Origin of the sequence: Kitasatospora sp. NPDC001603 (assembly GCF_040298365.1) — a bacterium.
In the GTDB taxonomy this organism is placed as follows: Bacteria; Actinomycetota; Actinomycetes; order Streptomycetales; family Streptomycetaceae; genus Kitasatospora.
This window is the reverse complement of the sequence record NZ_JBEPAA010000057.1, coordinates 1-51,865: the sequence shown is the minus strand read 5'-3', so window position 1 is coordinate 51,865 and position 51,865 is coordinate 1. Positions and strand designations below refer to the sequence as shown.

Annotated in this window: 35 protein-coding genes and 1 pseudogene; 17 read left to right on the top strand and 19 right to left on the bottom strand. The window is 74.7% G+C overall.

Going from position 1 to position 51,865, the window contains the following annotated elements; all coding sequences use genetic code 11:
- Positions 1-144 precede the first annotated feature (144 nt).
- Entirely contained in the window at positions 145-1,710 is a 1,566-nt protein-coding gene (locus tag ABT263_RS28695) for a hypothetical protein (protein ID WP_352294691.1), read from the bottom strand.
- A gap of 580 nt (positions 1,711-2,290) precedes the next feature.
- On the opposite strand from ABT263_RS28695, the gene ABT263_RS28690 reads away from it, so the two are divergent.
- Positions 2,291-2,560, top strand: a complete 270-nt coding sequence (locus ABT263_RS28690; RefSeq protein ID WP_352294689.1) for a hypothetical protein — start codon at positions 2,291-2,293, stop codon at positions 2,558-2,560.
- Positions 2,561-2,576: 16 nt separating this feature from the next.
- On the opposite strand, the gene ABT263_RS28685 is transcribed toward ABT263_RS28690, so the two are convergent.
- The 3 genes from ABT263_RS28685 to ABT263_RS28675 all read right to left on the bottom strand — a co-directional run bounded on the left by ABT263_RS28685 (position 2,577) and on the right by ABT263_RS28675 (position 9,454).
- Positions 2,577-3,200 (bottom strand): sigma-70 family RNA polymerase sigma factor, encoded by a 624-nt coding sequence (locus ABT263_RS28685; protein ID WP_352294687.1) that lies wholly within the window; start codon positions 3,198-3,200, stop codon positions 2,577-2,579.
- A gap of 390 nt (positions 3,201-3,590) precedes the next feature.
- Positions 3,591-6,008, bottom strand: coding sequence for an ATP-binding protein (locus ABT263_RS28680; protein WP_352294685.1), 2,418 nt, complete (start codon positions 6,006-6,008; stop codon positions 3,591-3,593).
- A gap of 617 nt (positions 6,009-6,625) precedes the next feature.
- Entirely contained in the window at positions 6,626-9,454 is a 2,829-nt protein-coding gene (locus ABT263_RS28675; RefSeq protein ID WP_352294683.1) for an AfsR/SARP family transcriptional regulator, read from the bottom strand.
- Between the two features lie 238 nt (positions 9,455-9,692).
- Between ABT263_RS28675 and ABT263_RS28670 the strand changes: the two genes are divergently transcribed.
- Entirely contained in the window at positions 9,693-12,611 is a 2,919-nt protein-coding gene (locus ABT263_RS28670; protein WP_352294681.1) for an AfsR/SARP family transcriptional regulator, read from the top strand.
- 91 nt (positions 12,612-12,702) lie between these two features.
- Here ABT263_RS28670 and ABT263_RS28665 read toward each other — a convergent pair whose 3' ends face one another.
- A complete protein-coding gene (locus ABT263_RS28665) occupies positions 12,703-14,226 on the bottom strand; it encodes a carbohydrate-binding protein (RefSeq protein WP_352294679.1) in 1,524 nt (507 codons plus the stop codon).
- Between the two features lie 752 nt (positions 14,227-14,978).
- Here ABT263_RS28665 and ABT263_RS28660 point away from each other — a divergent pair.
- The 3 genes from ABT263_RS28660 to ABT263_RS28650 all read left to right on the top strand — a co-directional run bounded on the left by ABT263_RS28660 (position 14,979) and on the right by ABT263_RS28650 (position 21,166).
- Positions 14,979-18,020, top strand: coding sequence for a hypothetical protein (locus ABT263_RS28660; protein WP_352294677.1), 3,042 nt, complete (start codon positions 14,979-14,981; stop codon positions 18,018-18,020).
- 89 nt (positions 18,021-18,109) lie between these two features.
- Complete coding sequence (locus ABT263_RS28655; RefSeq protein ID WP_352294675.1) at positions 18,110-19,087, top strand: chitosanase; 978 nt, start codon at positions 18,110-18,112, stop codon at positions 19,085-19,087.
- Positions 19,088-19,198: 111 nt separating this feature from the next.
- A complete protein-coding gene (locus tag ABT263_RS28650; RefSeq protein ID WP_352294673.1) occupies positions 19,199-21,166 on the top strand; it encodes an acyl-CoA dehydrogenase family protein in 1,968 nt (655 codons plus the stop codon).
- Between the two features lie 115 nt (positions 21,167-21,281).
- On the opposite strand, the gene ABT263_RS28645 is transcribed toward ABT263_RS28650, so the two are convergent.
- Complete coding sequence (locus ABT263_RS28645; protein WP_352294671.1) at positions 21,282-22,652, bottom strand: hypothetical protein; 1,371 nt, start codon at positions 22,650-22,652, stop codon at positions 21,282-21,284.
- A gap of 222 nt (positions 22,653-22,874) precedes the next feature.
- Positions 22,875-23,663 (bottom strand): hypothetical protein, encoded by a 789-nt coding sequence (locus ABT263_RS28640; protein WP_352294669.1) that lies wholly within the window; start codon positions 23,661-23,663, stop codon positions 22,875-22,877.
- A 217-nt stretch (positions 23,664-23,880) separates the two neighbouring features.
- Between ABT263_RS28640 and ABT263_RS28635 the strand changes: the two genes are divergently transcribed.
- Positions 23,881-24,990, top strand: coding sequence for a MinD/ParA family ATP-binding protein (locus ABT263_RS28635; RefSeq protein ID WP_352294667.1), 1,110 nt, complete (start codon positions 23,881-23,883; stop codon positions 24,988-24,990).
- Positions 24,991-25,635: 645 nt separating this feature from the next.
- Positions 25,636-28,641 (top strand): AfsR/SARP family transcriptional regulator, encoded by a 3,006-nt coding sequence (locus tag ABT263_RS28630; RefSeq protein ID WP_352294665.1) that lies wholly within the window; start codon positions 25,636-25,638, stop codon positions 28,639-28,641.
- An 11-nt stretch (positions 28,642-28,652) separates the two neighbouring features.
- On the opposite strand, the gene ABT263_RS28625 is transcribed toward ABT263_RS28630, so the two are convergent.
- Entirely contained in the window at positions 28,653-29,036 is a 384-nt protein-coding gene (locus ABT263_RS28625; protein WP_352294663.1) for a hypothetical protein, read from the bottom strand.
- Positions 29,037-29,263: 227 nt separating this feature from the next.
- Positions 29,264-29,722, bottom strand: coding sequence for a DinB family protein (locus ABT263_RS28620; RefSeq protein ID WP_329492032.1), 459 nt, complete (start codon positions 29,720-29,722; stop codon positions 29,264-29,266).
- A 372-nt stretch (positions 29,723-30,094) separates the two neighbouring features.
- On the opposite strand from ABT263_RS28620, the gene ABT263_RS28615 reads away from it, so the two are divergent.
- The gene (locus ABT263_RS28615) at positions 30,095-30,904 is read left to right on the top strand and encodes a class I SAM-dependent methyltransferase (RefSeq protein WP_352294661.1); all 810 of its coding nucleotides are present in this window, start codon (positions 30,095-30,097) and stop codon (positions 30,902-30,904) included.
- Positions 30,905-31,080: 176 nt separating this feature from the next.
- A complete protein-coding gene (locus tag ABT263_RS28610) occupies positions 31,081-32,496 on the top strand; it encodes a condensation domain-containing protein (protein WP_352294660.1) in 1,416 nt (471 codons plus the stop codon).
- A gap of 66 nt (positions 32,497-32,562) precedes the next feature.
- Here ABT263_RS28610 and ABT263_RS28605 read toward each other — a convergent pair whose 3' ends face one another.
- From ABT263_RS28605 to ABT263_RS28585, 5 genes are all read right to left on the bottom strand, one after another.
- On the bottom strand, positions 32,563-34,086 hold the full coding sequence (locus ABT263_RS28605; protein WP_502885878.1) for a M1 family metallopeptidase: 1,524 nt from the start codon (positions 34,084-34,086) through the stop codon (positions 32,563-32,565).
- A 177-nt stretch (positions 34,087-34,263) separates the two neighbouring features.
- Complete coding sequence (locus ABT263_RS28600) at positions 34,264-35,136, bottom strand: sulfurtransferase (protein ID WP_329486448.1); 873 nt, start codon at positions 35,134-35,136, stop codon at positions 34,264-34,266.
- Between the two features lie 76 nt (positions 35,137-35,212).
- Positions 35,213-36,292 carry a class I SAM-dependent methyltransferase gene (locus tag ABT263_RS28595; RefSeq protein ID WP_352294656.1) on the bottom strand — a complete coding sequence of 360 codons (1,080 nt, stop codon included), beginning with the start codon at positions 36,290-36,292 and terminating at the stop codon, positions 35,213-35,215.
- A gap of 264 nt (positions 36,293-36,556) precedes the next feature.
- Positions 36,557-36,883, bottom strand: a complete 327-nt coding sequence (locus ABT263_RS28590) for a hypothetical protein (protein WP_352294654.1) — start codon at positions 36,881-36,883, stop codon at positions 36,557-36,559.
- Between the two features lie 151 nt (positions 36,884-37,034).
- The gene (locus ABT263_RS28585) at positions 37,035-37,937 is read right to left on the bottom strand and encodes a polysaccharide deacetylase family protein (RefSeq protein ID WP_352294652.1); all 903 of its coding nucleotides are present in this window, start codon (positions 37,935-37,937) and stop codon (positions 37,035-37,037) included.
- 174 nt (positions 37,938-38,111) lie between these two features.
- Between ABT263_RS28585 and ABT263_RS28580 the strand changes: the two genes are divergently transcribed.
- A complete protein-coding gene (locus tag ABT263_RS28580; RefSeq protein WP_352294650.1) occupies positions 38,112-38,966 on the top strand; it encodes an SAM-dependent methyltransferase in 855 nt (284 codons plus the stop codon).
- Between the two features lie 51 nt (positions 38,967-39,017).
- Here the strand turns inward: ABT263_RS28580 and ABT263_RS28575 are convergent, their stop codons facing one another.
- Complete coding sequence (locus tag ABT263_RS28575) at positions 39,018-39,887, bottom strand: Fpg/Nei family DNA glycosylase (RefSeq protein ID WP_352294648.1); 870 nt, start codon at positions 39,885-39,887, stop codon at positions 39,018-39,020.
- Positions 39,888-40,079: 192 nt separating this feature from the next.
- Between ABT263_RS28575 and ABT263_RS28570 the strand changes: the two genes are divergently transcribed.
- The 4 genes from ABT263_RS28570 to ABT263_RS28555 all read left to right on the top strand — a co-directional run bounded on the left by ABT263_RS28570 (position 40,080) and on the right by ABT263_RS28555 (position 42,857).
- Complete coding sequence (locus tag ABT263_RS28570; protein WP_352294646.1) at positions 40,080-40,550, top strand: SRPBCC family protein; 471 nt, start codon at positions 40,080-40,082, stop codon at positions 40,548-40,550.
- 98 nt (positions 40,551-40,648) lie between these two features.
- Positions 40,649-41,308 carry a hypothetical protein gene (locus tag ABT263_RS28565; RefSeq protein ID WP_352294644.1) on the top strand — a complete coding sequence of 220 codons (660 nt, stop codon included), beginning with the start codon at positions 40,649-40,651 and terminating at the stop codon, positions 41,306-41,308.
- Positions 41,309-41,403: 95 nt separating this feature from the next.
- Positions 41,404-42,234: a DsbA family protein gene (locus ABT263_RS28560; protein WP_352294642.1), complete on the top strand. Its 831-nt coding sequence runs from the start codon at positions 41,404-41,406 to the stop codon at positions 42,232-42,234.
- Positions 42,231-42,857, top strand: a complete 627-nt coding sequence (locus ABT263_RS28555) for a vitamin K epoxide reductase family protein (RefSeq protein WP_352294640.1) — start codon at positions 42,231-42,233, stop codon at positions 42,855-42,857. Before ABT263_RS28560 ends, ABT263_RS28555 begins: the two co-directional genes overlap by 4 nt.
- A 74-nt stretch (positions 42,858-42,931) precedes the next feature.
- On the opposite strand, the gene ABT263_RS28550 is transcribed toward ABT263_RS28555, so the two are convergent.
- Entirely contained in the window at positions 42,932-44,071 is a 1,140-nt protein-coding gene (locus tag ABT263_RS28550; RefSeq protein ID WP_352294638.1) for a tyrosine-type recombinase/integrase, read from the bottom strand.
- A gap of 164 nt (positions 44,072-44,235) precedes the next feature.
- Positions 44,236-44,556 carry a helix-turn-helix transcriptional regulator gene (locus ABT263_RS28545; RefSeq protein WP_352294636.1) on the bottom strand — a complete coding sequence of 107 codons (321 nt, stop codon included), beginning with the start codon at positions 44,554-44,556 and terminating at the stop codon, positions 44,236-44,238.
- Positions 44,557-46,326: 1,770 nt separating this feature from the next.
- Between ABT263_RS28545 and ABT263_RS28535 the strand changes: the two genes are divergently transcribed.
- Together ABT263_RS28535 and ABT263_RS28530 are read left to right on the top strand one after the other, a co-directional pair.
- Complete coding sequence (locus ABT263_RS28535) at positions 46,327-46,611, top strand: hypothetical protein (protein WP_352294693.1); 285 nt, start codon at positions 46,327-46,329, stop codon at positions 46,609-46,611.
- 19 nt (positions 46,612-46,630) lie between these two features.
- Positions 46,631-47,283, top strand: a pseudogene (locus ABT263_RS28530) (NAD(P)-dependent oxidoreductase); the annotation flags it as partial.
- A gap of 1,360 nt (positions 47,284-48,643) precedes the next feature.
- On the opposite strand, the gene ABT263_RS28525 reads toward ABT263_RS28530, so the two are convergent.
- Positions 48,644-49,471 carry a hypothetical protein gene (locus ABT263_RS28525; protein ID WP_352294634.1) on the bottom strand — a complete coding sequence of 276 codons (828 nt, stop codon included), beginning with the start codon at positions 49,469-49,471 and terminating at the stop codon, positions 48,644-48,646.
- A 796-nt stretch (positions 49,472-50,267) separates the two neighbouring features.
- A complete protein-coding gene (locus ABT263_RS28520; RefSeq protein ID WP_352294632.1) occupies positions 50,268-50,465 on the bottom strand; it encodes a hypothetical protein in 198 nt (65 codons plus the stop codon).
- A gap of 574 nt (positions 50,466-51,039) precedes the next feature.
- Between ABT263_RS28520 and ABT263_RS28515 the strand changes: the two genes are divergently transcribed.
- Complete coding sequence (locus ABT263_RS28515) at positions 51,040-51,357, top strand: hypothetical protein (protein WP_352294630.1); 318 nt, start codon at positions 51,040-51,042, stop codon at positions 51,355-51,357.
- Positions 51,358-51,865 lie beyond the last annotated feature (508 nt).

Here is a 51,865-nt window from a genome sequence, read left to right as displayed (position 1 = left end):
CCCTCCCTGCACTACCCTCTTACCCAACCCCACGCTCTTCCTATCTGGCCGAACCTGCCGACGCGCGCCCCCCGGCACCCCGATCCCCCGGGTGCCGGGGGCCGCGCGTCGTCACCTGCCGTCGGTGGGAGCAGGCCCGCACGATCAGCCGGCAGCCGGCTCCGGGTCGCGGCGGCGGGTGGAGACCAGCCCGAGCGCACCGCCGAGGAAGAGCAGGGCCCCGGTGGTGGTGAGCAGGATGTCGGTGCCGTCCGCACCGGTGGAGGCGAGCGAGCCGCCGCCCGGCGCGGCGGGCGCGGGGGCACCGCCGGCGGTCTGGGTCGGCGGGGGCGACCCCTCGGTGGCCGCGGTGGCCGGGCCGGACGCACTGGTGGCCGTACCCGTCGGGGTCACGGGCGGCTTCGAGGTGGTGGTGGTCGCACCCGGGGTGGTGGGGGCGGTCGAGGCCGGCGTCGTGGGTGCGCCCGTCGGGGCCGGTGTGACCGGGGCCGGACTCGGCGGGACGCAGGCCGTACGGGCGGGCGTCGGGGTGCCGTCGGACGGGCGGGCGGACGGCGAGGCCGACGGGCCGTCCGCCGGCGGGACCGCGTCGGCCGGGCGGGCGACGGTCGGGGTCGGCAGCGGCCAGGTGGTCCGGCCGGGGCCCGGGGGCAGCGTGGTGACGACCGACGGGCTCGGGCAGGGGCCGTCCCCGCCGGGCACCGAGTCCACGTGGTAGCCGGCCACGATCCGGGTGAAGTCGTACGCGGTCTGCTGGACGCCGCTGCACGTCGCGGTGGTGAAGGTGCCGCTCGCGCACGGGCGGTCGCGGTTGACCGCCCAGAAGCCGAACCGGGCCAGGTGGTGGGTGGCCGCGAAGTCGCGGACGGAGCGGAAGTCGGCCGGGGTGAGCTGCTCGCCCTGCTGGTCGGTGCGGCCGTTCATGGAGGAGAGGCCGGAGTGGCGCCAGGCCTTGTCGTCGTCCCAGCCGTAGGCGGCGGCGACGGCCCGCTGGAGGCCGCTGACGGCGGTGACGGTCGCGGCGGCCATGGTGCCGTCATGGCTCGTGAAGTCGAACGGCATGGCCGTCCAACCGTCCACCACCAGAGCGGCCTTGGCGGCGGTCCCGATCAGGTCGGCGCCGTCGGCGTCCGGGCCGGTCGGGTCGACCGGGAAGCTGACGTAGACGAGCAGTCCGGGGTTCTTGGCCTTCAGCGTCTTCAGCGCGTCGACCACCCGCTGCCGCACGGCGGGGGTGCTCAGCTCGGTCGACTCCAGGTCGATGTCCACGGCCTGGAGGCCGTACGCGTCGACCACCTTCTGGTAGGCGGCGGCCAGTTCGCCGGCGGTGGCGCAGCGTTCGCCGAGCTTGGCACCGTCCCAGCCGCCGAAGGAGGCGAGGATCTCGCCGCCGGCGGCCCGGATCCGCTTGATCACCTTCTCGTCGGCGCCGCCCGTGAGGGCGCGGCTGCCGTCCCACTTCGGGTCGCAGCCACCGCCGGAGAGGACGAAGGAGAGGGCGAACTGCCGCAGCCCGGTGGCCTTCATGACGGCGACCGGGTCGGGGGCGTCGCCCCAACCGAGGTACTCGGAAACGGCGTTGAGGCCGACCGGGTCCGGGGCCTCGGCGGCGGGAGCCTGGTGCTGCATGAGGATGAGCGCGGCGCCGGCGACGAGGGCGGTGGAGGCCGCCGCCATCCGTCGTCGTCGGGTGAGCCGGTGTTTGGGCATCGGGACTCTCCTGGGCTGGGAGCGGACGGGCGGGCCGGCCCGGCGTCCGCCACGCGGCGCGCCCCGGCGGTAGCCCTCCCACAAGGGCACCGCCGGGGCGCCAGGGACCCGGATCCCGCCGGGGCGCGGGAGCCGGGAGTTCCATGGCCGGAGCCGGACGCTGAACCTGGGCCGGTGGGCCCGGGACACGCCGCGCGCCGTACACGGGGCGCGGCTCTCAGCAGTAGCTACGGACGGGCCACGCCTCCCGGTTCACGCTCTCCATACCGGATTGACCGTCAGAGACGCTGCACCGAGCCGGAGTTGACACCCACCGGAGGGCGGGTGAACCGGCGCCCGCACGGGGGGACGAGCGCCGGTGGCGATACCGCCACCCTGGAGAACGGCCCGGACCCCCGGAGTGGTTCACCGCCGCGGAGAACTTCCTGAGCGCCGAGCCCTGATCCCTGAGCCCTGGGCCCGGGCCTGGGGCCCGACCCGTGAGCACGTCCACGTACTGGACGGCGCCCGACGGCCGGTTCCGCACCCTCACCCCCGCCGCCGAGGTGCGCCCCCCGGCCCCGACGACCAGAGTGAGGTGGTGAGCATCCTGGTACTCCTCGAACCCGAACTCGTCCGCACCTCGACGGCGAGCGGCGGCACCGACTACGTCGAGGTCGTGCGCGCCGTCCACGCGGCCCGGGCCGCCCCGGCGCCGACCGGGCGGCCCGAGGAACTGACCCTCTGCGGCATGGGAACCGACCGGATGCGCCGCGACCCGTACCGGGCGCCCGGCCCCGACGCGCCGTGGTACCCGCCGAAGTGGAGCGGCCAGGTGTGCCCGTACTGCGACCGCGTGGTCCGCACCTGAGTGCGGACCGGGGCGGCTACCCCGCGGCGACCATGCCGCGGGCTTCGAGGATCGGGCGCAGCGCGCGGACCGCGTAGAAGCTGCGGGACTTGACGGTGCCGACCGGGACGCCGAGGACGGCGGCGGCCTCGGCCATCGAGCGGCCGTGCATGTGCAGCTCGACCAGGACGTCGCGGTGGTGCGGCTGCAGCTCGGCGAGCGCGATCGCCATGTCCTGGGCGGCGAGCACCTCGTCGTAGGGGTCGTGGGTGCCGGCGTGCTCCTCGGGAGCGTCGTCGGCGACCTCCTGGGCGCGGGCGGCCTGCATCCGGAAGTGGTCGATGGCGATCCGGCGGGCCACCGTGAACAGCCACGGACGGCTGTACTCGGGGCCCCGGCGGATGGCGGCCGGGTTCTGCCAGGCGCGCAGCAGGGTCTCCTGCACGATGTCCTCGGCCTTGCCCCGGTCGCCGCTGGTGACGCGCAGCATCGCGCGCAGCAGGTAGCCGCCGTGCAGGCGGTACAGCTCGGCCAGGGTCTGCTGGTCGAGGGTGGGCCGGTCCGCACGGCTGACGGGAGCGTCCGGGGCGCCCCCGGCCTTCCCGGCCTCCCCGGCTGCCCGATGGGTGTCCTCGGCGTGAACGGTAGCGTCGATGGCCACGGCGGTTGAGTCCCTCGCAACGGTTGGTCGATATGTCGGGACGAGCCGGTGCGGCTGTCCCTCCCCCCTTGCTGGGACACATTTCCAGCCACGGCCAAGACCGGACCAACGCTGCGCCAACGAACCTCACGCCAGGGCGTTGGCGGCGGGAGGGGCGTCCGCCGCTCCCCGTACCGCGACCGCCGGGCGGCCGATGTCACGCCCCGTCGACGGAAGCACCCGGCCGGGCCCGCGGCCGCTTCCACTCCCTACCCACGGCCGGACCCGGCCGCGCGGTTCACCGGCCACACGGTTCACCGGTGGCCGATCACCGCCGGGCGGTGGGCGCCCCGGGCCGACCGGGCCGCCGCCCCGCGCCGACCGGCACGGCCGGGGCGGAGCGGCACCGCGTCAGCCGGTGCGCCGGTGGTTCCCGCGGGCGCCCTCGGCGGTGAGGTCGGTCAGTGCCGTGGTCAGCAGCTCGCGGGCCTCGTCCGCACGGTCCAGCTCGATCAGGGCGGTGCCCAGCTCGGTGAGGGTCTGGGTCATGCTGTCGGGCTGCCCGGCCCCCTCGAAGTGGCCCAGGGCCTGGCGGTAGGCGGCCTCCGCCTCGGACCACTCCAGCAGTGCGGAGTGGTCGAGGCCGACCTCGTGGGCGGCGAACCCGGCCAACAGGTGGACGATGTGCGGAGAGGAGCCGTCCAGCCACCCGAGGATCTCGGCGAGGAGCAGCCGGTGGCTCTCCAGCGCCTCCCGGGGCCGGCCGGACTCCCGCAGGCAGGAGCCGACGCAGCGCAGCGCCACGATCCGCCCCACCTCGGCGGACCGGCCCTCCAGCGAGGTGAACACCTCGGCGGCCTGGCGGTAGGAGTCCATCGCCTCCTCCGGCCGGTGCAGCCGGCGCAGGGCGGTGGCGCAGTAGGCGAGGGCCCAGGCCTCCTGCTGGGCGTCGCCGATCCGGCGGGCCAGGTCCAGGGCCTCCGAGGCGACCGCGAGCCCCGACCGGTAGCGGTGCAGGCAGGTGATGTGGGACCAGGCCAGGTAGTTCAGGTGGACGGCCTCGGCGAGCCGGTCGCCGACGGCGCGGGCGGAGTCCGCCGAGAGCCGGAAGACCTCGGCCCAGACGTCCCAGTGCAGCAGGCTGTCGGAGAACCAGTGCATGGCCTCGGCGGTGTCCACCACCTGCCGGTGCCGGCCGGTGGCGTTCGCGTGCTGCAGGGCGGCCAGCCACTCGGGGTGCTCCTCCTCCAGCCAGCGCCGGGCGTCGGCGAGGGTGACCGGGGCGGTGGCCGGATCCGGGTCGGCCGATTCGGCGCCGGCGTGCTCGGCGCCCTCCACGTCGAACCGCAGACCGGCGGCGGCGGCCCGGCGCAGCAACCGGTCGCCGGCCTGCTCGCGGGCGGCCTCCAGGGCCTGCGGGCCGTCGTCGGCGGCGAGCCGCTCGCCCGCGTAGAGGCGGACCAGGTCGTGCAGGCGGTAGCGCTCGGGGGTCGCGGCGGGCTGCAGCAGTCCGGCGTCGGCGAGTTCCTCCAGCCGGCGGTCGGTCTGCTGGACGGGAAGGCCCGCGTAGGCGGCGACGGTGGCGGCGGTGAAGTCCTTTCCCGCGGACAGCGAGCAGCGGCGCAGGACCAGCGCGGTGGCGGCGGGGAGCTTGCGGTAGGAGAGCGCGAAGGCCGCGCGCACCCGCAGGTCACCGGCCTCCAGCACGTCCAACCGGTACTCCTCGGCGGCGAGTTGGCGGACCAGGTGGCTGACGGGCTGCTGCGGGCGGGCCACCAGCCGCTGTCCGGCGATCCGCAGGGCGAGCGGCAGGTGGCCGCAGAGCCGGGCGAGTTCGGCGGCGGCGTCGGGTTCGGCCGCGAGCCGCTCGGGGCCGGCGATCCGGGCCAGCAGGGCGGCCGACTCGCCGGGGGCGAGGACGTCCAGCGGCAGGCGGTGCACCGACTCCAGGCCGGGCAGCACGTGCCGGCTGGTGATGATCGTCAGGGCCGGGCCGGAGCCCGGCAGGAGCAGGCGGACCTGTGCCTCGTCGGCGGCGTTGTCCAGGATCAGGACGAGGCGCCGCTCCCGGACCAGGGTGCGGAACAGGCTGGCGCGCTCCTCGGTGTCGGCGGGCACCGAGCGGTCGGCGACGCCGAGGGCGCGGAGGATCTGGCCGAGGGCGTCGCGCGGTGCGAGCGGCGTCGGAGCCATCCCCCGCAGGTCGAGGGAGAGCTGGCCGTCGGGGAACTGCGGGGCCAGGGTGTGGGCGGCGTGCAGGGCGAAGGCGGTCTTGCCCAGGCCGGGCTGACCGTAGGCGAGCACGATCCGGGGGTGTGCCGGATCGGCGTCCCGGACCAGCCGGTGCAGCCGGGCCAGGGCGTCCTCCCGGGCGGTGAAGTCGGCGATGTCCCGGGGCAGCGCGAGCGCGGAGAACACCGCCTCGGCCGGGCTGTCGCTCCCGGCATCGGCAGCGGGCACGGCCGCGTTCGCGGGCACGGTCGCGGGGGCGGGCACGGTCGCGGGCGCGGGGGCGTCCACGGCGGCGGGCTCCCCGGGGGTGGCGGGCGCGGGTGTGGCGGTCGCGGGCGCGGCGGCCCCGGGGGCCGGGCGCGGGGCCCGCGCGCGCGTGGGGGTGCGCCGGGGACGCCCGTCGCGGGCGGCCCGGTCGAGCGCGGCGGTCCGGTCCGGGTCGAGGCGCAGCGCGACGGCCAGGGCCTGCACGGTGCGCTGCTGCGGTCCCCGGGTGCGGCCGCGCTCCATGTCGCCGAGCGCGCGCAGACTGATCCCGGCCGCCCGGGCCAGCTCGGCCTGCGTCAGACCGGCCAGCACCCGGAAGCGTGCCAGCAACAGGCAGAACTCCTCCGCCGCGGCGGAACTGCCTGTCGCTATGCCCTGCGGGCTGCCTGCGGGGTTGCCTGTCGCACCCATCGCCACCCCTGTCACTCACGGTGTCGGCCTCTTCACCGAACACGTCAGGTCAGACAGTATGCACTGGTCAAAGTCGTGATCTTGCACCGGATCGGCCCACGCCCGGCCGCCCGGTGGCGCCCCGGCCGGAGCCGGGCCGCCGGTCCGCCCGCTCGGGAACGGGATGGGCGGAACACGATGCGCCGTCACCTGCGGGGCGGTGGCTCCGCCGCTACTTCCGCCTGTGGTTCTGCCCATCCCCGCACACGAGGTACCCAGAACCGCCCGCCGTCCGCACGGGCGGGCACGCGGCGGTCAGCGGTGGCGGCTCCCGGCCGCACGGCCCGACGCGCGCAGGAGCGTGACCACCGGCGCAGGCCGGCAGGCCTCATGCGACCGAGACGGGGCCGCCCGCACACGAGGCCCCCGACACGGCCCTCGGCGGCGGCTCCCCGGCTGCACGGCCCGGCCCACCCGGGACCACGGCCGCCGGCGCAGGCCGGCAGGCCTCATGCGACCGAGACCACCACCTGAATCCGCCCGAGACGGACCCGCCGTCAGCGGGCAGCGGTGGCGGCGGCCCGACGCTCCTCCGCCGCGGCCTCGGCCGTGCGACCCAGCGCCCGCAGGACCGTGGCCATCAGCGTGTGCGAGCGGGCCTCGACCCCCGGATCGGTCTGGGTGCGGCCGAGCACGAGGGCCAGCCGGGCCGTGGTCAGGGCGTCGCCGTGGCGGCCGAGCGCGTGGAGGGCCTCGGCCCGGGTGTGAGTGGCCCGGACGGTCTCGGCCGCGTCCGGGTGGGCGGCGAGGATGCGCACGGCCTCGTCCGCGTGGGCGAGAGCCGCTTCGAGGGCGCCGCCGGCCACCTGGGCTCCGGCCAGGTCGTCGAGCGCCCGGGCGAGCAGCCGGTCGTCGGCCAGCGAGCGGGCGCGGGCCACGATGTCCGCCATCAGCGGCACGGCGCGGTCCGGCCTCCCGGCGCCGGCCAGGCCGGCCGCGATCCGGACCCGGCAGTGGTGGCGTTCGACCGGGTCGCCGACCCGGTCGGCGGAGGTGAGCGCCCGGTCCAGGTGGTCGAGGGCGGCCCTGACGTCCCGCCGGTCGACCAGGACCGCGGCGAGGTCGGTGGTCAGCCGGGCCACGGCGGCCGGATCGGCGCAGGCGCGGGCGGCCCGCAGACCGGACTCGACGGTGGTCCACCACCCGGCGCGGCGGTGCCCGGACCCGGCGTAGAGGGCGCCGGCCCGGTGGGCGAGCCGCCAGGCCTCGGCGAACCGGCCGTGCCGTTCGGCGCGCAGCACCAGGCCGCGGACGGCGGGCTCCTCGCGGTCGAACCAGTCGGCGGCCCGGCGGGCGCTCGGCGGCAGGGGGCGGTCCCCGGCGGACGGGCCCACGACCGACGGAGCGACAGCGGACGGGCCGACGGCGGACGGCGGACCGTCGCCCGGCCGGCCGACCCAGGCGGCGGTGGCGTTCAGGTAGTGCTCGATCAGCCGGTCCAGGGCCGCCGCGCGCTGGTCGGCCGGGAGTTCGGCGGCCAGCCGGGCGCTGTGCCGGCGGACCAGCTCGCGCCGGGCGAACAGGCCGGGCGCGCCCTCCTCCACCAGGTGGACGGCGTCGAGCTGAACCAGCAGGCCGCGGGCCGCGGCCGGCGGCACCTCGGCGAGGGCGGCGGCGGCGAGCGGCTCGATGACCGCGCCGGGATGCAGGCCGAGCAGGGCGAACAGGCGCGCCGCGGCCGGCGCCAGGGTGCGGCAGGTCAGGTCGAGGGCCGCGCCGAAGCCGGGCGGACCGAGGTCGGCGCGGGCCGGGTCGGCGAGCCCCGACGGCTCCTCGGCGAACTCCGCCACCAGGTCCTCCAGGGCCCAGTCCGGGCGGGCGCCCAGCCGCGCCGCGGCGAGGCGCAGGGCGAGCGGCAGGTGGTCGCACCGTTCGGCGAGTTCGGCGGCGGCGAGCGGCTCGGCGGTCACCCGGGCCGGGTCCAGCGCCCGGGCCAGCAGCTCCTGGGACTCGGCCGGGGTCAGGGCGTCGAGCGGGAACGGGGTGGCGCCCTCGTGCACCAGCAGGTCCCGCAGCCGGCTGCGGCTGGTGATGACGGTGACGGGTCCGACCCAGGCCCGGCCGGTCCCGGGTCCGGCCTCGGGCGGCGGATCGGGCAGCAGCGGGGCGAGTTGCTCGTAGGAGCGCGCGTTGTCCAGCACGATCAGCAGCCGGCGGCCCGTCACCAGCTCGCGGAAGCGGCGGGCGCGGCCGTCGAGCGAGGCGGGCAGCGCGCTCCCGGTGACGCCCAGGGCGGTCAGGAAACCGGCCAGCACCTCGGCCGGGTCGCGGGGGCCGCTCTCGTCGAAGCCGCGCAGATCGGCGTGGAGCCGGCCGTCGGGAAAGCGGTCGGCGGCCCCGTGGGCCCAGCGCTGGACCAGGCTGCTCTTCCCGACCCCGGCCGGTCCGGTGACCAGGACGGGGCCGGCCTCCCGGCCTGCGGCGACGGCCGCGTCCAGGCGGTCGAGCTCGGCCGCCCGGCCGACGAACCGCCGGTTGGCGCGGGGCAGTTGTGAGGGCACGAGGTGCGGCGGGCGGGCCGTGGCGACGGGCGGCCGGGGCTCGGCGCGGGGCGTGGCGAGGACGGCCGGACGGCCCGCGACGCGCTCGCCGGCCAGCCGCAGTTCGGGCCCCGGCGCCGTCGGCAGCTGCGCCGTGACCCGCTCGTACCAGGCCCGCGCCTCGGCCCGGCGCCCGGCCTGGTCCAGGCAGTCGATCAGCCGGACGGCCAGCCGCTGGTGGGTGGGGTGGGCCGCGGCGGTCTCGACCAGCTCGGCGACCAGTTCGGCGCCGCGGTCCAGCCGGCAGAGCCCCTCGGCCAGCCGGTCCAGGGCGCGCAGCCGCAGGTCGGTCAGCCGGGGGGCGGCCTGCTCGCGCAGCAGGGCGGAGCCGCAGTCGGTCAGGGCCGGACCGCGCCAGAGGTCCAGCGCCGCCCGCAGCAGGGGCAGCACCGGGTCGTCCGCCCCGGTGGCGCGGTCCGCCGGGGCGGCGGCGGGGTCCGGCCGGCCGGGGAGCAGCACCCCGGCCCGGTCGCAGAGGCGTTCGAAGCGCAGGGCGTCCACCTGCTCCGGATCCCCGCTCAGGACGTAGCCGGTGCCCCGGGTGGCCAGCTCCAGTCCACCGTCCAGCAGCCGGCGCAGTCCGGCGACGTGCCCCTGCAGCGCGGCGCGCGCGGTCGCGGGCGGGTTGCCGTCCCAGACCAGCTCGATCAGCCGGTCGGTGGGCACCACCCGGTCGAGTTCCACGGCCAGCGCGGCGAGCAGCGCACGGCGCTTCGGCGCCGAGGGCGTGGCCGCCGTGCTGCAGTCGTAGCGGACGGTCACGGCACCGAGCAGGTCGATCCGCATACGGCCTCCTCGTCATATGTCAGTGATCGGCATATTGACGGATCCGACCGGGAAATGCCCAATCACGGACCACGGTGTGCCCGAAAGGGCAGGAGCCGGCACCCCGCTCCGGCGTCCACGGCGCGGACGAAATGCCAACCCGGACAAACGGCACGGATACACTGCAGCCCGATATCAGGCTGGACCGCCGTGGGGGGCGACTGTGGGCGACCGCGTGGGCATCCGACTGCTCGGCCCCGTGGAGCTGCGAACCGGGTCCGACGGGTACGTCGCGCTACCCGGACCGCAGCGGCGCGCCGTCCTGGCCCTGCTGGCCCTGCGGCTCGGACGGGTCGTCGCGGTGGAGCGCTTCTTCGAGCTGCTCTGGGGCGAGGATCCACCGGCCCGGGCCAGGGCGGCCCTGCAGGGGCACGTCGCCGCGCTGCGCAAGGTCCTCGCCGCCACCCCCTTCGAGCTGTCCACCCGGGCGCCCGGCTATCTGCTCACCGGCCCGGCCGAGCAGGTCGACGCGCTGCGCTTCGAGGCGCTGTCCGCCCGCGCCGGGGAGCACGCCGACCGGACCGACCGCGGCGCGGACGCCGAGGCGATCGGGCTGCTGGAACGGGCCATGGGCCTGTGGACCGGCGCCGCCCTGGCCGACCTGCCCGACACCGAACTGCGCCGGGCCCTGGCCGGCCGGCTGGAGGAGGCCGGGACGAGGGCGCTGATCGGCTGGGCCCGGCTGCGGCTGCGCCAGGGCTCCGGCGCCGCCGCCGTGGAGGCGCTGGAACAGCGGGTGCGGGCCGACGGGCTGCGCGAGGAGGTGGTGGCCCTGCTGGTCCGCTGCCTCCACCAGGCCGGGCGGCCCGCCGACGCGCTGGCGGTCTACCACCAGACCCGGGAGCTGCTCTCCCGCGAGCTGGGCATGGTGCCCGGCGCGGAGCTGCAGGCCGCACTGGCCCGGGTGCTGGCCGAGGAGCCGGCCGCCGGGACGGTGCCCGGCCCCGGGCCGGCGGCGCCGCGCGCCCCCGCGAGCACGCGACCGCCGGTGGCCCCCGAGCCGCCCGCGGCCGCGGACCCGCCGGTGGTCCCCGCCCCACCCGTGGCCGGTCCGGCCCCCGCGGCCGCACCCGCCCCGGTCGAGCCCTCGAAGCCCCGTCAGCTCCCCCGCCGGCCCATCGGCTTCGTCGGACGCGGCCCGGAGTCGCACTGGCTCGACCGCGAGTGCGGTCCGGACCGCACCGGTGACGGACTGGCCGTGGTGGTCGGCCCGGCCGGTGTCGGGAAGAGCGCCACCGTCATCCGCTGGGCGCACCGGACGGCCGCCGGCTTCCCGGACGGCCAGCTCTTCGTCGACCTGCGCGGCTTCGACCCGGCCGGACCGGCCGACCCGGCCGAGGTGCTCGGCCAGTTCCTGCTGGCCCTGGGCGTCCCGGAGGCGGCCATCCCCGAGGACCGGGCGAGCCGCGCCGGCCTCTACCGCGCCCGGACCGGCGACCTCCGCCTGCTCGTCCTGCTGGACAACGCGCACAGCGCCGCCCACGTCGCCGACCTGCTGCCGGCCGGGCCCGACTGCGCCGCCGTGGTCACCAGCCGCACCTCCCTGGAGGACCTAGTGGTCACCGAGGGCGCCGCCATCCTGCGGCTGGAGGCGCTGCCCGAGGGCGACGCGCTGCGGCTGCTCGAACGGAGCCTGGCCCCCGAGCGGGTCCTCGCCGAGGCCGCCGCCGCCGAGCGACTGATCGAACTCTGCGACCACCTGCCGCTCGCCCTGCGGATCGCGAGCTCCCGGCTGGCCGCCCGACCGGACTGGACGATCACCGACCTGGTCGCCGAGCTCTCCGACGAGCGGACCCGGCTGCTCGCCCTGGAGACCGACGGCGCGGTCAGCATCCGCACCACCCTGATGCTCACCCACCGCCACCTCTCCGACCGGGCCGCCACCCTGCTCACCCTGCTGGCCGCGCACCCCGGCCGGGAGGTGGACACCGCCGCCACCGCCGCGCTGCTGGGTACCGACCCGGCCACCGCCCGCGACGCGCTGGGCGAACTGGCCGCCCACCACCTGCTCGGCGAGAGCGCGCCGGGCCGGTACAGCCGCCACGACCTGATCCGGCTGTTCAGCGTCGAACTCCTCGCCGAACAGCCCCCCGAGCTCCGCCGGCTCGCCGTCGAGCGGCTGCTGGACTACTACGTCACGGCCGTCCAGCACTGCGGCGAACACCTCGAACCCGGGCAGGACGGCTACGGCGAACGCGCCCACCCGCCCGCCGCGCTGCCCGCCGCGAGCGACACCCGCGCCGCGCTCGACTGGTTCCGCGCGGAGCAGTCGACGATCCGCGCGCTGGTCGACACCGCCGGCGCGGTCGACCCCGAACGGGCCTGGCGCCTGGCCATGTCGTCGAGCGCGCTGTACTACGGCTCCAGCCGGCTGGCCGACTGGCTGAGCTGCCTGCGGGCGGGCGAGCGCGCCGCCGAACAGTGCGGCGACCGGGTCGCCACCGCCCTGCTGCGGGGCGCCTCGGCGAACGCGCTGCTGGGGCTGGAACGCCGTGAGGAGGGGGCCGAGGCGGCCCGGCGGGCCGTCGCCGACACCACCCCCGCGGACGGCTTCGCGCACATCCGCGCCCTGGCCACCGCGTCGCTCGGCACCGCCCTGCTCGGGGACCCGGTCCGGGCCACCGCACTGGCGGCGGCCGCGGTGGCCCTCGCCGAGGAGTCCGGCTCCGCGCACCGGACCTCCTACGCCCTCGGCTACGCCGCGTCGGCCGCCCTGATGGCGGGCGACCACGACGGCGCGCTGCGCCGGGCCCGCGAGACCAGGGCCCTGCTGCCCGACCACCCGGCCGCGACGATCCACGCCTGGTCGATGCTGACCGAGGCGCACGCCCTGCAGGCCCTCGGCCTCGCCGAGGCCTCCGAACTGGCCTGGGCCCGGCTCCTGGTCACCTGCGAGCAGGCCGGTTTCCTGCACCTTCAGGCCGTCTCGGAGGAGTGCTACGCCGCCTTCCTGCGGACCCAGGGCCGCGAGGAGGAGGCGACCGAGCACCTGAAGGCGGCCGTCGGACTGTACCGGCTGCACCGACATCAGGCCGGCTCCCCGAGCGGCGTGCCCGCCGCGATCGAACGCTCACTGCGGCCCCCGCCGGCCGGGCCGGCGCCTGTCGGCCGGCTCTGAGGCTCCCTCGGGCCGCCCCGGACGGCGCCGGCGCCGAGGCCGGCCGGTCCGGTGCCGGGGCGGGCGGGTGCGGTGTTGATCCGAACGCCCGTCAGCCGGTGCAGTCGGCACGGACGGCGCCGGCCGCGTGGTGGGCCTTGTCGGCATCGCCGCCCCAGTCGATGCCCCGGTCGTGGAGCATCACCGCGATCCGGCCGCCGGTCAGCGGGAAGGTACCGGCGCTGACCCAACTGCCCCGGGCCGCGGTCTGGTCGACCTTGAACTCGCCGACGGTGCCGCTGCCGGGCGTCGAGCTGTTCTGCACGGTGTAGACGGTGGGCTTGCCCCCCACCATCTTGCGGTCGCTGCTGTTCGGGACGTAGACGGAGATCTTGCAGCTGCCGGTGGTGACCGGGGCGGTGGTGAAGGTCCACACCACCGAGTTGCCCTTGTCCTTGCCGTCGCCGCTCATCGGCACCGAGTCGTACTTGCCGTTGCAACCCGACCCGGAGTATCCGCCGGCCGAGTTGACCGTCCAGCCGGTGCTGCCGTTCGTCCACTGGCCGTACTGGGCGTAGCCGGTGCCGGAGTTGCCGCAGCCGGTGCCGGCGACGGCGGTGAAGGTGGGCGCGGCGGGCTTCGGCGGGACGGGCGGCTGGGGCACCGGCGGCTGCGGCTTGGGCTGCTGGGGGACCGGCGGCTGCGGTGCGGTACCGCCGCTCCCACCGGTACCCCCGGTGCCACCGGTGCTCCCGCCGGTGCCCCCGCTGCCACCGGTGCTGCCGCCCGTACCGCCCGTACCACCGGTACCGCCGCTACCCGTGCTGCCGGTAGCGCCGCTGCCACCGGTACCGCCGCTGCCGCCCGTCGTCGGCGGCTTGGCACCGGGGGCGGGCCCGGTGGCGGGCCGGGAGAGCAGGTTGGTGCCGGGGGGCGACGCGGTGTTCGGTGCGGCCCCGTTGCCCGGAGTGGTGCCGGGCACGCCCCCGGTGGCGCCGTCCGCCCCGGGCGTGGTCGGGGCGCCCGCGGCCGGGTCCGGGGGGAGGGTCGGATCGGTGGGCGCGGCCGGGGCGCCGGAGGCGTTCGGATCGGTGGGTGCGTCGATCGGTGCGGGATCGCCGAACTCCGGCCCCTCGGGAAGGGGCAGGTCCGCCTGGCTCAGGCCGACGTTGTCGGCCGTCCCGTCCCTTCCGGTCCGACTGCCGTCGGTGATCAGGAACGGCAGGCCCATCAGCACCACGCCGGCGGTGGCGGCGGCGACCATCACCGGCCGCTTCAGCCGGGCCCGGCCGAAGCGGTCCGGGCGCGCGACCGGCGCGAGGGCAGTCGGCCCCGGCTCCGGCCCCGGCTCAGGGTCGGGCACCGGCGCGAGCACCGGTCCGGGCACGACGGGGGCCGTCGGCAGCGGGGGCTCCGCGGCCGCGACCGGGCCGGTCGACACGGCGGCGACCTGCCCGTACTCCGGGACGACCGGCGGCGGAGCCACGGGCAGCACGGCGGCCGGCGGTACGGCCGCGGCTGCCGGGTCGGGTGCCCCCGCTCCACCGGCCTCCTCGTCCATCTCCCAGGCCACCGAGGGCAGCTGAATGCTCGCCGCCCCGCTCTGAGCCCCGTTTCCACTCGTGCTCGTGCCCACCACAGCTCCTCGGCTCCGCATGCCGTCCCTGTCGGCGGAACCGCCCGGCCGACAGGGCCACCGACGCTTCCACTCGGTACCTACGGCCCGGCCGGGCCGTGCGGTTCACCGGTCGTCGGTGGACCGCACGGCCCGCCTGCCCGTTGAGCGCCGCGCGGCTGTCGTCAGCGATGGTGTCCCACAGGCCCGCCACCGCGTCCGGGCCCGACCGGACCGGGCCCCGGTTGCCCCCACGGTGGTGCGGTGGGCGTACACCCGCGCGGCCTCCCGGCACCGCCGGGCGAGGCGGCCCCGCTGCCGGGTGCCGCCGGTGACGACGTCCTCGCCTCCCGGCGACTCCTGCACGCCGTTGGCACCGACCCGCCCGTGGGCGACGAAGGCGCGCGCACGCGGTCGGAGTTCGGCGGCGAACCGGCTCGTCCCGTCGGCCGGGTCGGGCTCGGTGGTGCCGTCCTGCCGCACCAGGGTCGTCTTCCCGGCCTTCGCCAAGGCCGTGACCACGCTGCCGTCCGCGCCGTGCGGCTTCGGTCCCAGCGGCTCGCCCCCGGGGCATCGCGCGGTGCGCCCGGGCGCCGGGTTCGGCCGTCCGGGCGCGTGCATGGCCGCGTTCCAGCCGCCCGGGGACATCGCTGCGCCCCCTCCACGGCCTGTCGCGCCTGGGCAGTGCCCACGAGGTCCTACGGGCCGACGGTCTCGCCCGGGCCGGGCCGGTCACTGAACCGGTGGCCGGGCGGCGCCCGTATTCCCCGACGATGAGTCTCTCCCGCCTCGGCCTGCCCTCCGGTGACCCGGCCGCGCCCCGCCGCCGGTTCGGCCGCCGGCGTGGCGGGGCCGTCGCGCTGCCCGCCGGGCCGGGCGGCCCGGTAACCGCCTCCCCGGTGCCGGCGGTGGCCGCCGCTCCGGCCGGGGCCGCGCCCGCCCTCCGGTCCGAGCTGCGCCCCGTCGGCCCACACTTCGTCATCGCCCCCTCCACCGCCGGGGACGACGAACTGTCGGCGGCGGTCGCCACCCTGCGCCCGGTGCCCGACAGCATCGTCGTGGTCGCCGCCGCACCCGACTCGGCCGCCGTCCTGCGGGACCGGATGGCCGACCTCGGCGTGATCGCCCGCTCGCGCGGCGCCGCCACGCTGGTCCTGGCCGCCTCCGGCCTCGCCGCGCTCGCCCCCAACGGCCGCCGCCCGGCCGAGGTGGTCGCCGACCGGGCCGGCCTGCCGGTGATCGCGCCGGACGGCCTGGTGGAGATCACCCCGGACGGCAACCTCAAGGTCACCGCGCCCGACGGCGCCGGCGAGGCCGCCTCCTGGTGGCACTGCGCACCCGGCAGCGCACCGCGCCGGGTGCGGGAGACGATCGGCGCCACCGCGCCGGTCGAGCCGCCCTCCACCGCCGTCGCCGTCGTACCCGCCGGCCCGGCCGGGCACCTGCCGGTCGAGAGCGCCACCGCCGCCCGCCGTCCCCCGGCCGTACACGTGCTGCGGCTGCCCGCCGGTTTCTGGCTCACCCACCCGTCCGCCCCGCCCCCCGGCCCGATGCCCGGCCTCGGGCTGGCCGCCGCGCCGCCCGGCACCGTCGTGCTGGTCGTCGGCACCCCGGCGCGGCCCGTCCTGCTGCCGGAGGACTTCGCGGAGGCCGTGGTCGGCCTGCCGGTGGACACCTCGCGGCTGCTGGTCAGCGCGCCCTGGGCGGCCCCGGACGAACTCGCCGCCCTGACCGGGGCGCTGTCGGCCCGGCTGGCCCGCCCGGTCAGCGCCGCGATCGGCCTCCCGGTGCTCGGCCCGGGCGGCCCCACTTCACGCATCCTCGACACCCACGGCCGGGCCCGCTGGGAGCCGTACCTGCTGCGGCTCGCCGCCGCGCCCGGCCAGGGCACCGCACCCGCCGCCTGGCGCAACGGGGGCGCCTCCTGGCGGACCGACGGTCCGGGCGTCTTCGAGGCGTTCCCCTACTGGGCGCTGGAGGCCGTCCCGGCCGGCCTCTGGCTCCGGCCGGAGCCTCCGCACGTCCTCACCCCGCGCTTCCGCCGGCCCGAGGCGGCCCGCCCGCTGCTGATCGTCGGCGAGCGGGACCGGCCCGTCGAGGCCGACGTCTTCGAGGAGCTGGGCAGCCTGCTCGACCGGCTGCCGTCCTCCGGCTCGGACGGGTTCGGGCTGCTGGTCCACGGACTGCTGGAGCCGTCCACCGAACGGATCGCCCGGTTCATCGCCCGGATGCACGACCTGGACTGGCTCGGACCGGAGCAGCCCGCCGGTTCCGTGCCGGGCGTGGCGGCGGTGTCGTACGGGATCGGCGGCCTCCCCGCGGCCCGCCCGACCGCCGTGGAGGCCCCGCCACAGTCCGCGCCGGCCGCCGTGGCGGCCTCACCAAGCCCCGTACCTGCCGCCGCGGAGGCCACGCCACAGCCCGTCCCGGCCGCCGTGGCGCCGCCCCGGGCCGCGGCGCTGTCCGGTCCGCCGGCCGGGCCCTCGGCGTTCGCCGTACCGACCACCACCAGTGGTGGCCCCGGCCTCCCCCCGCCGGTGGGCGCGGCGCCGCGCGGGACCGACCCCCTCGGCACCGCCCGGGCCACCGCCGGCGGGCCTTCGGCGGCGGCGACCGAGGAGCGGAACCCTGCGGAGAGCGCTCCCCGGACCGACCCGGCCACCAACCCCGTCACCGCCCCGGTCACCGCCTCGTACGCCCACCGGGTGGACACCGCCTCCGAACCCCCGTACGAGCGAACGCACTTCGCCCGGCTGAACGCGGCCGACGTCGAACCGCACGGCGACCCCACCATCGCGGACCCGCACGGCGACCCCGCCGTCGCGGACCCGCAGGGCGAGCCGGACGAACCACCGGACAGGCGCCCTTTGGAGCCGGTCGGTCCGGAGTCACTCGACCCGGAGCCGGTCGAAGCCCCCCACGAGCTCACCGACGAGTCCACCGGAGTGGAACCGGACGGCGGCCCGGCACCGGCATCGGCCCCGCCGCGCGCCCGTCAGCTCCGCCCGGAGGACTTCCCGGTCCCCGTTGCGGTCAGCGGCACCGACGACCGCGACGCCGTCCGGACGCTGCTCGGCGAGCACTACCACCGCTGCTCCGGCCGGATCGACCAGGTCACCACCCGGTTGCCGAGGCTGCGGTCGACCTCCAAGGACGACATCAAGCCCGACCTCGCCGCCGTCCTGCTGCACCACGGTGACACCGGAATCCCCGCGGAACGGGCGGAGTTGATCGCGGCCGCCCGCTCCCGCGACCCGATCCTCGCGCCCTTCCTCCGCTGCCTCGGCTCCGGGCTGCGCCGCTTCCCGAGCCACCACGGCGCCGTGCTGCTCTGCGCCCCGCCCGGCCCGGATCCGGCGGCCCTGCTCGCCCACTACGCGGTCGGGCAGGTGGTGACGGAGCCCGCCCCGGTCACCGGCCTGACCGCCAGCGCCGTCGAAATCCCCGGCGCGGCGGTCGAGTTCGTCATCTGGTCGGCCACCGGGCGGCGCACCTCGGCCTTCGGCTCGGGCACCGAGGAGCTGCGGGTGACCTTCGCCCCGGGCACGTCCTTCACCGTCGTCGCCGTCTCGCCCGCCGAGGCCTCCGAAGCCCCGGAGGCCCCCGACCGCCCCGCCCGCGTCCTGCTGCGCGAGTACACCGGAGCCGCCGGAGCCGACCCGGCCGAACGGGACCGCAGCGCCCTGACCCGCCTCCAGTCGTGGCTGGACCGCAGGGACCGGCTGGGCCCGGCCGAGCGCCGGCGGATCGAGGACCCCGAGCGCTTCCACCTCACTCCGGGGGTCGAGCTTCTGCCTGGTCCCGAGGGTGCGTGAACCCGCCGTCGGACGGCGGCCGTTCACCAAGCGAACCCGCTCGCCCGCCGTTCCCGCGGCCGATCCGGCCGCCCGACCCCGGAGCCTCCATGCCGATCCGGCCCACCCCACTGCCCCTCGCCCTGACCGCCCTCCTACTGGCCGGCGCCCTCCCCGTGCTCCCGGCCGCCGCGGCGTCCCCGGGCCCCACCCCGAGCGGCTCGCCCACCACGACGGTCGCCGACCCCGCCCCGGCGAACCACGGGCGCCCCCACCGCACCACACTGCCCACGGCCAAGTCGCCCACCACGCCCAGTGGTTCCCCGTCCGGATCCGCCTCCGGCTCGCCGTCCGGCAAGCCCACCACGACCGGGGCCGGCGACCTCACCGACCCGCATCTCAAGGACATCGCCCAGCAGTTCGTCTCCAGCGCCGAGAACTCCTCCCTCGACTGGAAGGCGCAGTTCGCCTACATCGAGGACATCAAGGACGGCCGCGGCTACACCGCGGGCATCGTCGGCTTCTGCTCCGGTACCGGTGACATGGTCGAACTGGTTCGCCACTACCGCGAGTTGAAGGCCGACAACATCCTGGCCAAGTACCTCCCCGCGCTGGAGAAGCTGGACGGCTCCGCCTCGCACAGCGGCCTCGACCCCGACTTCGCCTCGGACTGGAAGAAGGCGGCCCAGGACCCGGTCTTCCGCAAGGCCCAGGAGGACGAGCGCGACCGCGTCTACTTCACCCCGGCCGTCACCCAGGCCAAGTCCGACGGACTGCACGCGCTCGGCCAACTCGCCTACTACGACGCCATCGTGATGCACGGCCCCGGCAACAGCGCGGACAGCTTCGGCGGGATCCGCGCGGCGGCGCTCAAGAAGGCCAAGCCCCCGGCGCAGGGCGGCGACGAGAAGGCCTACCTCGCCGCGTTCCTGGACGCCCGCGCCGCCGCCATGCGCACCGAGGCGGCCCACTCCGACACCTCCCGCGTCGACACCGCCCAGCGCCTCTTCCTCCAGGCCGGGAACCTCGACCTGCACACCCCGCTGAGCTGGAAGGTCTACGGCGAGTCCTTCCACATCGACAAGTAGCCCACCGGGTGACGGAAGAGCGGCGGGCCGCCCGCGGAGGCGGCCCGCCGCTTTCGGTGATCTTGATCACAAAGCCGTTTCCCCGGACCCTGTTCGCCCATTCATCACCGCATGACAACCATTCCCGGCAGTCGCACCGTCACCACGGACGACCGAAGCGCCACCCGGGCACCGGACTCTCCTGCACCGGCCGCCGTCGCCGCTTCCACCGCCGTCACCGCTACCACCAGCGTCACCGTCACCACCCCCACTGCCACTGCCACTGCCACCACCGCCGAGCTCACCCGGCTGCTCTACGGCCCCGACCACGAGCGGGTCCACGGCCCGTGGCGGCGGTTGCTCGCCGACCCCCGGATGCGGACCGACCCCGGCGCCGCCACCGCGGACCGGATCGCCGCCAGCTACCGGCGGTTACGGCAGGTCAACCGGATGACCGACGCCACCGCACTGGCCACCGACCCGCGCGCGCTGGCCGCCCTGCACGAATGGCTGGGCCCGCTGGACGGCGCGCTGGTCGTCGTCGCCGGCATCCACTACAACCTCTTCCTCGGCAGCCTGCTCGACCACGACCCGCACGAGAAGCGGCCGTTGGACCCGTACCTCGCGATGGAACGGACCGGCACCTTCCTCTGCACCGAGCTCGGCCACGGCAACGACGCCACCGCGCTGCGGACCACCGCCGTCTACGACCGCACCGACCGCACCTTCACCCTGCACACGCCCGACGCGGGCGCGCAGAAGTTCATGCCGAACACCGGCCCCGCCGGCGGGCCGAAGTCCGCCGTGGTCGCCGCCCGCCTCCTGGTCGACGGCCGGGACCACGGGATCTTCCTCTTCCTCACCCCGCTCACCGACGAGGTCGGCCCGCTGCCCGGTGTCACCGTCCGCCCGCTGCCGCAGCGCCCCGGCAACCCGGTCGACCACTGCCTGACCTCCTTCGACGAGGTCGTCCTGCCCCACGAGGCGCTGCTGACCGGCGAACACGGCCGACTCGGGCCCGACGCCGGGTTCACCAGCTCCCTCGGCAGCAGGCGGAAACGGTTCCTCACCAGCATCGGCCGGGTCACCGCCGGCAAGCTCTGCATGAGCGCGGCGGCGGTCGGCTGCGCCCGCGCGGTGCTGACCGTGGCCGTCCGCTACGCCCACCACCGCGAGGTGACCGGGGCCCGCGCGGACCGCCGCATCCCGGTCTGGGCCCACCGCAGCCACCACGGCCCGCTGCTGGAGGCGGCCGCCACCACCTACGCGATGACCGCCCTGCACCGGGCCGCGGTCGAGCGCTGGACCGGCCGGGACGACACCGACCCGGGCGAGGTCGCCGCTGCCGAACGGCTGGCCGCCGTCACCAAGGGCTGGACCACCTGGCAGGCCCGCAACCTGATCATCGAGTGCCGCGAACGCTGTGGCGCCCAGGGACTGCTCCCGGTCAACGGGATCTCCCCGCTCGCCATGGACATCGAGGGCACCATCACCGCCGAGGGCGACAACCTCGCGCTCTGGGCCAAGGCCGGCGCCGAGCTCCTGCTGGCCGAGTCCGCGCCGCCCGGGGCCGTCCCCGAAGGCGGCCCCGACGACCCGGCCGTGCTCCAGTCCCTGCTGCACGCGGCGGAGCACCTGCACCTGAGCCGTGCCCGCGTCCTGCTGCGGCAGGCGCCGTCCGGGGACGGCCTGCGCCGCTGGAACACCGCCTCACCCGCCGCGCTGGCCGCCGTCACGGCCCACGCCGAACGCTCCGCCGGCGCCGCCCTGCTGGCCCTCGCCGAGCAGGCCGCCGAGCCGCGGGCCCGCAGCCTGCTGCTCGACCTGTACCGGCTCTTCGCGCTGCGCCGGGTCAGCACGGAGAGCGGCCCTCTGCTGAGCGAGAGTCTCCTGACGGGCCATCACGTTCGACTGCTCCCCGATCTGATCGAACAGGTCATCGGCCGACTGGCGGACCGGGGCCGACAGTTGGTGGACGCCTTCGACCTGCCGGAGGAGTTCCTCGCCGGCCTCCCGATCGCCGGCCCCGACTACCAGCGCGCCTTCGACCACCCCGAGGCGCACTGGAACGCCACTGACCTTGCTGTTCAACCGATCTGACGGTCCAACAGGCATTCGGGGTGTCCCTGCACCGGGTCCCGCCGGTCCGCCCCCACGGCGGACCGGCGGGACCGTCCACGGTCACTCCGGGTCGTGTCTCAGCCGCGCGCGGAGTTCACCACGGCCGGGGCGGCCGCGGCCGCCCGGTGCCGGCCTCACCGGCGACCGCCTCCTGCCCGGAGACCTCGGCAGCCCGCTCGGCATGCACGCCGTGGTCGGCCGGGCCGGCCTGCGTCGTCCACCGGGGGGTGGTGGCCGCCCCGCCCCGGCTCCCGGTCGGTACGCCCCGCACGGCCTCGTGCCCGAGGGGCACCGCCCGGGTGGCCTCCTGGGCCGCCGGCCGTCCCGCCTCGCCGCGCCACACCGCTCCCCGGGCGGCCTCGTACCCGGCGGACGTCCCCGGCCGAACCGGTTCCGCCACCTCGGCGTCCCACACCGCGGGCGCCTCCCACTCCGCCGACGACTCCCACACCGCCGGCACCGCCCGCTCAGCAGGCACCACCCGCTCGGCAGGCACCGCCCGCTCCACCGGAACCGCCCGCTCGGCGGGCCGCCCCGGCCTCAGGTTGCGCATCGCCTTCTGCGGACCGGTCACCCCGCTGACGGGCTCGCGCCCCGCCAACACCTCCTGGAGGGCGACCGGTTCGACCGACGCCTTCTCGTCCGCCCGCCAACGGGCCGGCACGGCCCGGGTCGCCGCCTGTCCCAGCACCTGCCCCAGCACCTGCCCCTGACCGCTCTTCCGGCGGATCGCGGGGACCTCCCCGGGGCCGAGCTCGGACAGCGGAACGGGGACGCGCTCCCAGCCTTCCGGCACGGGCGGGAGCGACTGCCACGGGTCGTACGCCACGGCGGGCTCCCCGCCGGCAGCCGCCTGATCCGCACCCCGCCCGGAAGGAGCCGCCGGACCGCGCCCCCACCCGGCCGACGCCGTGCCGACGCTCTCCTGCCCGGCGCCGTGCGCACGGCCCTGCTCGACCCCGTGCCCGTCACCCCGCTCGCTGCCCTGCCCGCTGCCGCGCCCGTCCTCACTCGCGGTCCGGTACCCCATCCGGTCGGTCCCCGCGAGCGTGGGCGTGCCCGGATAGGGGTCCGCGGAGGTGCGGACCACCGGGGTCGCCGCCGGGATCGGCGCCGAAGCGGGCTCCTCCAGCGGCGCAGCCGCGTCCAGGCAGACCAGCCGCAGCGTGAAGTTGCGCTCGGTCGGGTCGCCGTCGACCCAGTCCACGTCCTTGCTCCGCACCACCCGGGACCGCAGGCCGCCGTCCGACGCCTGCAACGGCCCGGGCAGCACCCGGACGTTGGGCCGCCACCCGAGGCCGGGGGCGTAGTGCTCCAGGTGCAGCTCCCACTCCTGCGCCGGGACCTCCAGCGACGCCCCCACCCGGCCCGGCAGCACCACCGCGCCGTACGGGGTGCGCACCACCGCCCGCTGGTCGAAGGCGGCGTCCTTGCCGATCACCGTGATCCGCCATGCTCCGTCCATCCGCAGCACGGGTGTCCTCCCCAGGTCGGTGGGTGCGGGACCGGCCGACCCCGCACCTCGCTCGACGGCTCGCCGGACGCCGGTGGTTCACCGGACGAGACCGGGCCCCGCACGTCCACCGGACGAGACCGGAGGCCCACCGGACAGCACCGGACGTCCGCGGCTTCACCGGGGCGCGACCGCGACGCCCGGGGGTTCACGGTCGCCGCGGCCGACGAGCCCTCAGGCGGTGCGTCGGCGGTGCTGGAGCCGGGCCGCGACCAGGACGCCGCCACCGAGCAGCAGGGCGCCGCCGCCGACGCCCGCGATCAGCGCCGAACCGCCGCCGCCACCGGTGTGCGCGAGGTCCGTACCGACGGGCACCGCCGTGACGGACGGCGAGGCCGAGGGGCTCGGGGAGGCGGCGGGCGAGGACGACTGGGACGCCGTGGGCGTCGGACGGTCGGACGGCTTGGTACTGGGCGGCGGCGTGACGGGCCGGCTCGGCGTCCCGCTGGGCGTCGGGCTCGCCGACCCGCTGGGCGTCCGGCTCGGGGTCGGCGTCACCGAGCCCGTCGGCGTGGGCGTGGCCGTGCGGCTCGGGGTCGTGCTGGGCGCCGGGGTGGTCGGGGCGGGGGTGGTCGGCGTGGCCGTCGGCGTGGGCGTGGGCGGGGTGGTCGGCGTCGGCGTGACGCAGAGCGGCACGTCCGCGATCCGCTTCTCCACCTGGGTGTCGGCCAGGCGGTAGCGCCAGGTGTCCCCCTGGCCGGTGTAGCCGACGGTGACCTTCACCGACCCGTGGGCGGCCACCGTGCCGTGGTACTTCTCGTCGCTGCCGACCCGGGTCAGCGTGTACTCCCCGGCGGCGCGGTAGTTGTTGCCCAGGACCAGCTCGACGTGGGCCGCGTCGGTGCGGCAACCGACGCTCAGCGAGGCGTCGGCCGGCTGCCAGGCCATCGCCGTCCCCGAACCCGCGGCGGCGAGGGCCGCGACGGCGCTTCCGGTCACCAGGGCCGCTCGAACGTGCTTCATCACTGATCTCCTTCGGGTCCCGCAGGACGTGTCGCCCTGGGCCGGCGGCCGCACGGCCCCCCTGTCGTCTACGGCGGCACGGCGGCCTCCGGTTCACCGCCCGGAGGTGGATCCGGGAGCCGCCGGGAAGCCCGGACAGGCCGCTGAACTGCGGCGCGTCGGCGATCCGTAGAGCGGAGTGGACCGTGTGACCGCAGCCCACGCCAGGAGGAGAACAATGACCGCCGGCCCCGACACCGCGTACCGCCCCGCACCGGCGGCGGCGCTCGACGCCTTCGGCACCGTCCTGCTGCCGCGGCTCGCCCCCGCCCCCTGCCCCGCCACCGCGTCGCCGGTACCGCTGCCCGCCGCGCACCCCGCGCCGCGGCCCACGCTCCCGCCGCACGCAGCGCGGTTCGCTCCCCCGCGACCCATGGTGCCCCCGCCCGTGCCGCAGTTCGCTCCCCCGCCCGCCCCGCGCCCCCTGCCGGAGCAGCGCCGCAGCGTGCTGGACGTGCTGCGCACCGGCGAGCGCCGCGGCCGCGAGCAGCTGCGGCTCATCCGCTCGCCGCTGCACGGCAGTTGCCGGATCGCCGTGATCAGCGCCACCGGCAACGTCGGCAAGACCTCACTGGTGCGCGCGCTGGGAGCGATGCTCGCCACCGAACGCGGCGAGCCGGTGGCCGCGGTGGACGCGGGGGCGCCGTACCCGAACTCGCCGGTCCGGCCGGCCGGTCCGCCGGCCCGGGTGGGCATCACCGAGCTCGCGGCGGCGCTGCGCGGCGGCGGCCCGGCGGCCGTCGACCCCCGGCCGTACCTCTCCCCGACCCCGAGCGGGCTGGCCGTCCTGGCCGGCCCGGCGCACCCCGCGGCGGGCCGGCCGCTCGACGAGGGCGACTACCGCGCCGTCCTGGCGGCGCTCGCCGAGCGGTACCCGCTCACGCTGACCGACGCTGGCGCGGGGCTGCTCGACGGCCCGATGCGCGGCGTGCTCGACCTGGCCGACCAGCTGGTCCTCGTCACCACGCCGACCGTGGACGGCGCGGGCGGTGCCACCGCGGCCCTCGACCTGCTGCACGCCCACGGGTACGGGGAGCTGGCCGAACGCTCCGTCACCGCGATCTCGGCGGTCCGCGGCACCGGACGGCCGGTCCACCCGGCGGATCTGCGGGCGTACTTCGGCACCCGCTGCCGGGGCGTGGTGGAGGTGCCGTTCGACGAGCACCTCGCCGCTGCCGCGGAGTCCGAGCCGGGTCGGCTCGGCCACCGCACCCGCCGGGCGGTCCGCGAGCTGGCCGCGCTGATCGGCGACGAGCTGTGGCGGGCGGGCCGACCCACCGGCTGGTGAACCCGCCGGCGGCCGATCCACACCTCGCCGCCCCGACCCGCCGACCGGTGAGCCCACCGACACCGCCCCCGCCGCCCCCGGCTGCCCCTCCCACCTGCCCCAGAACGCCCGCTCCCGGACGGAGCTGCCCGAAAGACCCGCCCGTCCGGGCAGAAGACCGTGCCCTCACGTGCATACCTGGTATGCCCGGCCACTCGCCTGCCGTCCCCTCCCGGACACCTGCCGACCGGCGTCCGGCCCGGGCGACCCCCCGCCACCAGCGGCGTGGCCGCCCGCTCGGGCCGCCGTACCCGGCCCCGGCCAGCCGCTGAGCCCGGAGCCTCCGGGCCCCGCCGGCGCCCGACGGCCCGCCCCACCGGCCGTGGACACGGCACGAGCGCGTCAGGTAGACCTGTCCACCCGGCCTCCCCGGAGGCCGTCGGCGCCCGCAACCACCTGACCGCTCGCCAGTGAATCCCTCGCGAACGGCGGTCGTACGCCGGGCGCCGGAGCGCCGTTCGAGCCGCCGGTGACGGCCGGGGCCGGGATGCTTCGCCGACGTACCGCCGTCCGCCGGGCGGCCCGGACCGCTCGTCGGGCGTGGCTAGACTGCGGCCGAGATGTGGACGAAAAGCTGAGACGATCCGCTTCTACCTGGGGGGATCCGTGTTCATTCGACTGCTGGGGCCGGTGGAACTGCGGGCCGCCGACGGTCGCGCCGTCGAGCCGGCCGGCCCCAAGCGGTGCGCCGTCCTGGCCCTGCTGGCGCTCGAACTCGGCCGCACCGTCCCGGTCGAGCGGCTCTTCGAGCTGCTCTGGGGCGAGGCCCCGCCCGCCCGGGCCCGGGCCGCCGTACAGGGGCACATCGCCGCGCTGCGCAAGCAGATCGCCGACTCCCCCTTCACCCTGCTGACCCGCGCACCCGGCTACCGCCTCGACGGCCCGGCCGAGCTGGTGGACGCGCTGCTCTTCGAGCGGCTCACCGCGCTGGCCGCCGGGGAGTGCGCCCCCGGGGGCGACGAGGCCGCCGTCAAGCTGCTGCGCGAGGCCCTGGACCTCTGGCACGGCGGCACGGCCCTGGCCAACCTGCCCGAGACCGGTCTGCGGCACGCCGTCGCCGACCGGCTCGACCGGCGCCGCACCCGCGCGCTGGAGTGCTGGGCCGAGCGCCTGCTGCGGCTCGGCCGGGGCGCCGACGCCGTCACCGACCTCGACCGCGCCGCCGAGGCAGACGGCCTCCACGAGCCGCTGGCCGCCCTGCTGGTCCGCTGTCTCCACCAGGCGGGCCGCTTCGCCGACGCGCTCACCGCCTACCACCGCACCCGGCGCCGGCTCGCCGAGGAGCTGGGCCTCGCGCCGGGCCGCGCCCTGCAGTCGGCCGTGGACGACATGCTCACCGCCGACCCGGAGCCGACCCCCGCCGCACCCACCTCGCCGCCCGTACCGGTCGACCCGGTCGACCCGCCGGCCCCCCGCCCGGCCGTGAACCAGCTCCCCCGTGCGGCAGCACGGTTCGTCGGCCGCGCGGCCGAGCAGCGCCGGCTGGACGCCGAGTGCGCCGGACCGCACGGCGGCGGCAGCCTCGCCGTCGTGACCGGGCCGGCCGGCGCGGGCAAGACCGCGACCGTGGTCCAGTGGGCGCACGCCGCGGCCGGCGCCTTCCCCGACGGCCTGCTCTTCGCCGACCTGAACGGCTTCGGCCCGGGCCACCGCACCGGCCCGGTCGAGGTGCTGGGCCGGTTCCTCCGCGCCCTCGGCGTGGAGGAGCGTGAGCTGCCGGAGGACCGCTACGCCCGGGCCGCGCTCTACCGGGCGCTGACCGGCCGGCGCCGGCTGCTGGTCGTCCTGGACAACGCCGGTGACGCCGAGGACCTCGCGGACCTGCTGCCGGCCGGGCCCGACTGCGCCACCGTGATCACCAGCCGCAGCTCCCTGGAGGACGTGGTGGTCACCGAGGGGGCCGCCCTGCTGCGGCTCGGCGCGCTGCCGGCCGAGGACGCGCTGGGCCTGCTGGAGCACCTGCTGACCCCGGCCCGGGTCCGGGCCGAGCCGGAGGCCTCGGCCAAGGTCGCCGAGCTCTGCGACCGCCTGCCGCTCGCGCTGCGGATCGCCGCGGCCCGGCTGGCCGCCCAGCCGGGCTGGGCGATCGCCGACCTCGTGCCCGAACTCGCCGACGAGCGCACCCGCCTGCAGACCCTGGACACCCAGGGCGCGATCAGCGTGCGCAGCGCGCTGGGCCTGACGGTCCGCCGGCTCTCGGCCACCGCGGTCCACCTGCTCGCCCTGCTCGCCGCGCACCCGGGCCCGGAGACCGACGCCCACGCGGCCGCCGCCCTGCTGGCCACCGACACCGCCGAGGCCCGGCGGGCACTCGGCTCGCTGGCCGCCCACCACCTGCTCACCGAGGACACCCCGGGCCGCTACCGCCGGCACGACCTGATCCGCCTCTACGGCGCCGAACTCCTCGACGAGCGGCCGGCGTCGGAGCGCGCCGACGCCACCCTGGCACTGGTGGACCACTTCCTGGCGGCCGCCGCGCACGGCGCGGGGCTGCTCCAGCCCGGCCTCGACCCGTTCGGTCCGCCGCCGCTGCCCGGTCCGGCCCGGCCACGGCTGCCCGACGTGCGCGCCGCGCTGGACTGGTTCCGCGCCGAGGAGCCCACCATCCGCGGCCTGGTCACCTCGGCGGCCGACCTCGGCGACCACTGGCGCGCCTGGCGGCTGGCCTACCTGGCCAACTGCCTCTACTACGGCGCCGGCCGCCGGACGGACCGGCTGGCCTGCCTGCGCGCGGGGCTGGAGTCGGCCGTGCTGACCGGCGATCCGGCCGCCGTCGCCTCGATGGAGGCCTCGACGGCCCGCGCGCTGAGCGGCCTCGGGCGGGCCGAGGAGGCCCACCGGCTGGCCCTGCGAGCGGTCACCCGCACCGCGGACGCAGGGGGCGACGTCCATGTGCACGCCCTCACCGTGCTGGCGGTGGCCAGCGCGGCCCGCGGCGAGCACGCCGAGGCCGTCCGGCTGGGCGAGCGGGCGATCGCCCTGGCCGGCGCGCACGGCCTCGCGGAGCACGCGCCCTTCGCGTTCAGCAACACCGCCGCTCTGCACGGCTTCGCCGGGGACGCCGGGCAGGCCCTGCGCCGGGCCCGGGAGGCCCGGGCGCTGCTCGCGGAGCACCCGCAGGCGACGTACCACCTGTCCGCCATGGTCAACGAGGCGCACGCGCTCCAGCAGCTCCGCCGCCCGGCCGAGGCCGGACGGGCCTGGCGGGAGACCATGGAACGCTGTCGCGCCGCCGGCGCCGTCCATCTGGAGGCGGTGGCGGAGCGCCACTACGCCGACTTCCTGCTGGACGCCGACCGTCCGGTGGAGGCCGCCTCGCACCTGCGGTCCGCGCACTGCCTGTACGAGCGGCTCGGGGACGCCGGCGTCGCCCGGCAGCTGGAGCGCCGGCTGGCCACGCTGGCCGGCGCGGTCACCGTGGCGCCGTCCGCCCGGCGGGCGTTACCGGCCGCGTCCGGTGCCTGCCGGAGCCGGCCGCACGACCGCGGCAGCCCGTGCGGAGGGGTCCCGCGGCACCCGGAGGCCGGGCTGCGCCGGAGCGCGGTGACGGTCCGGCGGGCCTGCCGGTCCGGCGACCACCACCGGGCCGCCGCCCGGCCGGGCCGGGTCTAGGACGGCCCGGTCTAGGACGGCCCGGCGTCCCCGGCCAGCTCGGCGATCAGCTCCTGCACGCCGTCCTCGCCGAACCGGTGCAGCAGCGTCGCCACCCACTCCACCACCTCGGCCCGCTCCAGCGGCGCCCACCCGGGCGCGGACGGGTGCTCGTCGACCACCAGCGCCTCGGCGACCAGGCGCAGCCCGTCCGGCACCGGCAGCAGCCGTGAGCCGTCCAGTCCGCGCAGGGCGAGCCGCCGGGCCGCCGCCGCGACCTCCGCGCCGCCGGCCGGCGGCGCCGGTAGCCCGTGGCCGCACCCCGCTTCGCCCGTCGGCGCCTCCTCCCGGGGCTCCGCGGCCAACCAGGAGGCGATCAGCTCCCGGATCTCCGGCTCGTCCGCCATCTCCACCATGCCAGCAAGCATGCCAGCGCCTCGCTCGGTCATCATCACCGTCATGTGAACGAGAACGGCTGCCACCCCGTGCAGCGTTCAACTACGTCCGCGACCTGCGCGGGACCACCTCGCCCGCCCCCGGCGCCGTGGCGGACCGGCCGTCGGCCACCCCGCCCGGGCGGCGGTGGTCCGTACACACCCCGTCACCCGCCCGGGTCGTTCCGCGCGCCCCGGTGGGAGCGCCGCTACGCGCCGACCGTTCCGTCGATCGCCTCGCGCAGGAAGTCGGCGTGCCCGTTGTGCCGGGCGTACTCGTGGATCAGGTGCAGCATCACCAGTCGCAGCGACACGTCCGCGCCCCACTTCGGCATGTAACCCGTGACGTCCAGCGACTCCGCCTCCCGCTCGATCCGCCGGGCGTGCTCGACCTCCGCCGTCCAGGCCGCGAACGCCTCGCCGCGGTCGGCGGCGGCCGCGTCGTACGCCACCTGGAAGTCGCCCTCCGGGGACCAGACGAGCGGGACGTCCTCCCGGCCGATCACCCGGCGGAACCACGTCCGCTCCACCTCGGCCATGTGCCGCACCAGCCCGAGCAGGCTCAGCGTGGACGGCGGGCTCGACAGCTGCTTCAACTGCTCCTCGGTCAGCCCCTCGCACTTCATCGCCAGGGTCGCCCGGTGGTAGTCCAGGAAGGCGCGCAGCATCTCGCGCTCGCCCCCGGTCAGCGGCGGAGCGACCCGTGCGTCGGTCGTCCCGGTGGTCGCGGTCGTCGTCGTCGCGGTGGTCGCGGTCGTCGCGGTCGTCTCGGTCGTCTCGGTCATCTCGGTCTCCCGGTCGGGTGGGTGCGGGCACCCCGGCCGGGCACCGCTCCCATCCCAGGCCCATCCCGGCCCCGCTGTCCACCCGATATTCCCGTCCGCCCCGCACCGCGGGCCCGGCCCCGTCAACACGCCGTCACTCGCCGTACCTCCCAGGCCTCATTCGTCACGGTCCGCGTTCGGACGCCGACCGGTTTGGGTACGTACCTCGGCGCGCCCGAGGTCCGGGCGCCCGCCTCACGAGGAAGCCGAGCAGCGATGGACCAGAACCGCATTCCCGCGACCGTCCGACGGACGTACGGCGTCGACGACCTGAGTCAGGCCCCCAGCTTCGCGGGCGGATTCATCAACTTCGGCGACTGGAGCGGCATCGACACCGACGCACCCACCCCGGAGGACCGCATCCGCAGCCAGGAGGAGCTGTACCGCCGGGTGCTGCGCACGTTCCCGGCCCCCACCGAGCGGCTGCGGCTGGCCGAGGTGGGCTGCGGCCGCGGCCTCGGCGCGGCCCTCGCGCTCTGCGAGTTCCGCTTCGCCGCGGTGACGGGCGTCGACATCCACCCGGACCAGGTCGAGCGCGCCCGCGCGGTCAACGCCCGCGCGCTGGCGACGTTCCCGGACCGCCTCGCCTACAGCCTGGGCGCGGCGGACGACCTGCCCTTCCCGGACGCCGCCCTGGACGGCCTCTACTCCGTGGAGGCGGCCCAGCACTTCCGTGAACTGACCGGCTTCGCCCGCGAGTCGGCCCGGGTGCTGCGCCCCGGCGGCCGACTGGCCGTGACGACCTTCTTCAGCTCCGGCCCGGAGGTCGCCGAGCGGCTGAGCATCCTGCTCGGCAGCTTCGCCGACGGCCTCGACGTCGCCCACCCGCTCACCGCCTTCACCGACGACCTCACCGCCGCCGGCTTCACCGACGTCACCGCCGAGTCGATCGGCACCGCCGTCTGGCCCGGCCTGGACCGCTACCTGAAGGACACCGTGCCGCCCGGCCACTGGACCCGCAACTTCCTCGCCGCCTGGCAGAGCGGCCTGCTCGACTACCACCTCGTCACCGCCACCCGCGTCTGACCGCACCGCACCGGGCGGCGCCCCCGGCCGAAATCCGAGGCTCGACGTGACCATGACGGTGCGCCACACTCTTCCCTTGGCAACACACGCGCTCCCACCGCACCGACCGCCCCATGCCGAGGAGGCGACGCAGCCGCACCGCGCCGCTTCCACCACCGCACATCGGAGAGCACACGGTGACCACGAGTCAGCAACTGGAGATCGACTTCTCGTCCGGCAGATCCGGCACGGGACCGGCCACCTGGGGCCAGCAGGCCATCTGGGACGCCGTGGGCCGGCTGGCTCCGGCCGACGCGCCGCGCTACAACATCACGGCCTCCGCCCCGCTGGACCCGGGCCTGCCGGTGGCGGCCGTGCTGGGCGCCCTGGAGGGCCTGCTCCAGCTGCACGACTCGCTGCGCACCCGGCTCGTCGAGGACGACCGGGGGCGGCTGCGGCAGATCGTCGACCCGGCCGGCCGGCTGACCGTGCACACCCGCCGGTGCGACGGCGACGCGGCCGACCCCGCCGCGGTCGGCGCCGCCCTGCACGAGGAGTTGGCGGCGCTGCCCTTCGACTGCACCGCGCAGTGGCCGATACGCGTCGGCCTGGTCGAGACGGCCGGGCTGGTCCGGCACATGGCGCTCGTCCTCTCCCACACGGCGCTGGACGGCGCGGGCATGGGCCTGCTGGTGCTGGACCTCAGCGAGCTGGCGCAGGGCGCCTCGGTGGAAGCCATCAGCACGCTCCGCGGCGCCCAGCAGCCGCTCGAAGAGGCGGAGTTCCAGACCTCCGCGCGCGGTCTGCGGCGCGATGTGAACGCCCGCGCCCATGTGGTGCGCAAGCTACGGCTGGGGCCGCCGCGGCTCTTCCCGCCCGCCGCGACCGACGCGCCGGAGCCCTTCCCGAACGCCGTGCTCAGCTCCCCGGCGCTGCTCCGGGCGGTCGACACGGTCGCGGCCGGCCACCGGGCGAGCACGTCCTCGGTGCTGCTCGCCGCGGTGGCGGTGATGACCGCGCGGCTCTCCGGCTCTCCGGACGCGGTGCTCCAGGTGATCGTCAACAACCGGTTCCTGCCCGGGCTGGCCTCCGCGGTGAGCCCGGTGGCCGGCGACGGCCTGTTCCATCTGCCGGACGCGGACGGCGAGTTCGGCGACGCCGTCCGCCGCACCCATGCCGCCTCGATCGCCACCTACCGGCACGCCTACTACAACAAGCACCTGCTGGACGAGGAGATCGCCCGGCTGACCGCCGAGCACGGCCCGCTCGCCGACCGCTCCTGCGTCTTCAACGACACCCGCGACCTGCTCCCGTCGATGCTCGCCGCACCCGACCCCGGGCCCGACTCCGAGCCCGGGCCCGAGCCCGACCCGGGAGCAGGGGTGGCCGACGCCGGCACCACCCTCACCTGGCCGGTCGAGTTCCCGCCGCGCCCCGGCCTCTCCTACGCCCTGGACGCGCTCCAGACCCCGGACGCGCTCCAGCTCGCGATGACGGCGGACAGCTCGGTGCTCCCCCGCCCCGCGATGGAGCGGTTCCTCTACGGCGTCGAGGCCCTGATCCTCAGCGAGGCCCGGGCGCTGGCCCCGGCCCCGGCCGTGCCCGCCTCCTGACCCCCCGCGCCGCCGCCGCGCACGGGGGCCCGGCCGACCGCTCCACCGGTCGGCCGGGCCGGTGCGTCAGTGCCGCTGCTCGTGGACCGAGTTGGTCTCCTGGATCTTCTTCCACGACTTCGGTTCCGGCAGCTGCGCCTTGGCCGTCGGCGCCAGGGCGGGCGCGCCGGCCGCCCCGGGCGCCGACGCCGCCGGGACGCCCGCCGAGGAGAGGGCCGGCTTCGAGTCGGTGAACAGCCAGATGTTGAACAGCTCCCCGAGCGGCTTGCCGGAGATCCGCTCGGCGAAGGCCTGGAACTGCGGGATGGTGGCGTTCCCGTAGCGGCGCTCGGTCGGCCACCCCTTCAGGATCTTGAAGAACTTCTCGTCACCGACGGCGTTGCGCAGCGCCTGGATGGCCACCGCACCCCGGTCGTAGACGGCTCCGGCGAACTGGTGGTCCGGCCCCGGGTCGCCCGGCCTGACCGTCCAGAAGGCGTCGCCGGCCGGGTAGAAGGAGTAGACGTAGTCGGCGAGTTCCTGCGCGGTGCCCTCGTTCTCGTGCTCGGACCAGAGCCACTGCGCGTAGCGGGCGAAGCCCTCGTTGAGCCAGATGTCGCTCCAGCGCTGGACGGAGACGCTGTCGCCGTACCACTGGTGGGCCAGCTCGTGCACGACGACGGCGGTGTTGGCGCCGCGCGAGAACTGCGCGGGGCTGTAGAACACCTGGGTCTGGGTCTCCAGGGCGTAGCCGGTCCGCACGTTGGGGACGTAGCCGCCGACCGAGTCGAACGGGTACGCGCCGAAGTAGCCGCTCAGCCAGTCCACCACCTCGCCGGTCCGCTCGACGCTGGCCCGCGCCGCGCCGTCGTTGTCGCCGAGGTCCTTGCTGTAGGCGGTGGTGACCGGCAGCCCACCGGGCGTGGTGTCGGTCCTGATGTCGAACTTGCCGATCGCCAGGGTGGCCAGATAGGTCGCCTGCGGCTTGGCCTCGCGCCAGTTGTAGCGCGTCCAGCCGGCCTTGGAGCTCTGGCCGGTCAGCAGGCCGTTGCTGATCGCCTGGGTGCCGTCGGGCACCAGGACGGAGACGTCGAAGGTGGCCTTGTCGGTGGGGTGGTCGTTGCTCGGGAACCACCAGGGCGCGCTCTCCGGCTCGTTGGCCGCGACGCCGCCGTCGGGGGTGCGCAGCCAGGCGGAGAAGCCGTCGCGCTTCACCTCGCCGGGCTTGTCCGCGTAGCGGACCACCACGGTCACCGGGCTGCCCTTGGCGAGCGGCCGGGCCGGGGTGATCTCCAGCTCCGACTCGCCGGTGGCGGCGAACGCGGCGGGGCGGCCGTTGACCAGGATCTCCTTGACGCCGAGCACGAAGTCCAGGTTGAACCGGGTGAGGTCCTGGGTCGTGGTGGCGAGGATGGTGGTGGTGCCTTCCAGTTCGTCGGTCACGGGCTGGTATTTGAGTCGGATGTCGTAGTGCGAGACGTTGTACCCGCCGTTGCCGGCGTTGGGGTAGTAGGTGTCGCCGATGCCCGCGGCGCCCGGGCCGCCCTGGGCGGCGGAGGCGGGGACGGTCAGCAGCAGGGCGAGCGCGCCGGCGGCGGCGGGGACGAGCATTCTCTTGCGCAAGGCGGTCTCCGGGGTCACTGGGACAGTGGGTCGGATCGATCCCTGTCCCGGCGGGCCCCGGCCCACTCCTCCGGGATGAAATGTTCATGAGAAGAAATGAGCCGACATGGCGCCGCCGCGCGCCCGTCACCCGCCGACCGCTCGCGACCCGGACCCGACCCGGCCTCACGCCCCCAGCGCCACGGGTGCCCGCACCAGCGAGCCGTACTCCGTCCACGAGCCGTCGTAGTTCTTCACGTCCGGGTACCCGAGCAGCTCGGTGAGCGCGAACCAGGTGTGCGCCGAGCGCTCCCCGATCCGGCAGTACGCGATCACCTCGCGGTCCCGGGAGACCCCCTGCCCGCCGTACAGCGCGCGCAGCTCCTCGGCGGACCGGAAGGTGCCGTCGTCGTTGGCCGCCTGCGACCAGGGGATGTTGACCGCGCCGGGGATGTGCCCGGGCACCTGCGCCTGCTCCCGCGGCAGGTGCGGCGGGGCCAGTGCCTCGCCCCGGTACTCGGCCGGCGAGCGGACGTCGACCAGGACGGCGTCGGTGCCGGGCTTGGCGAACACCTCGGCCGTGGCCAGCACCTCGTCGCGCAGCGCCCGCACCTCGGGGTGTTCGGGCCCGCTCAGCCGGAGGGCGCTGTGCTGGTAGTCCATCACCTCCTGGCTGAGCTCCCGCTCCTCCAGCTCCCACTTCTTGCGTCCGCCGTCGAGCAGCCGCACCGGTCCGAAGCCGCGCAGCCGCAGCAGCCAGTAGGCGTAGGCGGCGAACCAGTTGTTGTTGCCGCCGTACAGCACCACGGTGGTGTCGTCCTCCACGTCGGCCGCGCGCAGCAGCTGCTGCACGCCCTCGCGGTCGGCGTAGTCGCGGCCCACCCGGCTGTGCAGGTCGGTGGTCCAGTTCCAGCCCACCGCTCCGGGGATGTGCCCCTGCCCGTACGCCGTGGTGTCCTCGTCCACCTCGACGATGCGGACGGTGCCGTCGTCGAGGTGCCGGGCGAGCCACTCGGTGGGGACCAGCGCCTCGGGGTGTGCGTAGCCGTTGCCGGTCATCGCTGCCCTCCTTCACTCGGACTCTTCGAACCTACGTCCGACCGCAGAGCCCGGCCACCCCCGCCCGCCGCGGCCCCTACCCCTCGGCTCCGGCCGGCCGCACCACGTAGTACAGGTTGAGCACGTCGCCCTCGACCCGCTTCGTCTCCACCGCGCCGAACCCGGCCTCGGCGAGCATCCGGCGGGCCGTCTGCTCGCCCCAGACCGTGCCCAGCCCCGCACCGCCCTCACCGAGCGAGACCGTCATGCAGTAGAAGGTCGACAGCGCGTACAGCGCCGGGGCGAGCGGGTGGTCGATGTTCTCCTCCAGCCGGCTGCTGGCGGCGATGTCGCCCATCAGGAAGACGCCGTCCGGCCGCAGCGCACCGGCGACGGCGGCCAGCGTCCGGGCCGGGCGGGCCAGGTCGTGGATCACGTCGAAGGCGGTGACCAGGTCGTAGGAGCCGGTGAGCGCGGCGGAGTCGGCGACCTCGAAGCGGGCGTTGGCCAGGCCCAGCTCGGCGGCCTCGGCCCGCGCCGCCTCGATGCCGGCCTCCGAGATGTCGACCCCGGTGCAGCGGCTCTCGGGGAAGGCCCGGGCGATCAGGTTGACGGCGTGGCCCTGCCCGGTGCCGATGTCGAGGGTGTCGATCCCGGCCCGCAGGCGCTCGGTCAGCCCGGGCACGAGCGGGAGGATGGCCTCCACCAGGGCCACGTCGTACACCCGCCGCGACTCCTCGCCCTGCAGGGCCTGGAACCGCGGGTACGCCGAGTAGGGCACCCCGCCGCCCTTCCGGAAGGCCTCCACCACCTGCTGCTCGACCTCGCCCATCAGCGCCAGGTACTGCATCAGCCCGGCCATGTTGTCCGGACCGGCCGCCCTGGTCAGGGAGGCCGCGTGCTCCGGCGGCAGCGCGTAGGTGGACCGCTGCGGGTCGTAGTCGACGATCCCGCCGACCACCATGGCACCCAGCCACTCCCGGACGTAGCGCTCGTTCAGCCCGCCGGCGCGGGCGATCTCCTCACTGGTCGAGGGGGCGAGCCCGGCCATGGTGTCGAAAAGCTCGGTCTGGTGGCCGATGCTGGCCATGAATCCCAGGCAGGCGTCGTTCAGCAGCCGCAGGGTGCGCCCCGCGAACTCCTCCTGTTCCACCGGGTCGAGTGCCGATGCCGACATCGTTCCTCCTCCGCGGTCGGAGCGGACGAAAACCCTCCCCTCGTCACGCTACGCCGCCCGCCCGCGTTCCCCCACAGCTCGGGTGGCGCCGCGCCCCGGGAGCGGGCGGACCGGACGTCGATCGTCCCGGCCCAGCGCGGCCGGAGCGGCTCCGGGCGGACAGCCCGGCGATTGGTGTCGACCAGGCCGCTCCCGGTGTCGGCCCACCGGAACGGTCTCAGCCAATCGCCGAGCTGTCCCGCACGTCGCCGGGATCGGGCGGCTTCAGGAGAAGACCACGGACCGCAGGTGGAGCCGGTTGCCGAGCTTCGTGCCCGGGTCCATCACGCGGAAGACGTCGCCGTCGCAATCGAACTCCAGGAAGACCGTGGCGGTCGAGGTGGTGAGGTTCTCGGGCGCGAAGGCCGCATGCTCATCGGTCGCTCCGAAGAGGTTGATGCACTCGCCGCTCACCGGGTCGGCCATCCCCGCCTGGGTGCCGCGTCCGACCTTGTACAGGAAGTCACCGGTGGCGGCGCCGGCGGAGGTCGGCACGGCGAGGACGAGGGCGACCGCGCTGGCGGCGGCGAGAACGGTGTTGCGCAGACGCATGGGATGAGCCCTTTCAGGCGGTACTCGGTGGTACCTGGGGAATTGATGCGCTATCACCCTAGAGGCCCAGGAATCGCAGAAACGGTTCTCCCAATCCACCCTTTCGAGTGGTTTAGCAGGGAAAGCCTCTACCTTCCCCTCCATGCGCCTTTCAGCCCGGCGGCGCGGTGAAGTAGTACCCGGAGTCGATCAGTACCGGCAGGTACGTCTTCAGCGCGGCCACCGTCTGCGAACGGTCCCCGCCGCCGTCGTGGTTGAGCACGATCGCACCCGGCCGCACGTCCTTCAGGATCCGGTCGGTGATCACGGCCGTGCCCGGCCGGGCCCAGTCGCGCGGATCCACCGACCAGGCCATGTTCCGCATCCCGAGGTCGGCGGCGATCTTGAGCGACGATGTCGACCAGTCACCGCCCGGCGCGCGGAACCAGGTCGGAGGCTTGCCGGTGGCCTTGTTCAGCAGGTCCGAGGTGCGCTCCAGCTCGTCCTTGATCTTGGCATCGGAGAGGTTCCGCAGGTCGGCGTGGGTCCAGGTGTGGTTGGCGATGTGGTGACCGCGGGCGGCGATCTCCCGGACCAGGTCGGGGTACTGGACGGCGTTCTCGCCGATCAGGAAGAAGGTGGCCCGGATCCGGTACTGCTCCAGCAGGGCCAGCACGGTCGGGGTGTGCCGCGGGTCCGGGCCGTCGTCGATGGTGAGGGCCACCACCTTCCGCTCGGCGTCGAGTTCGTACACGGGTTTGCTCTCGGCGGACGTCAGCTTCCGGGGCGCGGCGACCGGCGAGCCGGAGGCGACGGGAGCGGAGGGCGCCGCGGAGGGCGGGGCAGAAGAGGCAGAAGAGGCCGCGGGGGCCGAAGAGGCCGAGGGTCCCGAGGAGGCGGCGGCGGGCACGGCGGCGGGCCCGTCCGAGGCCGCACTGGCGGCCTCGGCACCCGGCGCGGCGGCGGCCGCGCCGTCCACCCCCTCCGACCCCCGGCAACCGGCGACCCCGAGCAGCGACATCCCGGCCGCGACCAGTAGCAATCTACGCGAAGTAATCTGACGATCAGACAGCATGATCGATGCTTCCCCCGCGAACCGTCACGCCTCCCACCGGCAACTCCGACGGCCCCCAGCATCACTCCGACGGCGCAGCCCCACCGCACCCCGGCGGACCGGGTGACCACCGCCCCGGCCGGACCGCTACGCTGACCTCCCCAGTGTGATGATCTGTCTTCAGAGGACGTGGCCATGACGACAAGTCAGGACTTCTCCGACCAGGCCCAGGACGACGCCGTCGAGCTGAGCGAGTGGCAGCGCTTCGGCGTCGACACCAGCGCTCCGCACTCCGCACGCGTGTACGACTACTGGCTGGGCGGGAAGACCAACTTCCCGCCGGACCGCGCCATGGGACAGGCCATCGAGCAGGCCGTCCCCAGCGTGAAGGCGATGGCCAAGGAGAACCGGGCGTTCCAGGGCCGCGCCGTCCGCCACCTGGCCCGGGAGCAGGGCATCCGGCAGTTCCTCGACCTCGGCACCGGCATCCCCACCTCGCCCAACACCCACGAGATCGCCGAGGCGGTCAGCCCCGGCACCCGGGTGGTCTACGTCGACAACGACCCGATCGTGCTCGCCCACGCCCGGGCACTGATGGTCTCCACGCCCGCCAGCCGCACCACCTACATCCACGCCGACCTGGGCAAGCCCGCCGAACTGCTCGGCGACCCGGCGCTCACCTCCACGCTGGACCTCGACCGTCCGGTCGGCCTGCTGATGATCGCCGTCCTGATGCTGGTCGCCGACGAGGACGACCCGTGGGCCAAGGTCGCCGCGCTGCGCGACGCGTTGCCCAGCGGGAGCTGCCTGGCGCTCACCCACCCCACCCAGGACTTCGACCCGGAGAGCGTCGCCAAGGTCGCGGAGGCGGCCCGGGCCGGCGGGATGACCCTCGTCCCGCGCACCCGTGACGAGGTCGCCGCGTTCTTCGACGGCTGGGAGCTGATCGAGCCCGGGGTCGCCCCGGTGATGGGCTGGCGCCCGGACGGCGAGCCGCCGGCCGACCCGACCGCCGCCTACTACTGGGGCGGCGTCGCCCGCAAGCCGTAGGCGCACCCGTCGGCAACCCCGGGGCGGACCGGTCCCGGGGGTTGCCGCCCGCTACTTCAGCAGCCTCGACAGCCGCCGGTCCGCGAGCGGTTTGCCGCCGGTCTGGCAGGTGGGGCAGTACTGCAGCGAGGAATCAGCGAACGACACCTCGCGCACGGTGTCCCCGCAGACCGGGCACGGCTGCCCGGTCCGGCCGTGCACCCGCAGGCCGAGCTTCTTCTCCACCTTGAGGTCCCCCGCCGCCAGCCCGCGGGAGCGCTCCACCGCGTCGCGCAGGGTGGCGCCGAGCGCCTCGAACAGCCGGACCGTCTCGTCCTCCGTCAGGCTCGACGCCAGCTTGTACGGCGACATCCGGGCCGCGTGCAGCACCTCGTCCGAGTAGGCGTTGCCGACCCCGGCCAGCACGCCCTGGTCCCGCAGCACACCCTTCAGCCGGCGGCGCTCGCCGCTCAGCAGGGCGGTGAAGTCCGCCAGGGTGAAGCCCGGGTCCAGCGGGTCCGGGCCGAGCCGGGCGACACCGGGAACGGCGGCCGGGTCCGTCACCACGTACACCGCGAGCCCCTTCTTGGTGCCCGCCTCGGTGAGGTCGAAGCCGTCCCCGTCGGGCCCCTCCAGCCGCACCCGCAGGGCCAGCGGGTTCTTCCCGCCCGGGCGCGGGGGCTCGGCCGGGAGGCTGTCCTTCCACCGGAGCCAGCCGGCCCGGGCCAGGTGGACGACCAGGTGCAGGCCACCGGCCTCGATGTCGAGGAACTTCCCGTGCCGGGTGACGGGGCCGACCGTGCGCCCCTCCAGCGCCGTCACCGGCGGGTCGTAGGTCTTCAGGGCGCTGATGGCCACCGGCTGCACCCGGGCGATCACCCGCCCGGTCAACCGCTCGGACAGGAAGGCGCTGAGGGCCTCGACCTCGGGCAGCTCCGGCATGCGCCCAGTCTCGCGCAGACCTCCGGCCCCCGCCCGCCGGTCGCCTCCCGGTCGTCCGGTCCTCCCGGTCCTCCCGGCCGTCCCGGTTGTCCGGTTACCGCCGCTCTCGTTGCCCCGCGGCGGCCGGTGGGCGCAGGCTGGAGGTGCCCCGCACCACCGCAGCGCCCGAGCCCGGGAAGGTCCGGCCCCCTCATGAGCACGCTCGAAGAGCAGATCGACATCGATGCCCCGGTGCTGGCGGCCTGGGAGCAGTTGCACCGGGTCCACGACTACCCGCGGTTCGTGGGCGGGGTGCGCAGCGCCTACCCGCACGGCACCAGCCTCGCGCACCTCGGGGTGGAGATCGGCGGGACCGAGCGCGACGTCGAGACCGAGATCACCGACCGGGGCCGGGGCCGGGTGATGGCCTGGCGGACGCTGAACGGCCCGCGGCTGCACGGCGCGTTCGCGCTGCTCCCGCTGGACCGGAGCCACACCCGGCTGCAGATCCGCGTCGAGTACGACCCGGAGACGGTGCAGCAGGTGTTCGGCGGGCCGCGCGGCTTCGCCCAGGCCGGGGCGATCGAGCGGGTGGTCCGGGCCGACCTGGAGCTGTTCCGGGAGATCGTCGAGGCCCGGACGGCCGCCGCCCGCTCCGGTCCGGCTGCCGAGGGCCCTCGATAAGGATCGAATAAGCCCAGCTCAGAGCCGGTGGTGAGGATCTTCACAGGAGTCCGTCGGCCAGGTCGTCCACCGTTCAACCTGTGGCAGACTCGGATGCCATGAGTACCGGCCCGGCCACCAGGACGCTTCGCGCGGCGATCTTCGCCGCGCTGGTCGTGCTGCTCGCCGGGTTCGGCCAGGTGCTGGTCACCGGACGCCCGCTGCCGCTCGGCACGCTGGCCGTGGCCGGCGGCGCCGTCTTCGCGGTGGCGTTCGCCCTGGCCGGATCCGAGCGCGGCTTCCCGGCGATCGCGGCGGTCTTCCTGCCGCTGGAGCTGGGTCTGAGCGCGCTGTTCGACTTCGCCCAGAGCACCTGCCCCTCGCTCCCGCCCGGCTCCGCGCGCGGCTTCGAGCCGCTGCTGTGCGGCGGGGGCTCGCTCGGCGGGGTCCTGCTGGGCCACGGTGTCTCCCGGTCCGCCGGCCTGCTGGTGCTGCTGGCACTGCACGGCGCGATCGCCCTGGCCGCCGCCTTCTGGCTGCGCCGCGCGGACGCCGCGCTGAGCGCGTTCGCCGCCTCCGCCCGGGTGCTGGGCGACTTCGCCCGGCGCTTCCCGGCCGCCGCCGGCCACTGGCTGCTGCTGCTCGCGGCGCCCGTCCCGGCCCGGCCGCTGGTGCGGATGCCGTTCCCGCGCGCCAGCCGCGTGCGCGTCCCCGTCGAGGACGTGCTGCTCAGCCCCGCCGTCCGCCGTGGGCCTCCGGTGCCCGTCCCGGCCTGCTGAGAGCACTCTCCCGAGCGTTTCCCGGCCGGTCGTTCTCGCCGCGCGCCCGTGCGCGCCCGCCCGTCACCGACCGAGAGCACAGGACGACACCCGCCATGAGCAAGAAGCCCCAGCCGATCAACGCCAGGACGACGAACACCCGGGCCGCCAGGAGCGAGGCCCGGCGCGCCGCCACCGAGCGGATGCGCGAGGAGCGCGAGCGCACCGATCGGGCGGCGAGGATCCGCCGCCGCACGATCGTCGGCGCCGCCTCCGCCGCCGTGCTGGCGCTCGCCGCCGGTGTGGCCTTCGCCGTCGGGGGCTCCTCCGGCCCGGCCGACACCGCCGCCGCCGGGCCGCTGGTCGTCCCCGCCAACGCGGGCGGCGCCGACGGCACCGTGATCACCTACGGCAAGGCCGACGCCCCGCACACCCTGGAGATCTACGAGGACTTCCGCTGCCCGTACTGCGAGCAGCTGGAGACCACCAACGGCAAGACCGTCCAGCAGCTCGCCGACGACGGCACCTACAAGATCGAGTACCACCTGGCGACGTTCCTGGACCAGGGCCTGGGCGGCAAGGGCTCGCGCACCGCCCTGGCCGCCGCCGGGGCGGCGCTCAACGAGGGCGTCGACAAGTTCAAGCAGTTCCACGACGTGCTGTACGCCAACCAGCCCGACGAGCGCAACGACGGCTTCGCCGACGTGAACCGGCTGCTGGACCTCGCCGAGCAGGTCCCGGGTCTGAAGACGGACGCCTTCGTGAAGGCCGTCCAGGACGGCACCTACGCCCCGTGGGCCAGTCAGGTGAACAAGGCCTTCGACAAGAGCGGGGTCACCGGCACCCCCACGATGAAGCTGGACGGTACCAAGCTCGACGTCTTCACGAACGGCGCGCCCGTCACTCCCGAGCGCTTCACCGCGATGGTCAAGCAGGTGACCGGGTGACGGCCGCCGGTACGGTCGCCGCACCCGCGCGCGGCCACGGCGCGAGCCGGCCGTTCGCGCTCCTGCTGCTGATCGGCGGCGCGATCGGGATCTTCGCCTCGGCCGTCCTCACACTGGACAAGATCCGGCTGCTGGAGGACCCGTCGTACGTCCCCAACTGCAACATCAACCCGATCATCAGCTGCGGCTCGATCATGCGCAGCGACCAGGCCGAGGCCTTCGGCTTCCCCAACTCGCTGCTGGGCCTGGTCGGCTTCGCCGTGGTGATCGCGATCGGCGCCGGCCTGCTGGCCGGGGCGACGTACCGGCGCTGGTTCTGGCTCGGCCTCCAGGCCGGGACGGTGTTCGGGATCGGTTTCGTGACCTGGCTGATGTACCAGGCGCTGTACCGGATCGGCGCGCTCTGCCCGTACTGCATGGTGGTCTGGGCCACCATGATCCCGCTGTTCTGGTACACCACCCTGCACAATCTGCGCACCGGCGTGATCCCGACCCCGCGCGGCCTGCGCCCGGTGGTGCGGGAGGCCGCCCGCTACCACTGGGTGGTGCCGGCGCTCTGGTACGCGGTGATCGTGCTGCTGATCCTCGACCGGTTCTGGTACTACTGGCGGACGCTTCTGTGAACCGCGCTGAGCTGCGCAAATATCGCCGAATCAACCCGGCGGGGCATTTTCGGGGCACAGTGGCCCCGCCGGGCTTACACAGCCGTCAGATCCCCGCCCGGAGCGGGCACATCAGCCGCAAACAGCGCCCTGCTGATCGCGGCGCGTGCCCGCTCATCACTCTTGGGCATGAGGTGCACGTAGGTCCGCAAAGTGAAGGCCTCGTCGGCGTGCCCCAGGTATGCGGCGAGGTCCTTGATCGAGCAGCCGCCGTCGACCAGTGCGGCAGCGAAGGCGTGCCGTAGGGCGTGCATACCGTCCTCCGGGGATGCCTCGAACTTCTGCGCCCTGATCGGCGGCGGGATCACGCCCGCAGTGACAAGTGCCGGCTTCCAGACCGTCAGATTGAACGTGGATCGGTGAAGCGCACCCCCATCGAGGCCCGTGAACAGGAGACGAAATGACTTCGCCTTTGCCGCTGCGGTGGCCCACGGGAGCGCGACGCGCACCGGGGGGAAGTCGGCAATGTGCTGAGCCAGCTTTTCGGCGAGAACGTCATCCATCGGAACTTCGCGCGTCTTTCCTCCCTTCGGAAGAGCGAACACCTTGGCACCGGTCCCGAGAAGCTTCACCTGCTGGCGAATTCTGATTATGCGACGACGGAAGTCGATGTCAGACTCCGCAATTCCGAATATCTCGCCCTGTCGAAGCCCCGCACCGAATCCGATCCACCCTGCTGCACGGAATCCCTCGGGCAGCCCGAGAATAACCGAATGGACTCTATGGAACTCCCACGGAACCAGCCGCCTGGGAGGAATTTTCGGCTTTGCCACAGAACGCGATTGGCAAGGATTCCTCTTGATCAGTCGATCTTCAACAGCAGCCGAGAAGATCGATGAAAGAGCAATGAAGAGATTATATCGGTATCCGACCGAAATTCCCTTGGCTTCCAACTGCTTGAGGAAAGCCTGGACGATAGACGGGCGACGCTCCACTTCGCCGAGCTCAAAGTCCCCCATTCCGGGGATGATGTGGATCCGCACATATCTTTCGCGATTCTCGGCGGTCGATTCGTCTCCACCCTGAACCGAGAGCCACTCGGAGGCCCATGCCTTGACCGTGGTTCGCGAGTCCCGGGGGTCGACGTAGTCGCCTTCCGCGAGGTCGTTGGTGATCGCTGCTGCATGGCGCTCCGCCTCACCCTTGTCCTCGAACCGCTTCTTCGGTAGCGCCACGCCCGCGTTGTTCCAGCCCCGCACCTCCCATCGGCTGCCGACACCGTGAGCGGCCGTAGGTACCCTCCGATGCTCTCGGCACACCTTCTCGCCGGGTCGTGGATGACTCTTGTGATGGCGGTCACTCACGTGAGCTTTCCCCATGCTGATTCCTTCCGCTTTTCTTACACCCCGGAACGGCGCGGGCCAGTGACCCGGCGAAGTCCCGGAACGAACCCGTCGGCCGCCCCCAGGGACAGAAAGGTTCCAACATCTGCCAGTCGGTAACGCACGCGGCCTCCGATGCGCCCAAGGCGGATCGGCCTGGGACCCTTGCCTTGCGAGCGCCAGTTCCGGAGCGTCTTCGGGCATATTCCGATCAGCGCGGCTGTCTCTTCCGTCGTCAGGTAACGGTCGCCCTGACCGACACGCTCTCCGGCAGTGCCAAACTCTGTCTTACTGAGCTGTCGCGCTGCCTTCAGCGGTTCCCTACCGTGCAGTGTCATTCCTTTCCCTAGAGGCGTGATCGCGCGATCTACGACGACAAGCTATGCCAGGTCGCATCCATGATCCAAGCGATCTCAGATTTATTTTCAGGAACCCGCAGACCTTCAGCACCCTCCGTGCGTGGAGCGCGCCCACCCGCGCCCACGGAATCCCGGCCGTCGTAAGTCACGCGATCCAGGATCGAATCCACCAGGATGGGCCGCCTGGTCGTCATGCCGTCGGCCTCGGACCCCAGGCCTTCCTCAGCACGGCCCTCGACGTCACCACCGGTCGGACCTCGGCGACCGACCTATCACCAAGCTCATCGCCAGAGGCTTGGAGGCCTGGGTACGTGGGCGGGGTCCCGCAACCTCAGTCAGCGTCAAAGCGTGGCACTGAAGTGCAGGTTCGCGCCAACTGTCCCGGGCGGACGGGACCAGCGGTAGCCCGAGCGGCCGTCCTGGCCTGCCTGCTCGGCGCTTTCCGGGCCGAACTGAAGAAGGTGGTGTGTGACGCTCGCGAGGCGGCGGTGGCGGAGTCACGGATCCAGGACGGTGTGCCACGGCCGAACTGTCCGTACCAGCCCATCCTGGACACGGTGCCGATGGTGTACCGGCCGTCCTGGCCCACCTGTTCGGCGTCCTCGCGGGCGAGCGCGTGCAGGCTGTAGCTGACCTCGGCCAGGACGTCGGGGAGTGCACGGTGAACTGTCCGGTATCGACTTCGTGAGCGGTCCAGCAATCAGCGGGCGGGTCAGGGCATCGCCCCGGTGGAGGGTGTAGTCGGGCAAGGAACCTCGCAGGATGGGGGCCAGTAGGCGGCGCATGGCCTTTCGGCGGCGCACAGAAAGGCCCGCGACGTGGTACGCCGGCGGGCCTGGAGAGACCATAGGCGCCGCAATATCTCCCGTGCAAGGAATTCACGTATATCCGTGAATTCCTTGCACGGGAGATATGTGGACCCTTAGCATGTTCACCGACGCCGAGAGCGCCTTGACCAGCACCGATGGAAGCGGGAACTTCCGCCGGTTACTGCGGGCGCCTATCTCTCGGGGTGTTATTCGACCCTCTCACCGCTGCGCCGGCACGCCTTTGGACGAGCCGCCCGCGCACCACATGATCGGAGTTCCACGTGACGGGAACCAACCTGCCCTTCTGCTCTTTCGCCCGCTCGCCGGGCACCGGCCGAAAGGGTGCGGCCGACCGGCGGGCCGCTTGAAGAAGGTCGCCGCCGGTCTCGGCGTCGCCGTTCTCCTGACCCCGTTCGCGCTGATCCTTCCCCTGGCGATCGTCACCGCCAAGGACGCCTCCGCCGCGTGCTCGGCCTCGGACAGTCCACAGGCTGTGGACGCGGCGGCCGTCGAGGCGGCGGTCAAGCAGATCCTGGGCGGCCAGGTCGGGCCGACCACTGCGGTGCCGGGCCTGGATCTGCCGAGCGTGCAGATCCGCCACCGGCGTTGCCCTGCAGGTCCCTCCCCGGGGCCAGGTGATCGCGCTGGCCACCGCCATGCAGGACTCCCGGCTGCGGAACCTGAACGGCGGCGACCGCGACTCGCTAGGCCTCTTCCAGCAGCGCCCGTCCCAGGGCTGGGGTCCGCCGAGCAGATCATGGACCCGGTGTACGCGAGCACATCCTTCCGCGGGGTTGAGCGCTCGCTCGCCCCAGTCGGCGCGCAGCGCCGCGTCACGGTGGTTGACAGGACGTGGAGGCCGCCCGGACGCTCACCCACGGATCCCGGCATCGCCCGCACCAGCGCGCACGCAGCCGAGCTCGGTACAGCGCTCAAGGGCGTGAACCACGCACTGCTGCTGCCGGTCAGCACTCCACTGATCCACCACGTCGTGCCCGGCCTTCTGGACGCCGTCGAGCAGGCCACCTGTCACAAGCTCGGCGACGGCAAGGTCCAGCGTGCCCGCTCCGACCCGTGCGAGCCCTGCCCCGAGCAGCTCATCGGTGAGCTGGCCGCCGAGGGCGACCCGGTCCTGGGCGTCGACACCGGGCAGGCCGAGCGGCTCGGGGCCCGGCTGCTGTTCCACCTGGCGGCGCCGGCTGCGCCGATCCCGCAGCACCTGTGAACCCCCCGAGTCTCCCAATTACAGCCCACGCGCAGTTGCCAAACACGCGTGGGCCCTCGCCCTGGCCGCCAACCCCCGCCTCACCCGCGCCGCCAACCGCTCCCGCGAGTTCGACTTCCGCCTCGACCGCCTCCTCGGCCGCGACATCCACGGCATGACCATCGGCGTCATCGGCACCGGCAAGATCGGCGAGTGCTTCGCCCGCATCGCCGCCGAATTCCGCACCCGCCTCCTCGCACCGAACTCCCCGAGCTCCTGACCCGCGCCGACCTCGTCAGCCTCCACGTGCCCCTGCTGCCCGCCACCCACCACCTCATCGACACGGCCGCCCTCGCCCGGATGAAGGACGACGCGATCCTGGTCAACTCCAGCCGCGGCGGCCTCGTCGACAGCGCCGCCCTGGTCGAGGTGCTGCGCGCCGGGCACCTCTCCGGCGTCGGCCTCGACGTCTACGAGGAGGAGACCGGCGTCTTCTTCACCGACCGCTCGATCGAGGGCATCACCAACGACACCCTCGCCCGCCTGGTCACCTTCCCCCAGGTCCTCGTCACCAGCCACCAGGCCTACTTCACCCGCACCGCCGTCGGCCAGATCATCGGCACCACCGTCCGCAACATAGACGACTACGCCGCCGGCCGCACCAACGAAAACACCCTCGTCCCGAAACCCTGACCGGCGGCTCGGAACGCCTCTGACGTTCACGAAGCCATGCCATACGTCAACACAACCGAATCCCTACCGTTAGGAAGACAACGGCCGACGATTTTCGACCGGGACCACCTCATGGCTCAACTCTGCACGGGCTGCCGACCGCGCCCCCTGACCCATAAATGCTGCCGACACTCATCACAGTGGAGGCAGCGAAGGCTCCGGGTATCCAACTTCCCACCTCCGGCTGTCATGGAGAACCCCTTGACCCCCAGTCAAGGGGTTCAACTATTGTCGACAGCCGCGGCCTTCGGGTCTCGGCTCTCTTGTTGCTCAACTGCGCTGAAGACATGGGAAGTTGATGCTCATCATGGAGATCCACGGTCGACATGGCTCGAATCCGCGCGATGCGCAATCGGGTTCAAGTTCGTACATAGATGCCCGTTATCGCCCACGGGCGCTCATGGGCGCTCACCGGGCGCGGTCCCAGGCTGGTCCCCAAATGGTCCCCAGGGTCCCGGACCGGCATTGGTCACTGCGAGTAGCAGCAATCTGTCGGCCCTTCAGAAGGACCCGCCCGCCTACCGCTGCAGCCCATCGTGCATTGCCACTGGCCAGCCCTGGCGCCCCGGGCGGATCAAGGTCGACTACCCACTGGCTACGGTTGGTGACCTTCCGGGCGGTGTGTCGTCTTGAGCGTGTCCTCGCCGGCTGGTCCTGACGTGCCTCGCGCACCGCCCCGCACGCTCTGCCGCCACTCCCGGCCGAGCAGCGAGCCTTGGACCAGGGTCACCGCGTTCAAGAAGGAGAAACACACATGGGGCAGCGTGCGCAGCGGGGCAGGGTGTACCGGCGGTGCGGGTGCCGGGACGAGGGCGGTTCGGCAGCCTGGGCCGAGGCCGTCGGCCGGCCCCGCCGGGATGCCGGCATCGGCACGAGGCCCGCGTCCGAAACCCTTCGCGCCCCATGGTCGATTGCCGACGTTCCGTCAGTTCATATCGGAGGGCGCTGCTGCATCAGAGGGCGGAACGGGCCGCGAGGGGCGGCCCGCCGACGGGAGGGGAGCCGTCGACGGATGCTTGGCCGGCACTGGCCGCTCCTGCTCTGCGCGCCTGCTCCTCACCTCATCGGCTCCGACTCCTCACCGACTCCTGGGCCGCGGCGCTTTCACCAGCGTCCGCCCTTTGCGCCGACCCGCCGCCCGCCATTGGTGGTACCACGCCCGATCACGCAGGCCGGCGCGCGACTTCCCCCGGTCGGTCGCCGGGAGATTGTCCACGGCGGGCCCGGACTGCACGGCGGTTGAGGAGGCAGACACGGAGTGGCCGCGGCGCCACGCTGGATGTGCCGGCCCCTACCTGCGGCCGGAGACTTGTGGGGCTGGTCAGAAGGGCGAGTTCCACGTGATGATTACTGCTCCGTCGCCGCCCTTGGTTCCGTTGGTGCCTACGTCGCCGATGATTCCGTAACCGGAGTCGTCGCCTTTGTAGCCGGGGTCGGCGGCACTGCCGGCATTCGGTTCGAAGAACCCGCCATTACCTCCGTCGCCGCCGCTTCCTCCACGTCCGCCGTCACCGCCTGAGCCGCCGGCTCCATACAGAGAGCCCACCGCGCCGCCCTTCCCGCCCTCCCCGTAGGAGCCACCAATCCCGCCCGGCCCGCCCTTGCCGATGTTGTGCACGGGACTCTTCTTCCCGACCTCCCCGTCCATGCCCGCATCGCCAGCAGCTCCGGCCTTGCCGGCATCACCCGGGATCTTGGTGACAGTGGTTCCTGCAATCCCTTCACAGGTGTTGGAGGTACTGGTGCTGGCGGCACCTCCAGGCCCGCCCGCTCCGAACAACCTCGCACCGGCACCACCCGCGCCGGGTGCGCCGCTTCCGGTGTCGCCGTTGGTCCCCCCGCCCCCGGGCTTGCTGGCGTGCCCGGCCTTGCCCGGCGCTCCGCCCTTGCCACCCTCCGCAGAGGCCAGGGTCGCGGGAAGAGGGACGGTGTCGAGGATGCTGGTAACGCGAGTTACAGCGCTCGCTCCCCCGTCGTATCCGCGGAGCCCGTCGTTTCCCCTCTTCCCGGGGCTTCCGTCAGCGCCACCACCGAAGAAGGTGTCGTTGCCCTTGGCCCACATGCCGCCCTCTCCGCCGGTGCCGCGCTCACCGCCTGCTCCGCCGGCCCCGACAACAATGGTCAGCGTCTCCGGCGGCTCCACCTTCACCTGGCACGTCACGTACGCGCCGCTGCCCGCGCCACCGCCACCACCACCGCCCGAAGCGCCGCCGCCACCACCGCCACCACCGTCCTTCCTGATGATTCCGGCCCGTCCGCCGTTACCCCCACCGCCGCCGCTGGCGCCCCCACCCCCACCGCCGCCGCCACCACCGCCGCCACCACCGGCCCACAGGGTCAAAGTGATCGAATCCACGAATTTGGGGACGCTCCACTCCCAGCGGCCCGGTCCCCACTGCTCCTGTCTCTCCCCGGCAGCGTGAGCAGGTGAGACCACCGCCAGCGGAAGTACCACCCCCGACAGGAACACGACCCCGGCCACCGCACCAGGCGACAAGAACCGACGCGGCGAGGCCGACTCCCGCGACGACGAAGAACCCGCGCCGACAGGCGGGACACCGCGTGAACCGCGAAGGAGGAACGAAGACACAGGCACTCCTGACTGGTTGAAGGCTTCCGTCCTCCAGTAGGGCCCCAGCGGCGCATGACTGCAAGTCAGGCGCCCTGCAGGGATGATCGTGTCACCGGAGCCGACCGCGAGCCGTGGCCTGACTCCCACCCCCGACGGCGCCAGGGCCTCCTCGCCCGCCCACAGCTCGGGCTCCACGAACGGCCGGCCGGGCCGTCCACCGGGCAGCCACCCGGACGAGGCAGCCCAGAGGCCCCTCGCAGTCCCCGCTCTGGCAGCCGGTTCGCCGTCGTGCGCTCGGGGTGCTCGCCACCGCGGCGACTCCAGATCCCGCCTTTCACCTTCGACCAAGGACCGCGGCTGTGCGGGGTGTGCCTCACCAAGTTCGCCCGGCACCGCCCGCCGGGTGGCGGTGGCCGACCACACCGGTGGCATCACGGTGACGCCGGCTGTTCCTCAGTCGCCAGAGGTCTTCCAGGTAGGGCTGGTGGACGGTGCGGGCGGCCTCCTGTGCGGTGGCGCGCAGGACAGCCTGCTGAGTGGCGGCGTCGCCGAGGAAGTAGCCCGCGTACACCGCGACCCAGCCGTCGCCGCCGTCCAGGCCTCGCTCGACCCCGATGTCCTTCCGGCGCTGCGGGCAGCGTCGTGTCCCCCGGTCGCTTCTCCCCGGGGGACAGACCTGCGGGGCCGGAGCCCGGGTCCGGGGCGGCGGCCGCGGGGCGGGAACCGGGGACGGCGGCCGGCGCCGTCCCGACCGTCCTCGGGGCGTCGCCGGGGACGGCGCGGGTTTCACCCTGGGGGGGTTCAGCTGGCGCCGTGGCACCTTGTCCCGCCGTCGGGGTCTGGGTCGGACGCTCGGCGGGCATCCGCTCGGCCAGCTCCCAGCGGCGCCGCATCACCAGGTAGCCGGCATGGAGGACGTCAGTGACCGCTTGGCGCGCAAAGGGGGCCGACTCACCTTCCTGGCTGTTCGTGGGCGGCGGGCGGCGGCCACGAAGGTGCCGCCTCGGGTGTCAGAGCCGCTTGCCGCGCAATGTTGCTGTTCTAGTGGTGTCGTCGACATTGAGGGGAACCCGTGATTGCCTGACCACGCTGGGTCATGGGAAGCTCCCAGTGGCCGGCAGGAAGCCGGTCGGTGAGGAGAGACCATGTCGGAGAACACGCCCGACTCCAAGGGGCCGGCCCCGGCGACACTCGGGACCGCAGCGACCCAGCCTTCGCTCGTCCGGGCCGATCAGGTCAAGCCCGAGGACATCGCGACGCTGGCAATCGAGTACCGGGATGGCGTCCCAGTGATCGTGGCGAGCGGTGGGACGTTCGTTCCGGCGACTGTCCGTGTGGAGGACAGTTCCGGAAACGTAGCCCGCTCGGCCGCCTACGTGGGTTCCCAGCTCACCGATCTCGGCTTTACCTTCCACAAGGATGTGAGTTATTGGCAGCTGGACCTCGACATCCGACCCCGCTGATCGCATACCCTCGGTTGCACCTGCGCTAGCAAGCGGTAGGGGCGGTGCGGTGTCGTGAGGCTGAGCAGATGCGGTGCCGGCTTTTTCAGTCGTCTCTTTGCTAGCGGACCGGGTACTTGGCCAGGGCCAGACGGACCCTTCGGGGGGGTGGGCCTTGCCCTGACTGTCGGTGCTGTGTTCTTCGATCCGGAGCTGGGTGATGCCGGGTTGTGCGTTGACCCGGATGTTGGTGAGTCGGACGTGCAGGTCGTCGGTGTTGACGGTGGCAGTTCCGCCACTGGCGGGGCGAGGGTGAAGGCCTTACGGCGTTCCTGCAGCACAACGCGGAGCAGTACGCCGACCAGCTGGGCGACCCGTTCGAGGTCCTGCTCGGCACCGGCATGCGCCGCGGCGAGGTCCTGGCCCTGGACTATTGTCCTGCGCCGGAGATCCGTCGTTAGATCTTGCATGAGTGATTCTCCGGATGCGCCGGTGCGCCGTCGCGGTCCCGCGTTGGAGCCGTTGTTGC

Excerpts from the sequence above, each read along its gene's own strand:
- ABT263_RS28695 (WP_352294691.1), bottom strand. The coding sequence starts at position 1,710 with ATGCCCAAACACCGGCTCACCCGACGACGACGGATGGCGGCGGCCTCC.
- ABT263_RS28675 (WP_352294683.1), bottom strand. The coding sequence starts at position 9,454 with ATGCGGATCGACCTGCTCGGTGCCGTGACCGTCCGCTACGACTGCAGC.
- ABT263_RS28660 (WP_352294677.1), top strand. The coding sequence starts at position 14,979 with ATGAGTCTCTCCCGCCTCGGCCTGCCCTCCGGTGACCCGGCCGCGCCC.
- ABT263_RS28655 (WP_352294675.1), top strand. The coding sequence starts at position 18,110 with ATGCCGATCCGGCCCACCCCACTGCCCCTCGCCCTGACCGCCCTCCTA.
- ABT263_RS28650 (WP_352294673.1), top strand. The coding sequence starts at position 19,199 with ATGACAACCATTCCCGGCAGTCGCACCGTCACCACGGACGACCGAAGC.
- ABT263_RS28645 (WP_352294671.1), bottom strand. The coding sequence starts at position 22,652 with ATGGACGGAGCATGGCGGATCACGGTGATCGGCAAGGACGCCGCCTTC.
- ABT263_RS28640 (WP_352294669.1), bottom strand. The coding sequence starts at position 23,663 with ATGAAGCACGTTCGAGCGGCCCTGGTGACCGGAAGCGCCGTCGCGGCC.
- ABT263_RS28635 (WP_352294667.1), top strand. The coding sequence starts at position 23,881 with ATGACCGCCGGCCCCGACACCGCGTACCGCCCCGCACCGGCGGCGGCG.
- ABT263_RS28625 (WP_352294663.1), bottom strand. The coding sequence starts at position 29,036 with ATGGTGGAGATGGCGGACGAGCCGGAGATCCGGGAGCTGATCGCCTCC.
- ABT263_RS28620 (WP_329492032.1), bottom strand. The coding sequence starts at position 29,722 with ATGCTGCGCGCCTTCCTGGACTACCACCGGGCGACCCTGGCGATGAAG.
- ABT263_RS28615 (WP_352294661.1), top strand. The coding sequence starts at position 30,095 with ATGGACCAGAACCGCATTCCCGCGACCGTCCGACGGACGTACGGCGTC.
- ABT263_RS28605 (WP_502885878.1), bottom strand. The coding sequence starts at position 34,086 with ATGCTCGTCCCCGCCGCCGCCGGCGCGCTCGCCCTGCTGCTGACCGTC.
- ABT263_RS28600 (WP_329486448.1), bottom strand. The coding sequence starts at position 35,136 with ATGACCGGCAACGGCTACGCACACCCCGAGGCGCTGGTCCCCACCGAG.
- ABT263_RS28595 (WP_352294656.1), bottom strand. The coding sequence starts at position 36,292 with ATGTCGGCATCGGCACTCGACCCGGTGGAACAGGAGGAGTTCGCGGGG.
- ABT263_RS28590 (WP_352294654.1), bottom strand. The coding sequence starts at position 36,883 with ATGCGTCTGCGCAACACCGTTCTCGCCGCCGCCAGCGCGGTCGCCCTC.
- ABT263_RS28585 (WP_352294652.1), bottom strand. The coding sequence starts at position 37,937 with ATGCTGTCTGATCGTCAGATTACTTCGCGTAGATTGCTACTGGTCGCG.
- ABT263_RS28580 (WP_352294650.1), top strand. The coding sequence starts at position 38,112 with ATGACGACAAGTCAGGACTTCTCCGACCAGGCCCAGGACGACGCCGTC.
- ABT263_RS28575 (WP_352294648.1), bottom strand. The coding sequence starts at position 39,887 with ATGCCGGAGCTGCCCGAGGTCGAGGCCCTCAGCGCCTTCCTGTCCGAG.
- ABT263_RS28570 (WP_352294646.1), top strand. The coding sequence starts at position 40,080 with ATGAGCACGCTCGAAGAGCAGATCGACATCGATGCCCCGGTGCTGGCG.
- ABT263_RS28565 (WP_352294644.1), top strand. The coding sequence starts at position 40,649 with ATGAGTACCGGCCCGGCCACCAGGACGCTTCGCGCGGCGATCTTCGCC.
- ABT263_RS28560 (WP_352294642.1), top strand. The coding sequence starts at position 41,404 with ATGAGCAAGAAGCCCCAGCCGATCAACGCCAGGACGACGAACACCCGG.
- ABT263_RS28545 (WP_352294636.1), bottom strand. The coding sequence starts at position 44,556 with ATGACACTGCACGGTAGGGAACCGCTGAAGGCAGCGCGACAGCTCAGT.
- ABT263_RS28515 (WP_352294630.1), top strand. The coding sequence starts at position 51,040 with ATGTCGGAGAACACGCCCGACTCCAAGGGGCCGGCCCCGGCGACACTC.